Raw genomic sequence first — 57,671 nt, 5'->3', positions numbered from 1 at the left:
ATCGTCGACAAGGCCGCCGGGGTGTTTCCCGGCTCTCGCGCCAAGGGCCTGCAACCGCGCACCCTCGAGGTCTTCGACGACCTCGGCGTGATCGAGGCCGTGCTGGTCGGCGGCGAGCCGTTCCCGAAATTCCGCCTCTACCAGGGCAGCGAGGTGGTATGGGAGCGCGGCGTCGCCGAAATGCTGGGCATCCCAGCACTTTCGGCATCCGCGGCGGTGCCGTATCCGGACACGTGGCTGATTCCGCAATGGCGGACCGAGGAGATCCTGCACGACCGGCTGCTCGAACTCGGCGGGCGGGTCGAATGGAATACCGAGATCCTCGGTGTCACACAGGATTCCACCGGTGTCACCGCACAGACCGCGCACGGCGATCTGACCGCCGACTATCTGGTCGCCGCGGACGGTGGGCACAGCACCGTCCGCAAAGCGCTCGATATCGGATTCGAGGGTGACGCGTTCGAAACCGAACGCACCCTTATCGGCGATGTCCGCGCCGACGGCCTGGACGGCCGGTTCTGCCACATCCTCACCGGCAATGGCGATGTGGGCCAGCGTTTCTCACTCTGGAATCTGCCGGACAGCGACTACTACCAGTTCGTCGCGTCCATGCCCGCCGACGAGGTGCCCGAACTCACCCTTGACGCGGTGCGGCAGCTGTGCCTGGATCGGTCCGGCCGCACCGACATTCACCTGCACGACCTGCGCTGGATCTCGCTGTACCGAGTGAACGTGCGCATGGTCGACAACTATCGGGTGGGCCGCGTACTGCTGGCCGGCGATGCCGCCCACGTGCATTCGTCGGCGGGCGGACAGGGCTTGAACACCGGCGTGCAGGACGCCTACAACCTGGGCTGGAAGCTGGCCGCCGTGTACGCCGGGGCCGACCCGGACCTGCTGGACACCTATGCGGCCGAACGGATGCCGGTCGCCGCGAACGTACTCGGACTCAGTACCGCGCTGCACCGCCAGGACTTCCGCGGCGGCACGGGCTCGGCCATTCACCAGCTCGACATCAGCTACCGCCACGGTCCGCTCGCGGTCGACGACCGCACCGAGCCGAACACATTGCGTGCCGGTGACCGAGCGCCTGACGGTGTATCACTCTCGGGTGCAAGGCTTTTCGACGCCTTCCGCGGACCGCACTCCACGATGCTGGCCTTCGGCGCACCGGCGCTGGATCTCGGCGTTCCGGTGCTGCCGATGGCGGCCTGCGACGGCTACGACGTGGCGGACGGCACCTACGTACTCGTCCGGCCCGATGGGCACATCGGCGCGATCAGCGAATCCGGCGAGGTCATCGCGAAATACCTCGCCCGCTGAACCCGAATCGGCGGCCAGTGTTCATCGAGGTTCGATCGAAAGCCTGTGGCGGAATAGGTTTTTGGGGTCCCACTCGGCTTTGACGCGCTGGAGCCGCGCGTAGTTGTCTCCGTAGTAGAGGGCGTGCCAGGGTGCGGTCGACGTATTCCATACGGGGTCCGCGAGGTCAGGATCCGGGTAGTTGATGTAGCTGCCGCCGTTTCGGTCGTCGGGGACCGGGGCTGCGCCGGTGTCGGCGTAGATATTTCCGTAGGTGGTTCGTGCCCAGGAGATGAACCGGTCGTCGTCGCTGGGATCTCGCCAGGTGGCATGGATGAGCATCTTCATGAATGAATCTCGGGCGGGCATGGCGGTGGCGCCGGGTGCGGTGGCGTTGATCGCACCGCCGAATGGTGCGAACTCCACGAAGGATTCACCGTTCACGGTCAGGCCGACGAGCGCGCGGTAGAGGATTCGTAGCTGCTCGGGTGAATACGGTTGGCGCAGCATGGCGGCCTTGATCTTCACCCGAGCCGGGTTTGTCGGCGGCGCGTAATACTGCTCGATGCTGTCGGCATAGCTGAGCCGGGTGGGTGGCAGCAATACGGGTGCGGACCTGACCCCGTCGGTGACCGTGGCGAGGAATTCGTCGAGTTGGGAATCGGCGTCGCGCGCCTCTCCGTAGGAGAAGATCAGCAGGTCGGCGAAGCCTTCGATGAGTGGCCGAAAGATGAGCCGCGCGTACAACCCGGCGAATCGGTTCGCGGGTTCGCGATATCGGGCGTGGAAGTCGAGGTAGTTGCCGAGAAACCGCACGAAGGATTCCTCGGTGACCATCGGCATTGGCAGCAACAGCCGCCCGACGAGCACACTGTCGGGCCGGCGTGGGAGCGCAAGCGTCGGATCGGTCCCGTCGGAATCCGGTGAGCGCAACAGAAATCGGGACACCACGCCGAAATTGCCGCCTCCGCCACCGGTGTTAGCCCACCACAGATCCCGATGCGGGCCATCTTTCGTCGCGACTACCAGCGAGGACTCTCCCCGCGCGTCGACTGTGACGATCTCCACCCCGTACAAGTGGTCGGCGACCAGCCCGTACTGCCTCGACAGAGGTCCGTAGCCCCCGCCACTGATATGGCCGCCCACACCGACGGCTCGGCATATGCCGCCGGGAATTGTCACACCCCACCGGGACAGCCCCCGGTAGACGGAGTCCAGATCCGCGCCCGCACCGATCGAGAACGCGTTGTGCTGCTCGTCCCAACCGACAGTGTTCAGCCGCTGTAGATCGATCAGACTTCGTGTGTCGGCACCGTCGACGAAATCGTCGAAGCAGTGCCCACCCGAGCGGATCGCGATCCGCAGATCATCCCGCACCGACCGCGCCACCGCCTCCTGCAACTCGCCAGTGTCCGAAGGGATGTGAATCCGCTTCGGCTGCGCCACGAAGCGCCGGTTATATCCCCGTAGGGTCAGCCGCTGATAGTCCAGCTCACCGGGCGCCACCGCATGCGGTTCGGCGTGCGCCGCGAACCCACCGGTCGCACTCGCGGCAGCGCCCAACGTGGCCGCTGCCATAAACCCTCGACGTGACAACGACATCCGATATTCTCCAAGGAACCTTGTTCAATGTGAAAACCCCGGCGGGATCCGCACGTGCAGCCACTGCCGCACGACCCGGATCCGCACCGGTGTCGCGACCAGAGCATTCGCGTGGCACTACAGGTAATCGAAAGTGCGCAGCCGCAAGGACCCTCGGATACGGCCCGCCAGCACTCCGGTGTGCAGCATCCACAGTCCGGATGGCACCCATCTGCGCATGAATACGAAAGCTGGGTTACAGAACAGCACGACCGCGACAGTTACCAATGTCGCGCGCAATGGATATGGCGGGCAGCCGTTCGGTCGATGTTTCGCGTATACGTCGACTTGAGTGCGGCCATAGCCGACGGACTGATGCCATGTCTCCCGCAGTGTCGGCCGCAGCCGATAAGCCACCATGGCGCCCGGTGCGTGCCCGAGCGTCATGCCGGCTTCCTGAATCGTCCACGATATGTCGAGGTCGTCACCGCAGAGCATGGCCTCGTCGAATCCACCAACCTTCTCGAAGGTGGTCCGCCACATGCTTATGTTGTTGCCGTGGGCCCAGTACAAATAATGTGAGGGGAAGCGTCCCTCCGGTGGCGGCGATGGTCGCCATTTGGCCACCTTCGGGCTGTTCAAGGAGACGACCTCGATCGGACCGCCGACCGCGTCGTAGTTCGCGGCAGCCTCGACCAGTGCGCTCAGCCATCCCGGATGGACCCGATCGTCCTGATCGGTGAAAGCCAGGAAATCGCCATCTGCGGCTGCGGCACCGACATTGCGGGCGTGCGGCGCACCAGCGCCATCGGAACTGTCGACACGGCGCAAACGCAGCCGCTCGGCCAGCGGGTGTCCCTCGAGATGCTCAGGCAAACCATCGGTGGAGCCGTTGTCGCTGAGGATCACCTCGAATGGCTCCGAATAGTCCTGCGCGGCAAGACCTTCCAGTTGTTCGTCGAGCAACGGGAGAGCATTGAACACAGGAATGATCACCGAAACCAGCCCGGGCTTCCTCACCGGCACGAGTTCGGACTCCGACACTCGATCCCTCCTGATCTTGATCAAGGGCCGGTCAAACGCTGTCGAGTCAGCCGCCTCGAAAATTACCACCTCCCCATCGCTGAGAAGATCAACGCGGGATGCGGTATGCGGCGGGATGACCGGTTCATCGCCGGAAGGCAGCCGGTCGACCACGCGCTGATGCGCCGCTTCACCACCCTCGGGTGTTACCGGCGCAACCAACGCGGCACGGCGGGCGCACGTCCGAGTAGATGCGCGCCCGCCGCGGTCCGATCTACGAGCTCGGCGCCGCTGGTTGCCACGTCGAGCCGATCGCCGCGATGGTCAGGGCTGCCATCCATGCCATGGCGTCGGCGGGATGAGAGCATTCGGTCGGCGTCGGCGCCTATGGAACATCAGACGGCCTGCCGCAGACCCACCATGGGGAAGTCGACCGGGACTGCGAGGGCGACGTTGATGTAATTGGTGAACAGGTTCAGCGCGACCTGCCCGATGACCTCGACGATGTGCTCATTGCTCCAGCCCCGGTCCCGCAGAGCCTGCACGTCCTCTGCCGTGACCTGGCCGCGCTCTTCCACCAGCTTCAGCGCGAAGCCCAGGATTGCCGCTGTCCGAGGGTCATCGGACTGGCCCGTCTGCGCGGCTTCCAACGCCGCACGGCTCACCCCGGCCTTGCGTCCGAGAGCGGTATGCGCGGCCAGACAGTACTCGCAGGAGTTTCGGTTGGCGACGGCCACGGCGATCTGCTCGCTGAGCGCCGGCCCGAGGGAACCGCCGCCGAAAGCACCGAACGAAGCCCAAGCCTCGCCCGCGCACTCGTCGCCATCCACGAGTCGCCTGGGCGGCCCTGGACGCTCGCCACGATGGCGCGCGAAGCGCGCATGTCCCGCAGTTCCTTCGCCGCCCGGTTCAAGGAGATGGTGGGGCAGCCCCCCGCCGAGTACCTGACCGGGTGGCGGATCACGGTCGCCCAGGACCGGCTTCGCGCCGGCGCCTCAGTTGCCCGCACGGCCGCGGAACTCGGGTACGCCACCCCTCCGGCGTTCTCGCGGGCGTTCACGCAAAGAGTGGGATGCTCACCACGCGCATGGTTGGCGACTGCCCGCTGAGTCAGCCGCAGGCATGAACCCTGCCCCTCGGCACCGCATATCTCATTGCCGTGCCAACCTGACCAGCGGCTCGGGCATCGACAGATCTTCCATGCCGCACACGGAGTGGAGCAGCGTATTTCATGGTTGGAAGATGCGAAGCCGGTCCGACGACGGGCGTCGCGAGGTCGGTTCCCGGCCCGTGTTTGGCGAGTTCCGGCGGTGCACTCTATGATCGACGCGATGATGATTCCTTGTGATCGCAGATTGGGGGTCCCGTTCGTCAAAGGTGAGTGCTGATGCTCACTGCGAAGACGAATGCGGATGATTCCCGCCCTTCCTTCTGGCCGCGCGTGCGTGAATTTGCCGTGCCGCCCTCCATGATCGAGACCGCTACCGCTCGGCGTCGCGCCGGGGATTGGGCCGGGGCCTGTGCGGCCGCCGGTTTCGATGTCGATATCGATTTACGTTCTATGGCAAGGGCTTACGGCCGCGAGTTGGCGGCCGAGATCCGGTCCGATCTCCGGCATTTGGCCCCGGATCTGCTGCGCTGGCACCTGCCGAGGGTCGCTCCGGATGGTCTGCTCCGGCCGGGATTGACCATCACGCTCGCTCGTTACCCTTGTGGCAGAGCCGGTTTCGTGCATCTGGTGGTCCGTACCGCGCCGGCTTGGGCGGATGCCGGGCAGCGGGTCGGCCTCGCGCTGTGGGATGGGCCCGGCACCGCAACCGGCTTGCATCCGCATCCCCGGCCGGACCGGCGTTTCCGGATGGACCTGCACCGTCACCTCTGGGATGCGCGCAGGGCCGATGAGCTGAGGGTACGGTCTGGAGCCGAACCGGGCGCCGACCGCGCGGCGCTGGACCCGGCTCTGCTCGAAATGGTGCCGCCCGATCGCGGCTACGCCGTTGATCGCTGGGGCGCCGAGGCGCGAATCCTGCTCGATTCCGAAGGGCGGCAGGAGAATACGTTCCTGGTGCGGTTAGGTGCCCGGCAACGGGTGATTGCCGAACTGGGGCCTGCTGGCTTGCGGATCGCGGCGGCATATCCGGCCGGAGCTGTCTCCGCGCTTCCGGTGCTGCCCGACGCCGCGATCTGGCGACCACCCGACCTGGAACTGCTTCGCACCGGCGTGATCTCGCTCGATCGACTGCATCCGCTGGTCGCCGCGGCGCTGGTGCCGGATTATTCGCCGAGCGAATCCGTCTGGGGGCTAATCCCAGCGGAGCGAACACACCTGGTCGAATGCGGCGGGGAGCAACATCGAATCGGCTTGGTCGACGGTGCGCTGTCCGCGCTGGACCACGACCCGGGCGAGATCCGGCGCGAGGAAATCCTGGCCGCCTTGACCGGCACCCCGCTGCCCTGTCTGCAGGCCATCGATCAGGCACATCGTCAACCGGACTGCCTCACCGGCGTTCGCGAACGTCTCGCACATGGCGATGTCGCCGGCGCAATCTGCGTCGTCGAAGGCCTGCTCGGACCGGAAGCGATCCTGCGCGAGGGCACTCTCCGGGACGAACTGACAGCCACCGCGCAACAGCGAATCACCTACGGGCTCTATCGATCCGGCCTGTCCGAATCGCAACTCGCCCCCAGCTACCCCGGCGCTCGTCGTCCCCGAGATCGCCGGGCGCACCCGCGCAACGCGACGAGCTACTAACCCTGCCAGAGCAGTGCGCTCCGGCGCGAGGCGACTGCTTCCGATCTTGCGACTACTGCGCACAGCCGCGCGGCACGACCGCCTAACAGTCCGCGACTACTTCGCACCGTAATCCTCCTACAACACAAGGTGATTCATATGTCTGCTTCTTTCACGGCCTCCGCTACTCACACCTCTGCGAATCACGCTTCCCAGCTCGATATCGCCGCTGATCTGCTGACACTGCTCGGCGAGGCCACCACCGAACCGCGCCCCAACACCCAACTGGAGGCCCTCACTCTGGCGGTGGCCGCTGACCTGCCGGTGCTGCTGTGGGGTGAGCCGGGAATCGGTAAGACCGCGGCCCTGACCCAGCTCGCCGAAAACTTGGATCTTCCGCTGACCACGGTGATCGCGAGCGTGCATGAGCCGTCGGACTTTTCGGGTCTGCCGATCATCGGCGACGACCCGTCGGAGCACGGTGTTCCGATGGCGCCACCGGACTGGGCGGTGCGATTGGTCCGGGCGGGCCGGGGGCTGCTGTTCCTCGACGAGCTGTCCACCGCGCCGCCCGCCGTGCAGGCTGCCCTGCTGCGGCTCGTGCTGGAGCGGCGGATCGGCGCACTGAAGCTGCCGCCCGGCGTCCGGATCGTGGCGGCAGCAAATCCGCGCTCGTCGGCGGCCGATGGCTGGGAGCTGAGCCCGCCGCTGGCTAATCGGTTCGTGCACCTGCAATGGGTGCACGATCACGATGTGGTCGTGCGGGGTCTCGGCGGCACCTGGCCGCGCGCGACACTGCCGCAGCTCGACCCGGAAAAGCTCACGGAGGCAGTGGCATTCGCGCGTCGCGCGGTGTGCGTGCTGCTCGCGGCGCGCCCGAAGCTCGTGCATCAGATGCCGAGCAGTGAAGCGCGCCGGGGTGGCGCCTGGGCTTCGCCGCGCAGTTGGGAGATGACGCTGCGGCTGATCGCATTCGCCACCGCCGCGGGGTCTTCCAGGGATGTGCTGTCGCTGTTGGTCCGGGGCGCGGTCGGGGATGGCCCGGGTTTCGAGCTGCTGACCAGCCTGGACCGGATGGACCTCCCGGACCCCGAGACGCTGCTGGCCGATCCGGCGGGCGCGGAGCTGCCCGAGCGCGGGGATCTGCGCCAAGCCGCGCTCGACGGTGTGGTCGCGGCGGTGCGTAAGCGCCCGGAGCGATCCCGCTGGGATGCGGCGTGGGTGCTGCTGGTCAGGGCGATCGAAACCGGCGCGCCGGATCTGGTGGTCGTCCCCGCGACCACGCTCGCCGCACTGCGCCAGGGCAATTGGGAGGTGCCGACATCGATCGAGAAGCTGGCGGGCGTGGTATCGGTATCGCAGCGCGCGGACCGCGCCGCCGAACTCGTGCGGGCGGGCCGATGACGACGCCGGCCGCGGTTCAGAAACTGGATCTGGAAAAGCTCTTCGCCGCCCGGCTGTACGCCGTCCGAGTCCGGCCTTACCTGGCAACCGCCCTTTTCGCTCTGCACATGGTCGAATCGCGGCGCGTCCCGACCATGGGTGTGGACCGGTACTGGCGCTGTTACGTTTCGCCCGCGTTCGTGGACAGCATGCCCGTCGAGGAATTGGCCGGGGTCTTGGTGCACGAGGTCTCGCACCTGCTGCGCGACCATCATGGCCGCAGTGAGCGCTTCGCCCGCGAGCACGAGCTGAGCGGCCCTGGGGAACGGCTGCGCATGAATATCGCCGCAGATTTCGAGATCAACGACGACATCTTCGGCGACGGACTCCTCCGCCCGGAGGGCGCGATCCTGCCCGCTGACATCGACTTGCCCGCAGGCAAACTCATGGAGGAGTACCTCCGGGAGTTCCGATTCGGAACCTACACGCCGGGCATGGCGTGGCTCGATTGCGGCAGCGGCGCCGACGGCCTGGAACGCGAATGGGAGCTGGGGCCGCTCGGCGCGGACGGCCTCAGCGAACAGGAACGCGACGGCGTGCGCTTCCGGGTGGCGCAGGGCATCATCGGCCGCCCGGGCAACGTGCCCGAAGGATGGCGGCGCTGGGCGCAGGAAGCATTCCATCCACCGCAGCCGTGGCGCGACCTGCTCGGCGCGGCAATACGCTCGGCCGTCTCCGCGCCCGGGGTCGGCGAGGACTACACCTATGGCCGGCCCGCGCGACGCTCGGCCGGTGTGCCCGGTGTCATCCTGCCGAGCTTGCAGCGCACGCCACCTCGTGTCAGCGTGATCATCGATACCTCCGGTTCGGTCAGCGACGCCGAACTCGGCAGCGCCCTACTCGAAGTGACCGCCATCTGCCGCGCGGCGGGCGGCCGCCGCGACATGGTCACCGTGGTGTCCTGCGATGCGGCCGCCCGGATCGCGCACCCGCTGTGCGCGGCCGAGGGCATACCGCTGGTGGGCGGTGGTGGAACCGACCTACGCACAGGCTTCGCCAAAGCCCTTCGCGCCCAACCCCGCCCGGACGTCGTCGTGGTCCTCACCGACGGTCAGACGCCCTGGCCCGAGACCAAGCCGTCCTGCCGCACAGTCGTGGGCCTGTTCCGCCGAGCCCCTTCGTGGAGCGAACGCGATCCCGATTACGTTCCGGACAGACCACCGGACTGGGCGCGAGTCGTCGAAATCGGCTAGCTCACCGCGCGAAGCGGAGGTTCGGCTGCAGAGACCCCGAAACTCCCGGCGCATCGCTCGAGGGACATCGCGCGGCGTGTCGGGATGGTGCACATCGCACTGTCGGTCTTCTTCTCGCCACGGAATTGCGATTTCACATCGAGTCCTGCAACGGTCAGGCTGTCCTGGGGGATCCCGCACCCCACCGGAGGCCTTCGTAGTCGTGGGCGTGCTGGTGCTACTGGTCAACGAGGGCTCGGTAAGCATCGTTGTCGGCAGTGCCGACGGAGCTTGTTGGGCAACAGCTTTCGCGATCGCTTCGGTACCGGTGCGCAAATCCGCTCGCAGGTCCAGCGAGTCGATGACGGGGAATGTCTCGGGGACTCCCGACCAGTCCTTGCCCCATGTCGCGACAGTCACGATCAGATTGTTGATGCTGAATAGCACGCTGACCCGCGGCGGATCACCCTTCTCCGCACAGGTCAGATCCTGACTGGTGTCCGTGACTCGACGATTGGCGTCCTGCGATTCGGCAGCGGAATCGTAGGCCTCGCCCGCGAACGCCTTGATACCGCCGCCACGACTTCCGGAACGCCCGCTAGGAATTTGATCTACGGCGAGGGACAATATTGCAGGATGAGTGTTCCAGGGTGATCTGTCTTCGACAAATCACTACGCCCACTGAATGAGGGGCGAAACTGACGACATGCACCGAGACGGCGAGCGCCCGAAAGGGCTTTGTGTTTCCGCGCTGGCGGCGGTAGCGAACCCGTCGTACTCGCGAATCGACACGTGGAATCTGCTCGACGACGCGTGCCGTCAGCTCGCCGATGTCAACCGTGCCGGGCTGGACACCACTCACGTAGCCGCCCGCGTGCGGCGCCTCCTCGATCGTCTCGGCGCCTACGAGCGGTACTGGCTGTACCCGGGCGCGGCGAGACTGGCAGCGTTTCGCGGATTTCTCGCCGATCTCGCAACGGTGCGGCTCACTGAGGAGGTGTCGCTGGCCGTGCGCCTGCTCTCCGAGTACGGCGACCGCACAGCTGTGTTCGACACATCCGCGCCGATGGCCGATCAGGAACTCGTGGCGCGGGCCAAACAGCAGCAGTTCTTCACCGTCCTGCTCGGCGACGATTCCCCGCCCGAAGCTCCCGAGAGCCTGGCGGAGAGCCTGCGGGCGCTTCGCGACCCGTCCGACGATGTGCGGTTCGAGCTGCTCGTCGTGTCGAGCATCGAGGACGCCATCACCGCTGTCGCGTTGAACGGCGAGATCCAGGCCGCGATCATCCGGCATGACCTGCCGCTTCGCTCGAGCGACCGGGTGCCGCTGATGACCACGTTGCTCGGCGCCAACGATGACGTGGTCGTGACCGACCGAACCCAGAACTGGGTTGAATGTGGCGGGTGGATCAGGGAGCTGCGGCCCCATATCGACCTGTATCTGCTCACCGACGAGTCGATCGCCGCGGAGACCGAAGAAGAGCCGGACGTCTACGACCGCACGTTCTATCGGCTCAACGATGTCACCGACCTGTACAGCACGGTGCTCGCCGGCTTCCGGAGCCGGTTCGCCACACCGTTTTTCGATGCCCTGCGTGCCTATGCGGCCGCACCGGTCGGCCAATTCCACGCCCTTCCCGTCGCGCGTGGCGCCAGCATCTTCAACTCCAAGTCGCTGCAGGATATGGGCGAATTCTATGGCCGCAATATCTTCATGGCCGAGACGTCGTCCACCTCCGGCGGGCTGGATTCACTGCTGGACCCGCACGGCACGATCAGGGTGGCGATGGACAAAGCCGCGAAGACATGGTGTGCCGATCAGACGTACTTCGTCACCAACGGAACATCCACCGCGAACAAGATCGTTGTGCAGGCCCTGACCCGGCCGGGCGACATCGTTCTGATCGACCGCAACTGCCATAAGTCGCACCACTACGGCCTGGTGCTCGCCGGGGCGTACCCGAGGTACCTGGACGCCTACCCGCTCGAGCCGTTCGCGATCTACGGAGCCGTGTCCCTGCACACCATCAAGAAGGCGCTGCTGGACCTCGAGGCGGCCGGACAACTGGACCGAGTGCGCATGCTGCTGCTCACCAACTGCACTTTCGACGGCATCGTCTACAACCCCCGGCGCGTGATGGAAGAGGTTCTGGCGATCAAGCCGGACATCTGCTTCCTGTGGGACGAGGCGTGGTACGCGTTCGCGACCGCGGTGCCGTGGGCTCGGCAGCGGACCGCGATGGTAGCGGCCGAGCAACTCGAATCGACACTGTCCTCGCCCGGATACGCCGAGGAGTACCGCACATGGCGTGCATCGATGCAGGGAGTCGACCGCGCCGAGTGGAGCAACCACCGGCTGCTTCCCGACCCCGAGCGGGCTCGGGTGCGCGTGTATGCGACGCATTCGACCCACAAGTCGCTGTCAGCGCTTCGGCAGGCGTCGATGATTCATATCCACGACCAGGATTTCAAAGCTCTCGTCCGAGAGGCGTTCGGTGAGGCGTTTTTGACCCACACCTCGACGTCGCCGAACCAGCAACTCCTGGCGTCGTTGGACTTGGCGCGTCGGCAGGTCGACATCGAGGGCTTCCAACTGGTCCGCAACGTCTACGACATGGCACTGGTATTCCGTCACCGCGTCCGCAAGGACCGACTGATCGGCAAGTGGTTCCGCATCCTCGACGAGGCCGACCTGGTGCTAGACGAGTTCCGGGCCTCTGCAGTCAGCTCGTACCGGCAGGTCAGGCAGGGTGGTTTGGCAGAGTGGAACGAGGCGTGGCGCTCCGATCAGTTCGTGCTCGACCCGACTCGGGTCACCCTGTTCATCGGCAAGACCGGCATGAACGGGTTCGAGTTCCGGGAGAAGGTCCTGATGGACCGGTTCGGTATCCAGATCAACAAGACCTCGATCAACAGCGTGCTGTTGATCTTCACGATCGGCGTCACCTGGTCGAGCGTGCACTACCTGCTCGACGTGCTGCGTCGGGTGGCCACCGACTTCGAGCGCAGCCAGAGCGCGGCAGGTAAGGCCGATCACGCCCTGCAACAGCGCCGGATCGACGAGATCACCAAGTATCTGCCGGCGCTGCCCGACTTCAGCGAGTTCGACAGCGTGTTCCGTCCCGACGGCGCCAGCTCGTTCGGCGACATGCGATCGGCCTTCTATGCCGGGTATGAGGAGTCCGACCGCGAACACGTCCTGCTCGGCGACGCCGGGCGACGGCTCGCCAAGGGGAAGACCCTGGTGTCCACCACCTTCGTCGTTCCATACCCGCCCGGCTTCCCGGTGCTGGTCCCGGGGCAGGTGGTCTCGACGGAGATCCTGTATTTCCTGGCCGAACTCGACGTCAAGGAAATTCACGGATACAACCCCGACCTCGGGTTGTCGGTCTTCACCGAGGACGCGCTCGCGCGGCTGGCCGCGGCTCGACACGCGAGTGCCGCGGCGGTCGACGGTGCGCCGCAGGCAGCTCCGGCACGAGCAAGCCACAGTCGGGTAGGGATCTCGTGATTGCGCCGACTCTCGTGTGGCTTTCCGATGGTCCGGGCACGTCATACGACCAGTTCAGGCGGATCGGCGTGCGGTGACCAAGAGGTACTCCCACTCCATCCGCCCGTTGCCCAGATCGTGTCGGGAAGCGAGATCCGCGAGTTCCCGGTCCAACCGCGCGATCCGGTCGGGTTCCGCGGCAATGGCCTTGTACACGGCGACCGTCGGCCCGTAGTGGGCCTTGAAGAAGTCGCGGAACTCGGCGCCGTCGGCGAAACGATCGATGACCGCGTTTTCGCGTCGCAGCTCCAGGTCGGCAACGCGATCGCCCAAGAGCGACCGGACATGTGCCTCGTCACCCCACATCGGGGGCGGCATCGCACCGGGCGGGGGCGGCGGAGCGAACGGTTTCATCGTGGCGAACATCTGCCCGATGAATCCGGTGGGGGTCCAGTTGATCAGCCCGATCGTGCCGCCCGGCTTGGTGACCCGCACCAGTTCGTCCGCGGCCGCCCGGTGGAACGGCGCGAACATGATGCCTACGCACGAGATCACGGCGTCGAACTCGGCATCGGCGTAGGGCAATGCCTCGGCGTCGGCTTGCTGCCACTGCAGGTCGACGCCCCGGGCGGCGGCGAGACGCCGGCCCGCGTCGAACAGCTCCGGCGTAAGGTCGCTCGCAATGACGTCCGCGCCGGTCTCCGCGGCCGGGATCGCTGCATTCCCGGATCCGGCCGCAATGTCCAGCACGCGCTGACCCGGGCCGATATGGCAGGCCTCGACGAGACGCCGGCCCAGGCCGGGGATGACTTCGGTGGCGACTACCGGGTAGTCGCCCAGTGCCCACATCGCACGATGCCGCGCCTTGAGATCAGCGGGGCCGGATTCGGTCATCTTGTGCTCCCTCTGTAATCGGGCCGGCGGACGCTGCCGAACCTATCGATGATGGTCCTGGCATGGCCGAATGCGCGGCAGCCACACTGGATGACGGCGAGGAGGTGTCGGTGCGCACTCTGCCACCGCACCGGCCGTAGCTGGTGGATCTGCGACGAAAGGCCGAGACTGGTTACTGCCTGCCCGCGCCATTACGGCACGCGACCACACGGGTCGCGCCCACCTCGGAACTGCCAGATCGGGCGAAGTGCGTGGGTCTCCGCCTATCGACATGAAGGAGGCTGGAAATGGATCGCTCAGACATGGACCCGACCTTCTACCGGAGCGCGGCGGCCGCGGCGGCCGCGCCACCGGAGCGGCTCGCGTACGTTGTTGCGTTCGACCGCGCGGCACAGAAGCCAGATGCGCTGTCAGTAATCGATGTGGATCCGGGTTCGGAGACCTACGGCCGGGTGGTGGGCTGGACCGAGGTACCCCATCTGGGCAACGAGCTGCACCATTTCGGCTGGAACGCCTGCAGCAGCGCACTGAAGCATGAGGGCCACCACATTGAGGGGCTGGCTCGGCGGTACCTGATCGTGCCGGGTCTGCGCTCGTCGCGCCTGTACGTGTTCGACACCCAGCCCGACCCACGCCAGCCCACCCTGTCCAAGATCGTGGACAGCTCCGAGCTCGCGGCCAAGGCCGGCTACTCCCGTCCGCACACGTTGCACTGCGGGCCGGACGGTGTGTTCATGACCTGCCTCGGCGCGGCAGACGGATCGGACGGGCCGGGCGGGATCGCGCTGCTCGATCACGGCACGTTCGATGTGCTGCGGCAATGGGAGACCGACCGTGGGCCGCAGTACTTCGCGTACGACGCCTGGTGGCATCTCAACCAGAACACGCTGATCAGCAGCGAGTGGGGCACCCCGTCCATGATCGAGGACGGGCTGAAGCCGGAGCTGTTGCTGGCCAACAAGTACGGCCACGCGATCCACTTCTGGGACCTCACCGCCGGTAGGCACCAGCAGCGGATCGATCTCGGCGAGCAGTACCAGATGCCACTCGAGCTGCGCCCTTCGCACGATCCGGACGCCACCTGGGGGTTCGTCGGCGTGGTGATCTCGACCGAGGATTTGTCGGCCTCCGTGTGGCGTTGGCACCGCGATGGGGGAGTGTGGGCGGTCGACAAGGTGATCACCATCCCGGCCGAGCCGGCTGATCCCGACCTGCTGCCGCCGGCGCTGAAACCGTTCGGCGCGGTGCCGCCGCTGGTCAGCGACATCGACCTGTCGGTCGACGACGCATACCTGTACGTCTCGTGCTGGGGTACCGGGGAGCTGAAGCAGTTCGACGTGCGCGATCCGGCCAACCCGAAACAGACCGGTTCGGTCCGCCTAGGCGGGATCGTGGGCCGCACCGCCCACCCGGCCGCGCCGAAACAGCCGCTTGCCGGCGGCCCCCAGATGGTCGAGATCAGCCGTAACGGGCGGCGGGTCTTCGTCACCAACTCGCTCTATGGCGCGTGGGACGACCAGTTCTACCCGGACGGGGTTGGCGCCTGGATGGCCGTGATGCACACCGATCCCGACGGCGGAATGACCATCGACGAGTCGTTCTTCCCGCACGACGGGGACTTTCGAGGTCTGCGGGTGCACCAGGTGCGCCTCGAAGGCGGCGACGCCTCCTCCGACTCCTATTGTTACCGGTAGTCGGCCGAAGCTGCGCAAATGCGCTGTCGGGTTCCTTCGAATTCAACTGTCGGAGAGAAGATCGCGGCACTCATCGCCGATTCGGTAGGTCGCCAGCACAGAGACGGCAATGAGTACACCCGGCGCCAAGGCTTGGCCCGGTGCGCTCAGAATGTGCTGATAGGCGTTGTTCAAGTCGCCACCCCAACTCGGCGCGGGAGGCTGGATGCCCAAGCCGATGAAGGACAGTGCGGCCTCGACGATGAAGGCCAATCCGGCGAAGACCGCAGCCTGGATGATCACCGGACCGATCGCGTGCGGGAGGACATGCCGGATCAGGATTACGTGCGCAGGGCAGCCGGACATCCGTGCGCTGAGCACGTACTCGCGACGCCGTACCTCGGCCACGCCGCCTGCGGTCAGACGCGCGATCACCGGTGCGAACACCACACCCACTGAACACATCGCCGTCACGAGGTCGGGGCCGAGAACACCGGTGATGGCAATCGCCAGCACCAGCGCAGGAAAGGCAAGAAGAGCGTCGGCCGTTCGCATCAGTACCGTCCGCAACCAGCTCGGCCCGTAGCCCGCGCCGAGCCCCCAAGGCAGGCCGAGTGCCGAACCGACACCGACCGCGATCAGAACGCCCGCGAACGACGACCTGCCGCCCCAGATCAGTCTGCTCAGCACATCCCGGCCAAAACTATCGGTTCCGAGCAGGTGAACGGTGCTGGGGCCGGCGAATCGGCTGGTCAGGTCTTGATCGGTCGGACTGTACGGTGCGACCACCGGTGCCAGGATCGATATCAGGACCAGCCCACCGAGGATGCCGATACAGACCCACAGCCCGACGCGTGACCAACGGCCACGCCGATCGATCGATCGAGTTTCATCGAGCAGCGTCAGCGCGGTCATCAGCGGGCCTCCGCTCGCAACCGCGGCGTCAGTACGCCGTTCAGCACATCCACGAACAGATTCAGCCCCAGAACGATTGCGACATAGATCAATACGATGCCCTGCAGCATTGGGTAGTCGCGGGTCTGGATAGCCGTGATCAGGGCGCCGCTCATACCGGGCAGCACGAAAATCTGCTCCAGCACTACCGTCGCGCCCAGGATGCCGATGGCGAGCAATCCGTAGACGGTCAGCAGGGTCGACAGCACATTGCGGAACGCGTAGCGCCACACCACGGTCCGCTCGCGTAGTCCCATCGCCCGAGCAGTCCGCACGTATTCACTCGACAGCGCATCGATCATCGCGGCCCGGACTTGCCGTACCACAACAGCGGCCGCACCTGCCGCAAGTGCCGTCGCGGGCAGCACCAGGTGCTGCAGATTCCCGATCGGGTCCTGTCCGAACGGTATGTACCCAAGGGCTGGAAACATCTGCAAACCGACCGCGAACACATCGATCAGCACGATCGCGAGAAAGAAATCCGGCACCGCGAGCCCTATTCCGGAGAGCGCGCGGACCACGCCATCGGCTCGGTGACCGGACCGGTACGCGGTCCAGACCCCCACGGGCACCGCAACCGCGGCCGACATCACCAATGCCAGTCCGACCAGCTCCGCGCTGACCGGAAGCCGGTGCAGCACCTGGTCGGCTACCGGCGCACCGTTGACCAGCGACGTACCCAGATCTCCGCGGACCACTCCGCTGAGCCAGTGCCAATACTGCTCGTAGAGTGGCTTGTCCAGACCGAGCCGCCGGTTGATGACGGCCGGGTCCACATCGGTGCTACTCACCCCGATCAGGGCCTCCGCGGGCCCACCGGGGACCAGGTGAATCAGCAGCAGAGTCAGCACCGTTGTCAGGAAGGCGGTGGGGAACATCTGCCCGAGCCTCCTGAGCACCAGTCTCACGAGGTCGCTGTCCGTCATTCGCCTCATGACACGGCCAGATGTGCCAGTTCAGGCGAACCGTTGAGCGCGGGGACGACGCCATGGACTCGCTTGGTGTAGGCGCTCACGGCCGGCGCGTGGAAGATCGGAATGAACTCGGCTCGCTGGATCAGGATCTGGTTGATCTGCTTGACGACCGCCAGTTGCTCGGCCTCGGTGTAGGTGTCGTTCAGCTGCGCGATCAACTTGGTGATCTCGGGGTTCGGCTCCGCATTCTGCCGGTAGTACGACGTCGATCCGAGCAATGAGCTGTAGTTCAGCGGCGCCGACCACTGCGACGGCCATCCGACGCTGAATACCTCGGCGCCGTTGTGCGCGACGAACTGCGATATGGCCTGGGCACCAGGGACATTGGTGAAATTCACCTCGATTCCGACCTTCTTCCACTGCTCGGCGACCAGCACCGCGACGGTGGAGAAGGGCGGCGCGGCAACGGATATACCGCGGATCGTCACACCGTTGGGAAACCCGGCTTCGGCGAGCAATTGCCGGGCCTTGTCCGGGTTGTAAGGCCAGGCGTTGTCCGCCGCGTCGTCGTGAAATGCAGCGCCCGGCGGATACAGCGACCATGCAGGCATTCCGGTGTCGCTGTCGAGCACAGTCTTGGCAATGGCCTTACGATCCAGAGCATATTCCATCGCCAACCGTAGTTTTGGATTGTTCACGGGGTTGTTCTTGGTGTTGATCATGACCGCGGTAAAGCCGAGCTGCGGAGTACGTTCCACCGTGATGTCGGGGAGACGTTCGAGTCCCGCAGTCGCGGATTCACTTACCCCGTAAGCAAAGTCGGCGGCGCCGGATGAGAGCGCGTTCGTCATCGCCGTGTCGCTGGTGATGATCTTTATATTGATACCCGCGGCTATGGGGCCGGATCCGCTGACCGGCCGGTAACCGGCGAACCGGGTAAAGGAGTACTCGCTGTTGGGCACCGCGCGAGCGAATTGATACGGCCCGGCGCCGATCGGATGGTTCGCGAAGTCGTTTCCGTACTGACGCAATGCGGCCGGCGAGGCCACGAAGCCCAAGCGGCTGCTCAGATAGCCCGGCATCCCGGACGTCGGGCTGCTGAGTTTGATGGACAGGGTGTCGGGAGCCTCGACATCGATGCTCTTGATGGAGGGAACCGATACGAGCCCGGTGGCGAGACAATGCTCCATACTCGCCTTGACGGCCTCCGCGTCGACGGGAGAACCGTCGTGAAAGGTCGAGCCCGAGCGGAGTTGCACAGTAAAGGTCAGTTTGTCCGCACCGACGAAATCCCACGAGGATGCCAGGCCCGGCTGAGGTTTGAGAGTCTTCGGATCGATATCGATTAGTGGGGCATAGAGCAGTTTGAGATAGGTCAGGTCATAGCCGGAGTTTCCGGCACACGGATCTAACGAGCTAGGTGTTTGCGGAGTGGCGACAGTAACCGCCGCATTGGGGTCTGCGGGCGCGGGCGACGAGCCACCGCCACACGCGCTCAGTACGAGTGCGGTGGTGGCCGCGAACGCGCCGGCGGTCAATTTTCGGATCATGCGGGTTCTACTTCCTTATCGGTGTCACAACGAGCCGGCCTGCCACGCATCGATGGCTCGGTCCCGGAAGTGGCATGCAGTCGAGTGGTCATCGCCCGCATCGCTCATCAAAACGGGCGCGACTGCCGCGCAGTGCTCGGATGCCAACGGGCATCGAGTACGAAATCGACAGCCGGACGGCGGTTTTCCGCGCTCGGAAATCTCGCCCTGAAGGAGAACCCGGCGTCGGTCACGACGTACGAGCGTCAATCGGGGTACGGCTGCGAGCAACGCCTGCGTATAGGGATGCGCGGGAGACTCCAGAATCGCTGCAGTGGAACCGATCTCCACCAGTTGCCCCATGTACATGACGCCGACCCGATCCGCGATCTTGGCTACCGAACTCAGGTCGTGGGAGATGAACAGGTAGGTCAATCGATGCTCGTCACGCAATTCGGCGAGAAGCCGGAGAACATCGGATTGCAGCGACATATCCAAGGACGCGACAGGTTCGTCGCACAGAATCAGGTCCGCGCGGGATGCGATGGCGCGGGCTATGGTGACGCGTTGCCGCTGTCCTCCAGAGAGCTGAGCCGGTCTTCGATCCGCGAGATCGTCGCCGAGCCCGACACGCCGTAGCAGCTCGACGGCCGCAGGTCGCAGTGATCGCGGAATACGCAGCCGCTCGGGCGCCATGACTTCGGCGACGCACTGCCAGACCGGGATACGGGTATTGAGGGCAGAACGCGGATCTTGAAAGATCACGTGCGACGATCCGCCGGCGCGCCGACCCACCGATGAATCACGGTGAATCGTTCCGGCAGTAGGTTTTACGAGCCCGGCGAGTGCATGAGCCAACGACGACTTCCCGGACCCGGACTCTCCGATTATGGCGAGCGTCTCGCCTTTGTCGAGAGAGAAGCTGACATCGTCGACGGCAAGCAGCCGATCGGCACCGCGGCGGTACGCCACAACCAAGTTGCGGACTTCGAGGAGACTCTCGACCATCAAGCCACCAACCCATCGAGATCCAGTTCGGAACCGCGCAGACAGCGCGTCGCTGATCGGCCGGAGAAGACCAGCTCGGGGTGTGTTGTGCGACAGCGATCGACCGCGTAGGCGCAGCGCGGTTGATAGGCGCATCCCTCGCGGTTGGGAGCCAGCTCGCGTGCGGGCGCGGACTTGTCGATCCGCATTTCCAATGCGGTTGCCTGCAAGAGGTTCTGCGAGTACGGGTGAGTCGGGCTGTGCAGCAGGTCGTCTCGCGATGCGACGTTGACCACTTCGCCCGCGTACATGGTGATGACGCGGTCGCACAGGTCGGCGACCACACCGAGGTCGTGGCTGATGAGCAGGATCGACAGTCCGTCTTCATCGGCGAGCATTCGAAGCAGTTCGATGATCTGCGCCTGAATGGTGACATCGAGGGCCGTGGTCGGTTCATCCGCGATCAGCAGCCTCGGCCCACACGCCAGCGCCATGGCGATCATGACCCTTTGGCACATGCCACCGGACAGCTCGTGCGGGAAGGCATGGAGCAACCGATCGGGACCGGGTAGGCCGACTCTGCCGAGCAGCTCGACCGCCCGGGCCGAAGCCTGACGCGAGGTGATCCGCTGATGCGCCCGAAGCACGTGGGAGATCTGCCGACCGATGGTCAGTACGGGATTCAGCGAGGACCTGGGTTCTTGAAAGATCATGCTGAGATCACGACCCCGCACAGCCCGCAGCCGGTCCGGAGATGCCCGCAGAAGGTCGTCGCCATCGAAGACGATGCGTCCCGCGACCTCGGCTCCTGGCGGGTAGAGGCCGAGGATACCCAGGCCGGTGAGGGTCTTTCCGCTTCCGCTCTCGCCGACCAGGCCGACGACCTCGCCAGCGTCGAGTTCGAAACCGACCTCGCGAAGAAGCTGTCCCGCGACCGGAAGCCTGAGCGACAGATCTTCCACAGTCAGAAGTGGGGCCATGCGGGTTCCCTCAATCATGATGTCCTGGTTCGGATTCGAGCTCCGACCATGTTGTGCGGACAATTCGCCATTCGCCGTGCGACTTGAAACTGAACTCAACATCAAGTTGTGATCTACGTCAAGTACTGATCCGGAATCGACGCCACTCCGGTCCTCCTACGCTGATGGAACGCCAGGCAGCCGAAAAGATATGGGAGGAACACCCGCCCGGAGCCCGCAGATCCCGGCAATGCCGGCCCCAACGACCTGGCCCGGTCGGGCCGAACGTGGTATCGCCGGCGTATCGGTATCAGGCGGTGTGCGAGGTGCTGGGTGGCTCCCCGATCGGGGAGGTCGCCGCTCGGTACGGCACCTCACGACCGTCGGTGGACACTGGCGCAAGCGGTTCGAACGCAACACCGTTTGTGGGGCGGTGATCAATCCAGCGCGCACCGCGAGCGCACGCACATGTGGCCGGGCTCGAGCTGGTCACGGAACAGCATCTCGCGCAACATCTCTCGCACCAGCACTGGTGGAGAAGGTGTTCCGGCCTACTGTTCGCGCGGTCAGTGCACCTATGTATATCGGGTACGGGATGTGGAGGTCGACTAGTCGTGGCGGCCGACTGCCAGGCCGACGCTGGACCTCGTCGACTGATCTGTTGTCGCCGGAATCGACCGCCACGTCCTGCGCCGTTGGAACGCTTTTCGCGCTGTATCGGATCGAAGCTCACGTGCCACCGAGTGCGGAGCCCCGGGCATCAGTTCATGCGGAGGTGGGGGCGAACTCGGCGGTGACGCGGTCCACGAGTTTCTTGGCTTCGGGGCTGTTGTGGTCGGTGGGCAGCTCCACGGGCTGTCCGTTGATCGGGACGGTTACCGGCCGACGGTTCGCTAGTACCTTCCTGGCACCGTCGCCGAGCGGTCCACCGGCCGAGGCCAGGATGCGGCCCATCACGGTGTCGGCGCCGACCGGCGGGAGGGCTACGACGCCCTGCGGCCACTGCACGCCTTTGATTTCGAAGAACTGATGGTAGCCGCCCAGGTGCTGGTACCCGACCTGTTGCCAGTACAAATCGTCTGGCTTTGAGCCTTGCGTTTGATTTATCGCTTGGTTGAACGTGCCCTGGAACACGCCGCCGGTGGGGTCGAAGTGTGCATAGTGGCCCGACACGGATGCCAGCACCTCGAGCATGACGAACATAAACTTCATACCATCGGGAGCAGGCTGGTTGTTCGTGGAGTAGAGAGCCGCGGCGGAGTCGATGTCGGGCGGGTTCCACATGCGCGGGACGATGTCGAGGTCGTTGGCGTAGCGCTGCACCCGTTGCAGGCGATCGGTGGTGTAGTCGACGAATTCCTGATTGCAGAAACTCGGTCCGGCGGTCGAGAGCACGCTGATCTTGGCTTTCTGGAAAAAGTCCCATACCAACTGGGTGTCGCGCAGGAACAGGGCAAGCGTGGGTGACAGGGCACCGCCGAGGCTGTGGCCGGTGACGGTCAGGTCGATAGCCTTGTCGCCGAGCTTGCTCAGGAACTCGGGCAAGGTGTGACCGGCACCGGGACGGTCGCCGGAGGGTTTAATATCTTTGAGGATGTTCACCCCGATGGCCGTGCCGATCGTGTGGCGGGCGGACTCGTTCAAGAACCACGGTATCTGGCTAATGAAGGCGTCCTCGACGAGCCAGTCGAACAGTGCGTTGGTGCTGCCGGCCACGGCGATCACGTACCGGGAGGTATCGTCTTTGCTTCGAACCATGTACAGGGCGTTGACCGCGTACAAGTCGGTGTCGAACAGCGCGACCCCCGGACCCCAGACGATCTCCCACCCCCCGATGACCTCCTGGTTGGTGTCGAGATACTGCTGGATCTTCTGATAGAGCGTGCCCTCCAGGTCGCCGTCTTCTTTGCTGATGCTGTTGACCAGATTCGCGTACTCGCACAGCTGGTATGTGATCTTGTCTTGCAGAGTCGGCTCGCTGATCGTCGTGGATCGTGCAGTCATGTTCCGCTCCTTGCCGTATGAGTTTCATCCGAAACAGAGGAAACAGAGAGGAGAAAGCGGTGACGCGAATTCACACGCCGCGTCCGTATCGGGGACAGATCATCCCGGACCGGTAGCTGTGTATAGGAGTCTAGACGATCCGCCACACATGCGGGTGAATCAGCTGCCCGTCCGGGACCTGACCTGAATCCGAAGCCCGGTCACCGGCTAGAACAGTTCAGATCTGGATGAATACAGCTAATTCTGTATCATCTATGTGTGGGAACTTCGCTGCACACCGATGCGCTGGCCCGGTTCGGTCACGCGCTGTCCGACCCCACGCGCACGCGCATTCTGTTGAGCCTGCGTACGGCTTCCGCCTACCCGTCAGACCTGGCCGAGCAGATCGGGGTGTCGCGGCAAATCCTGTCCAATCACCTTGCCTGCCTTCGGGGTTGCGGGCTCGTCGTCGCCGTTCCCGAGGGCAGGCGCAGCCGCTACGAACTGGCCGATACGCGCATCGCGCGGGCGCTCGAGGATCTGCTGGGTCTGGTGCTGGCGGTCGACCCGGCCTGCTGCCCGGATGCCGACTCCGAAGGGTGCTGCTGATGTCGCAGCCGCTGGGTATGCCGTCGTTGCCGACTGCTGCACCGCCGATACCGTCACCCGACCGAAAGGCCGTGCTGGCAAGCCGGATTCGCTGGTTCGTCACCGCGACCATCTCGTACAACGTGCTCGAGGCGATCATCGCGCTATCCGAAGGAGCGCGTGTCTCCTCGACCGCGCTGATCGGATTCGGCCTGGACTCGGTGATCGAGGTGTCCTCTGCGGCGGCGGTCGCTTGGCAGTTCTCCGGTCGCGATCCCGAAGCGCGGGAGAAGATCACACTACGGGTCATAGCCGTCTCCTTCTTCGCCCTCGCCGCCTATGTCATCGTTGACTCGATCCGCTCCTTGCTGGGTGCGGGCGAGGCCGAGCATTCCCCGATCGGCATCGCTTTGGCCGCAGCCAGCCTGGTGATCATGCCGGTACTGTCGTGGGCACAACGCCGCGCCGGCCGCGAGCTCGGATCCGCATCGGCGGTCGCCGATTCCAAGCAGACGCTGCTGTGCACCTACCTGTCAGCGGTGCTGCTGGTCGGCCTGCTGCTCAACAGCCTGTTCGGCTGGTCGTGGGCCGACCCGATCGCGGCACTGGCGATCGCCGCCATCGCGGTCGAGGAGGGTGTCAACGCCTGGCATGGCGAAACCTGCTGCCCCGCACCGTCTGTCATGGCTCGCGGCGAGGTGGGCGAAGGACACGACTGCGAGTGCCGCGACTGAGCTGAGTTCAGCCGTTCAGCTCGTCGAGCAGGGCGCGGACGTGACGCTCGATCTGATCGAAGAATGGGGCGCTGGAGGTCGTGGCTCGGAACGTGTTGGAACCTGGAGGTTCTGGCTGATGTAGGCGGCGTCCGCGCCGACGCCTCGTAGGGAGTTCGATGATGGTGTTCGTTGCCATTCCAGGCCGACGTATCCCAAGCCGGGGTGGGTGGTGGATATTCCTTTGCGGTGCCGTGGTGTTCCGGTGTCTGTGAGTGCGCCGATTGCGTTCAGGTATCGCAGGTTCGGGGTGTAGCCGGTGGCGAGGATGATTGTGTCGACCTGGGTGCGGGTGTTGTCGGGCCAGATGGCGTTGTCTTGCTCGAGGGTCGTGAACATTGTTCTGGCATAAGGTCTTTTGTTCTTGATCGCGGTGCGGTAGCGGCCGTCGTCGAGGACGGGCTGTGTCGGGGGTGTGCGCAGCAGGTGACCGATGGGGAGGGTGTCGAATCCGGTGATGGTGAACCAGAAGTGCACGTCGCGGCCGAGTGGGCGTTGTGGGAGGAACTTCACCGGCCCTCGGCTGGCCAGTGTCACGGTGGCGTGGTCGGCGAGTTCGGCGGCGATCTGTACGGCGGAGTTTCCGGCGCCGACCACGATGACGTGCTGGCCAGCGAAATCGGCGGGTGCGCGGTAGCTGCTGGCGTGGATGATTCGCCCGTTGAAGCGGTCTTGCCCGAGCAAGGGCGGGATGCGGGGTGCGCCGAAGGTTCCGGTGGCGGCGACCAGGCGTGGCGCGGTGAAGTTTTCGCCGGTGCTGGTGTGCACTGTGAATCGGTCGGCGATGTAGTCGACGGTGTCGACGTGTTGGCCGGTGTGGATGTCGGCGTCGAGGGTTTGGGCGTAGGTGCGTAGGTAGTCGATGACTTCGTCTCGGTGGGGGTAGCGGTCTGCTGCGCCGGGGAACGAAAGTCCAGGTAGGGAACTGTATTTGGCGGGTGAGAAGAGCGTGAGGCTGTCGTAGTAGTGCGGCCAGGAGCCGACGGGTTCGGCGCTGGCCTCCAGCAGTGCCACGGTGTGGCCTGCGCGGCGTAGGTGGTGTGCGGCGGCGAGTCCGGATTGGCCACCGCCGACGACAATGGCGTCGTATTCGCTTGTCACAGAAGATCCTTCGCGTCGATCCGCGGCGGGGTGGGCACGCCTGCGGCCGTGCCGGTGAGTACGGAGAACACGGCGATTCCGGCGAGGACGAGGTAGGCGTGGGCGTAGCTGCCGGTCCAGGACGACAGGGCGGTGCCCGCCCACGGGGCCAGTGCCATCACGATCACCACAGGAGCCGAGAGCAGGCCGTTGAGCCGCCCGTAGTGGGTTGCGCCCCATCGGTCGGTGATCGCGGTGGCCTGGATCAGGGTGAAGACGCCGCGCATCAAGCCCGCACCGATGGCGACGATGATCAGCACGGCCACACCGGTTACCAGACCGAGCAGTGCCGTGGCCGCCGCTGTCGCGGCGAGGATCGCGAGCGTGCGTGTGAGTACGGTGCTGCGCGCGGCGAGGGGCAGGTAGGCGATGCGTCCCAGCACTTGTCCGGCTCCGCCGAGTCCGAGCGCCAAGGCCGCCAGGGTTGGTGAGAATCCGCGTTCCTGAAGCAGCGGAACGAGATTGAATACCGCCGCGGCGGTGGTGAACGCCGCCAGGCACAGGGTGATCACGAGCATGCCGAAGGCGCGGCTACGAGCGACCGCCGTGTGGTCGGCGAACGCGTCGTGGGTCGGTGCCGGTGGGTGCGGCCAAGGGCCGCGCAAACCGAACCAGTGGGCCGGGACGGTCACGACCGCCAGCACGGCCGCGAGTACCAGATACGTTGTGCGCCAATCATTATTGGCGTCGAGGGCGGCGGTCAGCGGGGCGAACACGGTACTGGCGAGTCCGGCGGCGAGGGTGAGGATCATCAACGCTTTGAGACGTTGATCGCCCCACCAGCGAGTCAGCGCGGCGAATGCGGGCGGGTAGAGCACCGCACCCATCGCGATGCCCGCCAACGTCCAGCCGAGGAAGAACACGCCCAGGTTCGGCGCGGTGGCCACCACGGTCATGGCACCGACGGCCAGCAGCGATCCCAGTGTCATCACGGTGCGCGGCCCGATCCGGTCGAGGGTGCGGCCGACCGGAATACCGACCAGGGCGGCGGCCAGCTGCCCGAGGGAGAAGGCGGCGGTGATCGTCGACAGCGACCAGCCGGTGTCGCGGGTGATGGAGACCGCGAGCACGGGGAAAGCGTAGAAGAGGATGCCCCAGCTGGTGATCTCGGTCAGGCACAGCACCACCAGCACCCGGCGCAGACCGGCCTGGGTGAGCGATCCGGTCCGCGTCGTGGTCTCGATGTCGATCATGAGGCGTTCAGTCATCGCCGCCCACCGATCCGAGTGCGATCAGTTGCCGCGCCGGGAACCCGCAGCAGTCTCCATCGGCGCTGACGTCGGTGGTGTCGGGATCGTCGAAAACCCCCGCGCCGCCGCATACCCCGGTTTCGGGCAGTGTCAGCTCCACGCGTGCCGCCGATTCGTGGTCACCGGCCAGTTCGGCGGCGATACTGCGGACCTGCTCGTACCCGGTCAGGGCCAAGAACGTCGGCGCGCGCCCGTAGCTCTTCATTCCCGCCAGGTAGAACCCCGGCTCGGGATGGGCCAGTTCTTTCACGCCGTGCGGGTACACGGTGCCGCACGAGTGCACGTTCGGGTCGATCAGCGGGGCCAGCTCGACGGGGGCTTGCAATACCGGATCCAGGCCCAGCCGGATTTCCGACAGCCACGACAGCTGCGGCCGGAACCCGGTCAAGGCCACCACTTGGTCCACATCCTCGATGCGTGCGCCCGCCTCCGAGATCAGTGCGACGCGTCCGTCGCCGCCGGATTCGATTGCGGTGGTGCGGAATCCGGTCACCACCTCCAGCAGTCCCTGCTCGAGCGCCTTCTTGGCGCGCAGGCCCAGCGCTCCGCGGGCGGGCAGCTGGTCGGCCGCTCCGCCGCCGAACGTATTGCCGACCTCACCGCGCCGCAGGACCCACGTGATGCGGGAGCCGGGTGCCTGTTCGGCCAAGCCCGCGAGCGCCACGAGCGCGGTCAGCGCCGAATGCCCACTGCCCGCGATCACGGTGTGCGCACCGGCGTAGCGGGCGCGCACCACCTCGTCGTCGAGGTCGGGTACCCGGCGGGAAATCGCCTGTGCGGCAGCGGCTTCACCGAGGGCGGGCAGACCGTCCCCGCCCAGCGGATTCGGGGCGCCCCAAGTGCCGGAGGCGTCGATGACCGCCCGCGCGAGCACGCGTTCTTCGCGTCCGTCGGCGTGACGGACGCGCACGGTGAACGGTTCACCCTCACGCCCGGCATCGACCACGCGATCACGACCACGCCGGGTGATCCCGGTGACCTCGACTCCGAGGCGCACGATGTCGTCTCCGAGGGCTTTCGCCAACGGCACCAGGTAGTCCCCGGCCCAGTCCCGCCCCGTCGGGTAGGAATCTTCGAGCGGTGCGGTCCACCCCGTGGTGTCGAGCAGTCGACGCGCCGCCGGTGCGATCAGCTCACCCCAGCGGGAGAACAACCGCACGTGATTCCACTCGCCGACGGCCGCCCCGGCAGTCTGTCCGCGTTCGAACACCACAGGCGTCGAGCCACGCTCACGCAATTCCGCCGCAGCGGCCAGGCCGATCGGACCGGCACCCACCACGACCACAGGCAACTCGTTCATCGGAGATCCTTTCATCGACGAGTATCGATTTATTGAAGGGAACTGTATCGACGATCATCGATGAATGCAACCATCGATGGATATCGATATAGTGGATGCATGACGTTGCTGGATATGCCGGTCGTCCGTAGCGAGCACCGCGCGGACGCGCTTCCGATCGCCGACGCGACGACGTATGCGGGCTGGTTCGCCTGCCTTGCCGACCCGACCCGGGTACGGCTGCTGCATCATGTCGCCACCCGTCCCGCGGGCATTACCGTGGGCGAGATCGCCGAGGCTCTCGGCGTCGGGCAACCGACGGTCTCCCATCACGTGCGCAAGCTCGCCGATGTCGGATTCGTGAAGGTCCACAAGAACGGCACCAGCACCGTCGTCGCTGTCGACCCGGCCTGCTGCGCCGGTCTGCCACACGTCGCCGACGCCGTCATGGGCGTGCTTCCGCCGCAACCGTGCTGCCCCGCCGACATCCCCGCCGACGTGGCTGTGCGCGCCATGACCGACACGGATTGGCCCGCGGTGCTGCGCATCTACGGTGAGGGCATCGCCACCCGCAACGCGACCTTCGAAACCGAGACCCCCGCCCGCGACGACCTGGACGCGAAGTGGCTGGCCCAGCACCGGTGGGTCGCCGAAATCGACCGCCAGCTCGTCGGCTGGGCCGCCGCCACACCGGTCTCGGCTCGCGAGTGCTACAGCGGTGTCGTGGAAACCTCCGTCTACGTCGCCGAGGACATGCGCGGTCGCGGTGTCGGTAAGGCACTGCTGGGCATCCAGGTCATCGCCGCCGATCAGGCGGGACTATGGACCTTGCAGACCTCGGTCTTCCCGGAGAACCGGGCCAGCATCGCGCTGCATCATTCGGCCGGATTCCGCACCGTCGGGGTTCGCGAGCGCATCGCACAGCTCGACGGCGTCTGGCGCGACACAGTCTTGCTCGAACGCCGCTCCGGCGGGTGTGCCTGAACCACTCAGCTCACCGACGACACGCATTCACCAGACGTTCGTTTGCTCACGGGTTCGACACCCATCAATATCGATGCGTGTCTAAATCAGAGTTACCGTTGACGGATGTGACCGAGCGCGAATGCGGGACCGCCCCGCTGGTCGGTCAGCCGTTGACGGAACCGCAGGCCGTACAGCTGGCCGCGACATTCAAGGCGTTGTCCGATCCGGTGCGGCTGCGGCTGCTCAGCACGATCGCCAGCCGTGCCGGGCAAGAAGCCTGCGTCTGTGATGTCTCCGAAGGCGTCGACGTCTCCCAGCCCACCATCTCCCATCACCTGAAGGTGCTGCGCGAGGCCGGACTGCTGACCAGCGAACGACGGGGCTCCTGGGTGTACTACCGGCTCGAGCCATCCGCACTCGCGCCACTGGCCCAGCTGCTGGAATACGCCACTGTCGAGGCGATCCGATGAGCGACCTGTCCCGCCGCCTGCTGGCCGAATTCGTCGGCACCGCCGCCCTGGTCGCGGTGGTCATCGGCTCCGGCATCGCCGCCCAACAACTCTCGCCCGACAATGTCGGGTTGCAACTGCTGGAGAACTCCACCGCGACCGTGTTCGGCCTCGGCGTACTCATCCTGGTGTTCGGCCCGATCTCCGGCGCCCACTTCAATCCCGTGGTTTCCGCGGCCGACTGGCTGGCCGCACGCCGACGCGGCACCGGGCTGCCCCTGCCCGAGGTCGGTGCCTACACCGTGGCCCAAATCGCCGGCGGCATCGCCGGTGCGGTGCTGGCCAATCTCATGTTCGACCTGTCCGCCCTCCAGATCTCGACCCATCACCGGATCACCAGCGGCCATCTGCTCGGCGAGGTCGTCGCCACGGCGGGCTTGACCGCGGTGATCTTCGCTCTGGCCCGCAGCGGCCGCGCCCCCCTGTCAGCCGCAGCGGTCGCCGCCTACATCGGCACGGCCTACTGGTTCACCAGCTCGACCTCCTTCGCCAATCCCGCCGTCACCATCGGCCGCATCTTCTCCGACACCTTCGCCGGGATCGCACCGACATCCGCACCCGCGTTCATCGCCGCCCAAATCCTCGGCGCGCCCCTCGGACTCACCCTGATCGGCCTGCTCTACCCCGATACCGCCGACACCGCGGACGCCGCCGACAACTTCGTCGTCCCCACCCCGACTCCGAACACCAACCCCTCACCGACTCCGGCAGCTCACAATGACTAGCCGACCCCGACGGCCAAACCCTCGAGACCCGTGCGTGGGATCCGCGGCCAGATCGAAACCCGTGTCCGCCCCCTCCCTCGACCTCCCCACCAACTGAAAGACCCATCCCACCAATGGATTCCAAGCCCAGCGTCCTGTTCGTCTGCGTCCACAACGCCGGGCGTTCCCAAATGGCCCAAGGGTTCCTGACCCACCTCGCCGGAGATGACATCGAGGTCCGCTCCGCCGGGTCCGCCCCTGGCGACTCGCTCAACCCCGCCGCCGTCGAAGCCATGCGCGAGGTCGGTATCGACATCACCGCTCAGAAGCCGAAGATCCTCACCCCGGACGCGGTCGAATCCTCCACCGTCGTCATCACCATGGGGTGCGGCGACGCCTGCCCCTACTTCCCGGGAGTCGACTACCGAGACTGGAAACTCGACGACCCCGCAGGACAAGGCATCGACGTCGTCCGCCCGATCCGCAACGAAATCCGCTCCCACGTCGAACAACTCATCAAGGAACTACTGTCCACCACATAGCCAGCGAACATCCGTTCACGCCGGGTTCGTGCGGCGATGGCCGCCCAAGCCCGAAAACACCGCCCTGCGTGATCAAGCCGATTCGGGTTCAGGTGGCGGTTGGGCTGGTGGAGTTCAAGCGGTACCGGCCGCGACATCGCTCCTGAACTCGGATATCGGCACGGGTCAGGCCGCGGTGATCTCGATGCCGATGGTGTCGCTTCGGCCGCGCCGCAACCAGCTGCTGAGGGCGGCGATCCAGCCTTGAATGCCGTAGCGTCGCCTGATCAGACGGCGTGCCTTGTCGCTGCCGGCATTGTCGAGCACGACGGCCGTGCCCGTTACGATCTCGCCGTGCGCTTTACCTCGGAGGCTGCACGGTTGCAGGGTGACGGCCGGGTTGCGGCGGATGCGTTTGACCTTCCAGGAGTTGGCATCGGCCGCGACGTAGAGCTTGCCGCTGTCGAGCGCGGCCCACACAGGGCTCGCTACCGGTGACCCGTCCTTCTTGAAACTCGTCAACAGTACGTAGCGCGCAGTGCCCACTGGGCCGAAGGGATTGTCCACGGCGGCCTCCTATCCGGTCAGCGGGTTTTCGTCGGCGATGCGCGTCGCGAAGCTGATCGCATCCTGGCTGGGTGGCGCGCCGAAAAGGCGGCGGTATTCTCGGCTGAACTGGGACGGGCTGTCGTATCCGACGAGGTATCCGATATTGGCGACGTCTTTGGGGTTTGCCGCGAGTAAAAGCCGGGCCTCGTTGAGTCTGATCTGTTTCTGGTACTGGATGGGCGTCGTGCGGGTTACGGCCTGGAAATTCCGATGGAAGGCGGAGGCGCTCATACCGGTGAGCCGGGCCAGGTACTGCACCTGGAACGGCTCTCGATAGTTTTCCCGGATCCATTGCACCGCTTTGGCGATCGGCGAGAGTCTGGGGTCGGTGAGACCGATCTGGCGGACGATCGCGCCGTGCTCGCCGGTGAGCAAGCGCCACAGAATCTCCCGCTTGATCAGCGGTGCGAGCACGTCCCGATCACGCGGCTGGTCGAGTAGGCGAACCAGTCGCACGGCGGCGTCGAGCAGTTCCTTCGACGCGCCGCCGAAGCCGACAGCTGGTGACGCGATGGCGTCGCCCACGAAAGTGCCAGAACCTGCCTGTAAGAGCAGCTCCGCGACCTGCGAGGGCTGGAGCAACAGACACAGACCCAACACCGGTCGTTCCGGGGTGGCTTCGAGAAAACGACATTTGAGCGGTACGGCGGTGGAGGCCACCAGGTACTGCCCGGCACGGTAGTCGTATACCTGCTCGCCGTACGCCAGACGTTTCGCGCCCTGGGCGATCAGCGTCATGCGCGTGCCGACCATGGACGGCGGTGCGGGCAGGTCCGATTCCTCCCGGCCGACGAGCAGGTCCTGGATGGCCGTCGCCCCGTCGTCTCGAGCATGGCGGGCCAGGAGCATGCAGAGCTCGTCGAGCAGCATGAGCCGCGGTTCAGTGCCCCTGGATGAGCCCATCCAGCAATCCTTTCACTTCACAAATCACCACTCATCATGCTGGGTTCGGCACTTCGATCTGAACAATTCCGCTCATGGCGGAGTCAGTCGGTCGTGTTCAGATCTGCTCGGTGGGACGTACGAGCAGTTCACCGACGGCCACATGTCGTGGGCGGGTGACGATGTAGCCGACGGTATCGGCGATGTCCTGGCTCTGGAGCCGGTCGATGCCGCCGAAGGCGGCGGCGAGCTGCTGTTGAATGGCGGGATCGTTGTGGTCGCGCAGTTCGGTGTCGACACTGCCGGGCTCGACCACGGACACGCGGACGTGCTGGTGTGCCAGTTCCTGGCGCAGCGCCTCGCTGAACGCGCCGACCCCGAACTTGGTGGCGCAGTACACCGCCGACATGGCGAACGCGCGGCGACCGGCGAGCGAGCCGATGTTGATGATGTCGGCGACCCGACGCGGTTCCTGAGCAGCGGCCTCGACCAAGTGCGGAACTGCGGCGTGGGTGCAATACATCAGGCCCATGAGATTGATGTCGACCATGCGCCGCCAGTCCGCCAGATCCGCGCCCGGGGCGGGTCCGAGCAGCATGAGGCCAGCGTTGTTGACCAGGATGTCCAAGCGGCCCAGGCCGGCGACTGTCTTGTCGACCGCCTCCGCGGCGGCGGTCGGATCGGTGACGTCCGCGGGCACCACCAGTGCACGGCCACCCGCGCCGGTGATTTCCGTGGCGAGATCGGCCAGCCGGTCCTCGCGCCGACCGACCACGGCCACGGCCGCACCGTGGCGGGCAAGCTCCAGCGCGGTCGCACGGCCGATACCGCTCGAAGCTCCGGTGACCAGCGCGACGGTTCGGTCCAGACGAGGGGTCATGGTTCACGGCCTTTCGATAAAACGTGCACGTTTGCTGAGCGCCCTACACACCTCCCCGGAACAGCGGAAACAGGCCATCGCCGCAGCGGACATCCAGCGGCCTGCAGGAATTGCGCGATGTCTTCATCCGAGCTGGCCGACGGAGCTGGGACAGCTGGTCGGACGTCCGGTGCCGGACTCGCGGCGGCGCCATTGCCGTCCGCGACGATCACGGCCCCTGTTCCGGGCGTGGTGGACGGGACGATTGATTCAACCACCCTGACCTGCGGAAACGATAGAACGATGCTCGCACACGCTTGCACGATCCTCGCATGGAACTCGGGCAGGGTGACGAGCAGCGAAGGATTCCTCGGACTCTCGGAATGTACGGTTCCAGACGTAATTGTCATGGGCCGAGGAACAATCGTTCATACGGCAGGCATGGCAGCAGTAGACGTTCCTCGATGGTGTCGCGGATCAATTCGATTGTGAACCAACGCTTTCGGCTCCAATCATCGATCACATTGCGAGCCGCCACCGCGGCGCGTAGGCCGTCCACGTCGGGTCGGGCGCCGGTGCGCAGGGGTCACAGGAGGGCGGCGACCTTCTTCGCCGTCTCCTTGGCCGATCCGGGGTTCTGACCGGTCACGAGGTTGCCGTCGACCACGGCGTAGGAGAAGTACGGCAGCTTGCCTTTCTCATAGCGTGCGCCTCGCTTTTTCATCTCGTCCTCGGCGTTGTAGGGCACGAGCTTGTCGACGCGGATGAGCACTTCCTCCTGCCAGGCAAACCCGGTGACCCTGCGACCGGCAACAAGGTAGGAACCGTCGGAGAGCCTGGTGTTGAGCAGGCCGCAGTAGCCGTGGCAGACCGAAGAGACGATGCCGCCGCGTTCGTAGATCTCCCGAGTGATGCGCTGCAGGCCTTCGCTGTCAGGGAAGTCGTACATCACCGCATGCCCGCCGGTGAAATAGATGGCGTCATAGTCGGCCGAGTCGATCTGGTCGGGGCTGGCGGTGGTCTCCAGCAGCGCCATCCGTGCCGGATCCGCACGCCAGGCTTTCGCGGTCTTGTCATAATTCGGGAACTTCAGCGACCGAGGTTCCAGGGGAGAGGGGCCACCCGCCGGGCTGACGATGGTCTGCTCGAATCCATGCTCTTCGAAGACCTCCCAGGCGTGGGCGAGCTCGGACAACCACAAACCGGTCGGGTGGGACGGGTCGTCGTAGTGGCCGACGTTGGTGACGACGTTCAAGATGCGTTTGGTCATGCGTGGTCATCCTCCTGAATGTTTACATTGCGTACATCGACGAGGCTAAGACGGCATGTAAGCACTGTCAACACCTGCGTCGGTGTGAGTGGGCGCACCCTGCGGCGGTGGCGGCCTACTGTGCGCGTGCGGAAAGAATTGCGGCGAACGCGGCGCGCACGCGATCGGCCACCTCGCGGCTCGACTCCGCCGGGAGCTTGCCGTCCAGGTGTAGGTATGCCATGCCATGGGCCAGCGCCCACCATGCCGAGGCCAGCGCCTGGGCGTCGGCGTCCGGGAAGACCTGTGTCATCGCGAGTTGCACGAGATCGTGGATTTCCTCTGACGCCTGGACCCGCTCCTCGTTGCCTTCGTCGCAGGCATTGCCGAACATCAGACGAAACAACGCCGGTCGGCGCAGGGCGAACTCGACATAGGCGACCGCCAGCTCGCCGAGGCCCGCCGCGGACGCCGGGAGCTCGCGTCCGTCGCTCAGGTCCGCCTTCAGATCACGTAAGCCCTGCACGGCCAGCGCGGACTCCAGAGCGTCGCGGTCGGCGAAGTGTCGATAGGGCGCGGTCGGCGAGACGCCCGCCTCGCGAGCGATGGCACGCAGCGAGAACGGTTCGCCGACTTCGAGCATGCGCATCGCCGCCGTCAGCAGCGACGCCTTGAGGTTGCCGTGATGGTAGCCACTCTTCTTCGCCGAAGTTGACATCGCTTACATTCCCCTTCTACTCTCATGTTAGCAATGTAAACTTACCGCATTCAGGAGCGGCGATGCCATCAACAGCCCCCACCCCTGCCAGGTTCGGCGGTGCGGAGCGGACTTCACCGGTCTTCGCGCCGTTCACCCTCCCGAACGGCTCCGTGGTCCCGAACCGGCTGGCCAAGGCCGCCATGGAGGAGAACATGGCCGCATCCGGTCAACTCCCCGACGAGTCCCTGTTCCGGCTCTATCGGCGCTGGAGTCGAGGCGGGGTCGGGCTGATCATCACCGGCAACGTCATGGTCCACGCCGAGGCGCTCACCGGGCCGGGTGGCGTCGTCCTGGACGCGGAATCGCCGCTGGAGCCGTTCCGTCGGTGGGCCGTCGCCGCGAAGAGCGGCGGCGCGCGGGTGTGGATGCAGATCAACCATCCGGGCCGGCAGGTGCGCGCGGACATGCCCGGCGTCGCCTGGGCGCCATCGGCGATCCGTGTCGATGTCGGCAAGAACAGCAAGCGCTTCGCCGACCCGGTCGAGATGACCCCGCAGCAGATCGAGGAGACCGTGGCGCGCTTCGCCGAGACGGCTCGTCGGGCCGAGGCGGCCGGGTTCGACGGTGTGGAGATCCACGCCGCCCACGGCTATCTGCTGTCGCAGTTCCTCTCGCCACTGGCCAACCGGCGCGCCGATCAGTGGGGCGGCAGCCTGGAGAACCGGGCCCGGCTGCTGCTCGATATCGTGCGTGCGGTGCGGGCCGCGGTCGCTCCCACCTTCGCCGTCGCGGTCAAGCTCAACTCCGCCGACTTCCAGCGCGGCGGCTTCGATGCCGACGATGCCGCGAACGTGATCGCGATGCTGGCTCCGCTCGGCGTCGACGTAGTCGAGCTCTCCGGGGGCAGCTACGAGGCGCCTGCCATGACCGGCCAAGCCAGTGACCAGCGGACCCGAGCCCGCGAGGCCTACTTCCTCTCCCTCGCCGAAGAGCTCGCGGCAACCAGCCCGCTGCCGCTGATGCTGACCGGAGGTGTCCTCCGGCGACCGGTGGCCGAGGAGGTCCTGGCCGGCGGCATCGATCTTGTCGGCATGGGCAGCGCGCTGGCCGTCGACCCCGACCTGCCGAACAGGTGGCGCCAGGACGCTGACGCCAAGGTTGAGCTCACACCCGTGAAGATGAAGGACAAGGCTGTCGCGTCCGCCGCGAGCATGGCCCGCGTGCGGCAACAGCTTCGCCGCCTCGGCGCCGGACGGCGCGCGCGTCCTGGGATCAACCCCAAGGTCGCTCTACTCCGAGAGACCGTGCTCCAGCGTCGCGCCCTGCGCCGATACCGCACCTGGCTGAACATCGGTGCCGCGTGAACCATCTCGGTGCCCTCTACCAGAGGCCCTGCTCCATGGAGTCGCGGCCCCATATCTCATCGACCCGGACAACGCTCACCTGACGTGAGCCGATGGGCTGCGCTGAATCACCGATGTCGGTCGGTAGCTGGTGGACCACCACTGCCCAGCTACCCCGCTACTCGCTCCCGGGTCAGGTCCAGGCGGGTGACCATGTCGAGCCGGGTGTTTCGGGCCGCCGCGGGCACGCGGACCAGCATCACCGTTGTGGTTGCTGGTCTCCGATGTGCGGGTCAGGTCTCGGTGGAGGGGTTGGCCGGTTGTCCGGTGAGCAGTCGTTTGAGGACCTTGCCGGTTTCGCCGCGGGGGAGCGTGTCGAGGAAGGTGACGTCGCGGGGGACGCTGAAGCGGCTGAGGCGGTTGCGGATGTAGGTGCGGATCATGTCGGGGTCCAGGCCGGTGCCTTCGCGTTTGACGATGAATGCGGCCAGCCGCTGGCCGAATTCGCGGTCGGGTACGCCGACGACGGCTGCCTCAGTGATCTGCGGTATGTGCGCGAGTGCCTCCTCGACCGGGCGCGGGAAGACGTTCTCGCCGCCGGAGATGATCATTTCGTCGTCGCGTCCGACGATGAACAGGCGGCCGGTGGCGTCGAGGTAGCCCAGATCGCCGGTATCGAGCAGGCCGTCGGCCTCGTCGGGTGGAGCGGAGTTGACGTACCCGTCGAAGAGCATGTGGTTGCCGACGTAGATGCGGCCGGTCGCGCCGATCGGCAGCGGCTGCCGATCCGGGCCCATGACGGCGATCTTCGTGCCCAGCGGCGGCCGCCCGGCCGTGGTGGGGGAGATACGCAGATCCTCGGGGGTGGCGATGGTGGCCCAGGAGACCTCGGTGGATCCGTAGATGTTGTAGAGGATGTCGCCGAAGGTGTCCATGAAGCGCAGCACGGTCGCCGCGGCCAGGGGAGCACCGCAGCTGGCGACGACGCGCAGGCTGGAGGTGTTGTAGCGGGCTCGCACGGCGACGGGCAGGTCGAGTATGCGTTGCACCATTGTCGGCACGAGAATCACTGTGGTGACCCGGTTTTCGGTGATCAGCCGCAGACACTCCTCGGCATCGAAACGCTCGGCCAGCACCACGGTGTCGCGTAGTGCGGTGCTCAGTTGCAGCGCAGCCAGGCCCCAGGTGTGGAACAACGGGGCCGGAATCAGCATGGTTTCCTGCATCCGTAAGGGAATTCGGGACAGCAGCGCGGCCACCGTCGCGAATCCTTTCGGGTGCGGACGGCGGGCGCCCTTGGGGGTCCCGCTGGTGCCCGAGGTGAGCACGATCAGCCGACCCGGCCGCGCCGGTCTGCGAAAACCCTTGCTTTCCAGCAGGATCAGACCCTCGATGCTGCTTCGTTCGGATTCCGGTGCGGCGGTGTCGGTGAGATAGCGGTGAATTTCGCTGTGCAGGTACCGGACCAGGTGGTCGAGTTCGCGGTCGACGAACAGGGTGGTCAGCCGGTGCCGCTGCACGGTGTCTTCGAGCTGGCGCGCGGATAGTCCGGCGTTCAGCAGTACCACGTCGACTCCCAGTTTGCCTGCGGCGACCATTGTTTCGACCATGCCCGAGTGATTGTGTGCGAGCAGGCCGACCGCGTCGCCGGCGGTGAGCCCGAGCGTGGCCATACCGTCGGCGAGGGCCTGCGAGCGTTCGTGGATCTCGGCAAAGCTGCGGCGGCCCCGATCGTCGATCACCGCGATGCGGTCGGGCGAGTGGGCGGCCGCTGCGGCGTAACCACCGGCCAGGCTGAACCCCCAGGCGGCAAGGCGGCCAAGCTGTTTGACGCCGACATCGGGGCGGTAGGTGCGTCCCACACCCGTCGATACGATCTGGCGGGCCACCGCGGCGCGATGTCGCAGCGCAGCATCTTCCCCGTTGACGACCACCGAGGTCGGCACGCCCTGCATCAGTTCGGCAAGCCGACGCAACCCGGCCTCGGTCCATGCGATGATCTCCGCATTCGCCAGTCCGGCGACCACGGGATGCGCTCGGGCGGGCGCGAAATAGGTGATGGTGACGCGGGTGTGGTCGTCGCTGTCGCGCAGCCGCACCGCGGCGAAACTTCCGATCGCCGCACACTGCAGCACGAAACTGTCCAAGTTCCGGCGCACCTCGAGCGTCACCGTCAGCGTGCGGATCCCGGTAACGGGTGTGCCGATGCGGAACTGCCAGCGTGGCTGACCATCGATCGTTTCGACCGGCTCGCAGGCACCGATACCCGGAAAGAGTCGTGAGTAGGTTGCCGAATCAGTGAGCAGATTCCAGACGGTGCGACGGGCGACCGGCAACAACGTGGCCGCTTCTATGACATCACTAGCCAACTTCGTGCATTTCTCGTAAACCGGGGTCGCTCGAGACCCGCGAGCCGGTGGAACTATCTATATGCATCTATATGCGAGGCGTCGGCGGACCGGTGCCGACGATCACCGGAGTTGGGCCTGCGCGGTGGCGTATCCGAATAGTTTGTGCGCACCCCAGCCCGCGCCGACAACAAGGGTCTCGGGACCGAAACTGCAGCGGTCCGTGGTCGGCTGCGGGTCTTCAACAGCGGCGAACATCGGCGATCTTCTCCTTCGGCGTCTGGGGTCGTGAAATGTCAGAAGATCAAACCGGACAGGAGATGATCGACACAATTTTCAGACATTACCGAACATCAGCGGGAATGGCGCTTGATCTGCGCACTGTTGTGATTTCTAACGGCCCTGTCCCGGGGAAAGCTGTGACGGGTTGGAAACCAGCTTCTACTGCCCGGGTAGATGTCGGGGCCGAAGGATACAACCGGCGTGGTACCGGATGTCATGTTTGCGTGTTCTAACCGATGCCCGCGCCTCACATGATCGGTGATACGCGCGCAATCAGTTATCAGCATGGGGTCGGCATTGACAACAGTCGAAAACGACCTGGAACAAAGTCGACAGCTTGGAAGCAAACACATGGAGGATGCGCGACTAACCGAAGCCGACGGACCTGCCGGCGACGACCTACGCCGATCGGGCGTCCCGAAAAGTAGTGTGATGCAGCGGGTGCCCGAAAGCCTTGCAGATTGCTACGTGTGCGTCGAGGCGCGCGATGTGATCAGGCGCCGCTATAGGAATTCCGGGCTGGATTGCATATCTCAGCGGCCGGTTGCGAAGCGGCAAGAACGGCATCAGCGGAATCGAGATCGCTGCGGCCTGACCGCTGGCTCGATGCGCGACGGGATGGAGCGCGTGTTGTCGTTCGACACGCCAGTGCGCTCGAGCGGTCGATGTTCAGGCGGCGACCGGGTGGGGTGGTCGTTGCGCGGGGATAGGTGTTCGGGAAAGCGGACGGCCGAAAAGAACTCGCAGGACGGTGGTGGCCATGAAAAGGTAGCCGCGCCCGGCGCTGCGGGATGCCGCGATGGACCAGACCGTGCGGGTTTCAGAGGGCGGGACGGGTCGTGCGGCGAGACGGTCGGCGAGCCAGTCGAGGCTGAGCGGGGTGGCCAGGGCGAGCAGCGTGAAGTGTTCGCTGAGGCGGTCACGCAGGTAGGTGACGTGCGTGCCGCCGCGGCGGTAGCGGTCGACTTGACCGTCGACGCCTTCGGCGTGAATGACCTGGTCGTGGACGGGCTGGACGACCAACAGCGGACAGGTCGGGATGGAGCCGCCGAGGCGGAGATCGTCCAACATCAACTGCAGTTCGGGTTCGGTGAGGATATCGGCGAGCGGTCGGTCGAGGTAGCGGTCGACGTCGTGGTTGGCCAGGCGCACCAGAGTGAGCAGCGGCGGCAGGCGTTCGGCCGCGGTCAGCAGCGGGTAGCCGGCGGGAGTGAGGTGGGTTTCGATCAGGCGGTCCAGCGCCGGGTAGACGTGGCGCATCGCCGCGATGACCATGGCCGGGAACCCGGCGAACAGGCCGCCGTTGAGGCGGACAAACACCTGTCCCGGGTCGCCGACGGGCGCACCGAGAACGGCACCGACGATGTCGAGCTCCGGGGCGTAGGTCGGGGCTGTTTCCACCAACCAGGAGCTTGCCATGCCGCCGCCGGAATATCCCCAGACGGCAACAGGACTGTCGGCGTGCAGTCCTAGGGGGTGGAAGCGCAGCGCCGCGCGAATGCCGTCGAGACAGCGATAGCCGGGTTCGCGTGGGGCGCCGAAGTTTCCTTGCGGCCCTTCGTGATCGGCAATCGTGACCGCCCAGCCGCAGCGTAGCGCCGGGGCGATCATCAGCAGCCATTCGATCTGGGTGATGGACCCGAGAGCGCGGGCGCCGCAGCGTAACGCATACGACGGTGCGCAGCGTTCGGTGACCGCATCGACGGCAGATTGAAAGGCCAGCAGCGGACGTTGGACATCCGGGTCCGCGTCGGTGGGCAGCAGTACCGTGGTGACCGAGGCCTCCGGCCGGCCGTGCAGGTCGTTGCTCCGGTACAGCAGCTGCCATGCCGAAACCTGCTGTGGTACAACACCGAACAGGGCAATGTCGACCGGCCGGTGGCGCACAATGGTGCCGGGTGCGATGCCGGCGAGATCGGCCGGTGGGTGCAAGAACGGGTCCTGCGAAGACAACAGCGGTATCGGTCGACTCGATCCGGTTCGGCGGGCACGGCGATGCAGCCATTCGATTCGCCGGACGACGGCCTGTCGGAGAACGGAGGTTTTCGTTCTGGTCACGGTCACAGCGAGCCTCCCGGGTTTTCCTCGGAAATGGTTGCACGGCCGGATTTCTCGCGAGCTCTCCCAGAAATAGCTCCACCGGCTTCTAGACCCTACGAGTCCGCCGAGCGGCCAGTAAAGATCGACTGTCGTGTACTGTGCTGTGTCATAAGGCTTTTGATGTCGCGACGATGATTCGTCATTGCGAACCTGGGCGGCAGATGCCACCCGGTCGCCTTCCCGAGATCGGCCTCCTCAGGCAGCAGCTCGTACTCATTTTTTCGTGAGTGCACCCAGATGATGACGCACGCGAGCATGATCTCCAGCGCGCCGAAGAACAGGAATTCGGTCGGCCGGCTGGGCGGGCGTTCAGGGCGATGGAGAGCAGCCGCCGGAGGGTCGCCGAGGCATACCGGGACGGCAAGGATGCTGAATTCAATCGGGTGATATCGGGGTCGTTTACCCGGTCTCAGCCAAGGCAGCGAAAATCAAGTCACTGACAGCCCTTGATGGACACCGGGTTCTGGCCCGTTATCGGGCGGCCGTCACGCACGGCGTGCGGCGTCATCGGGATAGTGGAGCGCACATAGTTGGCTCCCTTCGCGCGCAGTTCGTCCTCCCGGAGGAACGCCACCCTGCTCTTCACGCCTCGGAACACTAGGCCCGTTTCGAGGTCCACGCCGTTGTGGACCGTCATCGGCGTCGTTGCCGGACGGCGGGATGTCGAGCATCCACACCTGAAACGGGCAGTCGGGAAGGACTGGATCGGCGTGCAGTTCTGGTCGGTCTGTCGCGGGCGCGGTCTATAGGAGACCGCAAGGGCAGCGCCGAGTTCCAATCGACATGATCAGTGCACTGAGGCCGAATACAGCGACGAGGCTGCAAGTGCTAGTTAGTCGTGCCAGGCGAACGAGTCAGAGCCGTGGTTTTTCCCTGCGTCGCGTTGAACCACATGGTGGTGGTCGTTGATTGACAGCCCGATGCGCACGCGGCAGTGGGAGCGGTGTTTCAAGGTCACGTCCATCGCCATTGTCGACACCGTGGTTGCGGCGGAATGAGTTTGGTCCAGAAGTCGTGGCGTACTGCGTCCCACAACTTATTCATTTCCGGAAGGAGTTCTCGCGCTTGTGCGAGATCCGGAAAGTCCTCGGGGCCGAAGGATACGATCGGCATGGCGCCGGATGCCTCGTGGACCGCGACGATGGAGATCAGGTGGTCCTGAAACAGCCGCCACGTCGCGCGTAATCCTTCGAATTCGGTTCGTCGCATATCATCCATGTTTTGTTTCCAACTCGTCGACTTTGTTCCAGAGCGTTTTCGGCCGCCGTCAATGTCAACCTCCTGCTGATTCTGATTTTACGAATAATATCGGTCGGGTCGGGTCCGGACATGGATGAGAAACGCAAATGGGAACGGCGGACGCTGATCGGCTGGAGTAATTCCGCACGCACTCGACCGCACCCTGCTCACTTGCGGTAAGTGTGGGCAACCATTGCCGAACGCAGGTGCCACAGCCCGCTCGCGTGGGTGGGATCGAAGCCTGTGAGCTGGCCGATCCGCTTGAGCCGGTAGTCCACGGTGTTGGTGTGTACGTGCAGTACTCGCGCAGTGCGCTGGCGGTTCAGGTTGTGGGCGATATGGACCTGCAGGGTCTCCAGCAGTTCTGGATACTCGTCCAATGGATCGAGCAGCGACCCGAGATGTTCGCGGGCGGGGCCGGGGCGGGTGAGCTGGTATTCCAGAGCCAGGTCGTCGAAGTGATACAGGCCCGGCACCGACCCCAGCCGGGTGACCATGTCGAGCAGTTCGTGGGCTTGATCCGCGGCGGCGGGCACGGTATCGGTAGCGGCGGTGACCATGGTGGCGGTGATGTGCACGCGGGCCGCCCGCGACAGATGCCCGATCAGTTCCTTCAGGCTGTCCTTGGTGATGTGATCGGCGGGGATGAGTAAGGTGCCGCCGTCGATCGACAGCAGCGACAGCACGGTGTCGTCGCAGCGGGTGGCCAGTTCCGCCTGCACGCGCCGGAGTTTGCGGCGGGCAACGACTTTCGCGTCCAACATCGGGTTGGCCTCGTCCGGGTGCGGCGGAATGGCCAGGGCTATTACGCGATAGCGGTCGGAGATGTCGATGCCACACTCGCGGGCCATGGTTGAGGTGGGGTGCCCCCCGAGCAGCGCCGAGGTGAGCGTGTGCACCGCGGTGTGGTGCTCCGACACCACCGCGCGCAGTTCGCGCACATAGGCCATCGAGACCGCCGTTGTCATGGTGTCGAGCATTTCGACGACGAGTTTGGCGCCGTCGAGGATGCTTTGGTAGTCGGCGATGCGGAGGGTCAGCATCGGCTCGGTGTCATCTGAACCGGAGGCACGCTGCTCGGCCAAGGCGGGGGACACCACCAGGTCGAAGCCGATCTTGAAGCCCTCGTGGATAGCGTGGTGAATGGTCCCAATGGGCACGCCTTCGCGAGCCCATTGGGCCGCAGCGTCCTCGAGCTGCCCGGTCTTCTCCGGAATGTTGCTGCCGTCCAGCATGCTGACCGCCAGCTCCAAGCACACGCGGGTGATGACGGTGATGTCGCCGTGGATCGCGTCACCAGGCAAGGTGCCACAGGGGGCGACAGTTTCGACGAAATGCCCGACCATCTGCCGCGACAAGGCCCGCACGTCTTTCAACGGCAATGACATGGGCCGGCCGGACACAGTGAGTCCTTGCCGGCGGGCGAAGGTGACAGACATAGTCGAACTTCCTTCCATCCCCGTTAACTGCACTATTGCACCAGCGTAACCAGAACAAGATTCGAGATAACGGGTTTACTCCGAGTAACGTGATATCTCGGCAAGAGCGGTCAACAAGCGATAGTGATAGTTCACAATGGCGGTCGGATAAGCCGCGACTGATGTGCCGAGTTGCCGGAGAGCAGCGAGCCGAACACGACCGGGGGAGTCACCGAAACGAGCGCAACCGGCGAGATCGACGGCGTGGATCCACACCTCTCGCGTACGCACCCACGGCGGGTATGGCCGGACGACGGCAGCTGAATCGTGCGCCGTCTGGTCTGTGTGCTCTGGCCCGCATCGGCGGTTGTCGCGGTCATGGTCGGATTGTGGATCGGGGATGCCACGGCACCGTGGCGAGCACGTGGGCGAGCCGCTGCCAACCGACCCGATCCCACGCCCGCCGGCCCCACGCCGCACTCGCCGTTGGCCGAGTGCGGATGCCGACACCGAGGTCTTGCCGCGATTACATGACCTGCGACCCTCTCCCGGCCGACACCGATCCGCAAGCCGCCATGGGTCGACCACCGCAGACCTCCACGTCGCTGACCGATGTGCAGACAAACCCACACGAGGAGGCCTGAGCCTTTGGGTGTGCGCAGGCGGATCGGGGCCGGGTAGCCGCGTCCGTAGGCGACCCGCAGGGTGGTGGATTCCCAGAGATGGGTGAATTCCGGGTCGGCCCGCAGTGTGTGGAACAGGTGTCGTGCCCGGGGAGGTCGCGGCATCGTCCGAGTGCTCCGCGCAGGATGGTCACGGCGAGGCGGGCTTCGTCGCCCCAGTTGTCGATGATGCGGCGGGGGTGAACATCCACAGGGCGAGGTGATTGCCGACTTCGGCGGGGCCGGGCACCGTGCGATGGAATGTCTGGTTACCGGCCAGCGCGGTTGCGAGGGGATCGATGTTGACAGCGAGGACCTCTCGGGTATCGAGTTGGTCGAGGTGGGCTCGCAAATATCCAGGTCGGACGTGCCGCTGAGCCAGGGCGCGGTGAGCGCTGCGGGTAGAGACGGCAGTGATGCCGTTGGCGGATCGAGTAGTGGCCAGATCGGATTGGCTGGCGAGCGGGCTGTTGAGGCGGTGTGTTCTGGGTTGACAGTGTCTTTCGAGGTTCAGTATGTCGGTGGTGTGGAAGGCGAACGCGTTACCGCTGCCCAGGCGAAGGCGCTTGCTGCACTGCTGAAGTGGCAAGCGGATCATTGCGACGTCGACCGGTGCTGAATCTCCGGCGCTGCCGACTCGGTTCCGGGTCTCGTAGTGCGATTCGCCGGTCACCATCTCGCGTTCTGATTGCCTTGCCGCGGAACGCAGTTGGGCACGTTGCCGTTTCCGGGTGCTGATCCTCATCGGGATAACGCTGTCACGCGACGGCGACAGACTCGATCAATCGGGGCTGATCGGCAGACCGGGACAAAGCTCGATGTAGGGCTGGTTCGGTATACGTATCCATTCAGCCCAGTCCCGATGGCTCATATTGGATGTGAGTTTGGCGCACAGCTTCTTCGGGTCGGCCTCGAAGACAGGCCACACTCGCACGGTGGTATCCCAGCTTGCGGAGGCGGCCAGCATTCCGTCCGGGCTGAACGCCACGCTGTCTACGATGTTGGTGTGGCCGGTCATCGGCTCGCCGAGCTGCTGTCCGGACTCGACGTCCCACAACCGCACGGTCTTGTCGTGGCTACCGGACACGATCCGCTTCCCGTCCGGGCTGAAGGCAACACTTCTCACTATGTCGCTGTGGCCGACCATGGGCTTGCCGAGCTGCTGTCCGGACTCGACATCCCACGCTCGCAGCGTGTTGTCACCCCTGCCGATGACGAATCGTTTCCCGTCGGGACTGAATGCCATGCTGTGCACAAACTGACTGTCGTTATCCAGCAGTACAACCTTTTGCCCGGATTCGACATCGCCCAACCGCACCGTTTCGTCAAGGCCGACGGTCGCGACCCACTTCCCGTCCGAACTGAAGACCGTACGGTCCGCATCGCCCCTACCTCCGGTCGCCAGTTCCCCGACTCTTCGGCCGGACTCGGCATCCCAGAACAGCAACTTCGTGTCGGAACTGGCGACGATACGCTTGCCGTCCGAAGTGAACACCGCGTTCGGCGCCCCGTTATCCAGGCCGGTAAGCGGTGCCCCGATCGGCCGCCCAGTGTCGATATCCCACAATCGCATCGTCCCGTCGTAGGAGACAGAGACGGCTTTCCTGCCGTCGGGGCTGAAGGTCACATGCTTCACACCTTTGGTGTGCCCGACCAGCGGATCTCCTATCGGTTGCCCTGACCCGACATCCCACAACCGCACGGTCTTGTCCTCACCGCCGGAGGCGATACGCTTGCCATCCGGACTGAACGCCACACTCGCAACGATTCCGTCGTGGCCGGTCAGCGACTGCCCGACTAGATACCCCGGCCCGGTATTCCATAACCGCACGGTCCCGTCGAGGCTGCCGGAGATCAACCGCCTGCCGTCCGGACTGAAGGCCACCTTCAGCACACCGGCTGTGTGGCCGATCAGCGGCTCTCCGATCAATCGCCCTGACTCGGTATCCCACAACCGCAGGATCCCGCCCCAGTCGCCGGTGACGACCGACCGCCCATCGGGACTGAACGCCACCCTCGACACATAGTCGGTGTGACCCGTCAACGGCTGCCCGATGGGCCGACCGGTTTCGGCGTCCCACACCCGGGCCGTCCCGTCGGAACTGCCCGAGACGACACGCCGACCATCCGGACTGAACGCCACACACTGGACGATGGAGGTGTGGCCGATCAGCGGCTGGCCGATCGGCTGCCCGGTTTCGGCATCCCACAACCGCACCGTCGCGTCGAAACTACCGGAGACGACACGCCGACCGTCCGGACTGAACGCCACACTGTCCACGGCGTTGGAGTGGCCGATCAGCGGCTGCCCGATGGGCCGACCGGTTTCGGCATCCCACAACCGCACTGTCTTGTCCGAACCGCCGGTGACGATCCGCCGACCGTCCGGGCTGATGGCCACAGCGCCCTGAAGGCCGATATCGACGTTCAGCGGCTGGCCGATCGGTTGTCCGGATGCTACATCCCACACCCGCAGCGGCCCGCCCAGCCCATCGACCGTGACGGCTCGATGCCCATCCGGGCTCAACTGCTTGAACTGGCGCCCGAGCAGGGATCCGTCGGTGCCGGTGATCCGCGGCTGCTCGACTAGTTTGCCGGACTCGACATCCCAGATCCCCAACTTCACACCCAGGTCGCTGGTCACGACCCGACGCCCATCCGGACTGAACGTCACATCCCAGACCTCCGAACCGGTGTTTACGATCTTGGCTGTCTGTCGCCGCCCATACAAGGCTCCGACGAGCGCGCTCGCTGTCTCGGGGCGCGGTGCCAGAGTTCGTGCTGCGAGAATCTCTTGTAGTGCTCGAATGTCCCCACCGGATCGGCGCTGGTCCAGCATGGCCTGGGCTTCGGCGACCAATTGCCGCCCGACCGCCTCACGGGTGCGGGCCTCGGCCTGAACACTCGCGGCCTTCGCTTGATTGCTCGCGGTGCCGGCCCGCCAGAACCCCACTCCGGCCAGCCCTGCCACCACGACGGCGACGACCAGCAATGCCGTCAGCGCCTGAGCTCGGCGACGCAATGCCGTGAGGCGGTCCTGTTGGCGATGACGGGACGCGTACAGGAATTCCCGGACGGGCTGGAGGCGTCGCCGATATTCCGTTTTCGCCGCGACGGTTTCGGCTTCGGCCAGTCGAGATCCTTCCAACAGCCAGGACTCGTCGCGGCCGTTGCGCTCCCAGCTGTCGGCGGCACGCTCGACCCGGTCGGCTGCCTTGAGGTCGTCCGATTGCTCGCGCAGCCATGCGGCTAGCGAGTCCCACTGCCGCAGCAGACTTTCCAATGCCACCTCGACGACCACCTCGCCGTCGCGGCGGTCCTTGACCAACAGTCGCTTGTCCACGAGCCCGTCGATCAGCTGATAGGCCTCATCGGGGAGTTCGTCCCAGCGGGCGATGCGGCGCATCGGCTGGTCGGTGTCGGGATCGACGGTCGCCAACGCCGGGATGAACGCCGAACGCAGCACCTTCAACTGACGCAGCCGGATATGCGGATCGGTGGCCAGCAGTGATTCGATCTCGGTGTGAACCACCCGGTCGATACCGCCCATCGCGCTGTAGTTCTCGACGGTGAGTACTCCGCTCGTGGCGTAGTCGTCGTAGAGTCGCGATAGCGTCAATGCCAGCAGTGGCAGGGAGTCGGCGCCGTGATCGCCGTCGGTCAGGAGTCGATCCACCAGTTCCGGTTCGATGCGCAGCTGCGCACTGTCGTCGGCACGGGCCGCGGGGGCAGTGATGACCTCCTTGAACTGGGTCCGCGGCAACGGCTCGAGCGCATCGAAAACGAAGCGCGGCACAGCCTTCAGCTGCTCGGCATTCTGAAGTTGCTCGTAGCAATCGGTGCGGATGGTGACCGCAACTTTGATCGACACGTGCTGGGTGCCTGTGTCTTCTGGCTCGGCGACCAACAAGCCGAGCAGCGTCAAGAATTGCTCGCCCTGCGCCCCGGCGTCGGCGACGAACAGCTCTTCGGCTTGATCGATGGGGAGCAACAATGTCGGCGCGGGTGTGTCGGAATCGTCGGACGGCCACCTCTCTCGCGCGGCGTGCTGGATCTGGACGAGCAATTCACGTACGCGATCGACATCGGGCAGCGCGGATTTGATCGCCCCGAGTGTCGGGGTTGTCAGTCCGAGACGAGTGCGAGTGGAGTGCATGACCGCGGCCAGGCCGTGCGCACCGGTGAGCGCACGACGTTCGGGGCGCATGATGTCCAGCATGAGGAAGTGTCGATCCTCCCGAGCCAGCCGTGGTAACAATCCCGCCCGCAGGAACGACGATTTCCCCGTCCCGGACGCGCCCAGCACCACGAACATCGCCTCGCCGCCGATCGACCGCATCCGCCGGACAGCTTCCAGACCCGCCTTGATCTGAACATCGCGCCCGAAATACACGGCGGCGTCCACGGCGTCGAAAGGACGCCAACCCCGGTACGGAGAGCGATCCGGATCCTTCGCGGGCGGCCACGGAAAGTTCTCGGCGCCAATCCCTGCATCGCCCAAGCCATCCAACAACCTGTACAAACCCTCGGTCTGCCATCGCATCGGCTCGCCGGCGCCACCGACCGGAACCTCGGTGACCGGACCTTCGCCGAACAGGTCGCACCGTTGCCATTCACGAGTCGGATCCGGATCGGTAATCTTTTCCAGCCGGGCAACAAAGATTCGCTTGCCCAAATTCACCGCCGTCAGGTATTCGGCAACGCACTCGGTTGAGGTGTGCCAATCCCGTGACGTCAGGCAGATCACCGCGTCGCAGCGCGCCAAGGCTCGACGCACGGCATCCCGCCACCGCACGCCCTGGCCGATCCCGGAATTCCTGTCCAGGTCCAGGAAGATGTTGTCCGCCAATGCGGGGCGCTGGTCGACCAGCCATCGAATGAGTGCCACGGCCTGCACACTGTTCCGACTCGAATGACTCAAGAACAGTCGCATCGTCGTACACCCCTTGTTGGAGAGATCATCTCGCGCTGCCAACGCTACCTGTCAGCGGACGGCGGATGATGGCTTCTGTCGCGAAGTTGTTGGCGCCCTGAGGATTGGGAGTTTCCCAGGTAGTCGTGGGCGGCCATCATCAGGAAGATCATGTGATTGACCACGTCGTCGTCGCTGAACTTGGCCCCGGTCTCGTCCTGGGCCTGGCACAGGACGCTGAAGATCTCGTTGCCGGAATATCGGCGCGCACCATCGCGAGTCCGCCTTCGACGGTCGCGGTGAACGCGCGGTGCAGGGTGGCCGCCTCCGGCCCGAGTTCGGCACCGATGAACATCGAGGTCGCGATTTCGAGGGCGAGCTGTTTTCCGCTGCGGTACATGGGAAAACCGGCACCGGGCCGCCAACTGTCGAGTGCCCGTTCGATGGCCGGATTCATCTGCTCGAGATAGCCGATCAGGCGGGGCCGGGTGAATGCCTGTTGCATGATGCGGCGGTGGTACATGTGCTCGTCGGAATCCATCAGGATGATCCCGCGATGGAAGAACGGGCCGAGGAAGCGACTCCAACCCGCATTCGCGAATGCCTTGTCCCGGTTGGCCAGACCTCACCGACTGCCTCCTGTCCGACGGCAAGCACCAACCGCGTACCGAAGGCGCTGGTCCAGTGCACCGGCCCGTAGCGGCGGTAGAGCAGCCGATGCAATCCGAGCAGGTCATCGAAGACGTTGAGCGAATAACCGACGGCGGCAACCCGCGACTTCTCACCGATCCGAAACAGGTTGCGCAGCATTCCAGTTGGGGTCGGGGAACGGATTCGCGACCGAGGGAATATCGTCCGGGTAGACCGATTTTGTGAGCGCGTTGTAAAGCCAGTGGAGGGCGGTGCCAACCGTGATGGTGCCGGTGACTTCACTGGTCAGGCTCCAGTACCGGTGGATGCGGTGATCGGAATCGGTTGCGCCGGTGAGGAGTTGCCGACGGAACCGCGGTGTGTCGCGTTCGCCGCGCGCGCTGGCGTGGGCGTCGACGAACTGGTCGAGTTCGGGGCCTGGCCGCGGCTGCTGGTTCGTGCGGAGCAGGTGACCGGCGGACTCGCAGGCCTGGGCGACTCCGGTGAGCAGTGCCTGCTTGTGGTGGATCCGAGTGCGGTCCGATCGCCAGAGCTGGCGTGACATGACGACGCGCAGCGCGGGATCGGCGATCAGCGTGGCGAGTTCGGCATAGGCCACGATGTGCTGCGGGTCCGGGGCGGGCACGTTCATTTCGATGAATCCATCGAACATGTCCGATGGTAAGGGAGTGAGCATGCGCCGCCAGAACGTCACGACGGAGTTGTGCGTGCTGTGTCGGTCCTGCACCGTGGCGAGCAATGTCAGGTGGGTCGCCCGTTCGGCGGGTGGTGCGTGTTCGATTGCGAGCAGCGCGGCCCGGCGCCACGTCAATGCCGCCAGTTCGGTGTCGAGGGTGCTTCGTTCGGCGGCGACTGCCTGTGCGAGCGGCACGGTACCGGCGAGGACGTCCACGATCGGACGGAGGCCGAGACCGAGTGCGCGGAGTCGGCGCACCTGCAGGAGCTGATCGACGGCGGTGATCGGGTCGAACATCCGGTGCCCGCCCGACGTACGTCGAGACGCGAGAATCGTTTCGTCGCAATAGAAGCGGATGGTGCGGACCGGAACGCCGGTCCGTCGCGACAGTTCCCCGATGCTGATCAAGCTGCCGTTGTGTGTGTTGTCCGTCACGATCGCTGGAACCTCCACCCCGGTGGAGTTCCTACGGTACTGGAACACCCACGGAAGACGGAGCGAGCGCATGGCCGATACCGAAACAATGACGACCGAACAGCTTTGGCGGGCAGTCGCCGCCGAGCGGATGAGCCTGGTCGAACTGCTGGAGACATTGTCCGAAGACGAATGGGATCATGGCTCGCTCTGTGCAGGCTGGCGAGTCCGTGACGTGGTCGCACATATTGTGTTGTCCACGAACGCCAGCATCGGCTGGATTCTGGTCAACCTGATTCGTGCCCGCGGCAACCTGCACCGAGCGATCCGCGATACCGCAATCCGGCACGCCGACAATATGACTGCGGCGCAGTTGCGCACCGAGCTGCGCGACGGCATCGGACTGCGCGTGACTCCGGTGGGCACCACCGCTGCCGACCGGCTGATGGACCTGCTCGTGCACGGCCAGGACATTGCGGTGCCACTCGGCATCACCCGCGAAATGCCTGTCGATGCAGCACGATCGGCTCTCGAACGAGTCTGGACAACCAATATGTCCGGATGTCGTAAGCAGCTGGCCGGGTATCGCCTCGTGGCGATCGACGCGGAATGGACCGTGGGCGACGGGCTCGCCATAGAAGGGCCGGTCGCCGCGCTGTTACTACTGGTCACCGGTCGCCGCGTTGGGCGAGATCTCCTCACCGGCGACGGTGCCGCACAACTGATCGCCGATGAAGGTTCTCGATAATCCGCATCGCAGCGTTAGCGCTGCAACGCACCCACCGAGGCTGCGCCAGGTCCGGTGATCCGTCCAAGACCGATGATTTTTCTCTCCCTTTTGGCCGCCACCGGAAGTGCCGCCGCCGCATGGGCCACCGGAAGTGCTGCGATGGCCTTGGGGAATAGAAATCGGGCGGGACGATATCGTCCCGCCCGATTTATCTGTTCCTACTGGGCGGTGGAGCGGAAGGCCCGCTCATCCGGTCCACCGCGGTGCGGGTCGCATCGCGGTGGGCGGGGTTGGCGGCGAGCAGCGAGTTGCCGGGCGGCGGGTGTGCAGGTCGAACTGGAACGGGCAGCGGGCGGAGTCGGTTGGTCGTCCTCGCGGGTGCTGAAGGCTAACCGGGCGTGGATGTGGGGCTGTCGGCGTCCGGCCTCGGCTTCAATTTACGTCGGGCCGCCCAGTATTCGGCCCACGCCCATGCCGCCGGAAGTGTCAGCGCGCTCTGCGGTCTGCCCGCAGGGTGTTGTGTGGTGTCGGTAGCGCACCCGACCGGTGCTTCGGGCGGCTTCTTGTTGAGCAGGACCTGGAGATTGAATTCGGCCGACGTATGACCGCGGGCGGCTGCGCGGCGGTACCAGATCTCCGCCTCCGCCAGTTCGTCCCGCTTACCCAGCAGGACACCGAGATTGAACATGGCGGACAGGTCACCAGCCGCGGCGGCGTGACGGTACCAAGTCTCGGCTTCCTCCGCTTCTCCGCGTTTTCGAAGCAGGACACCGAGATTGGACATTGCGTTGAGATCTCCGGCTTCGGCGCACCGGCGCCACCAGGTCTCGGCGCCGTGCGTGTCGCCGCGCTCGTGCAACAGAACGCCGAGGTTGAACATGGCGGACAGATCGCCGGCGTCGGCGGCGCGTCGACACCATGCTTCGGCCTCGTGCGTGTCGCCGCGCTCGTACAGCAGGACTCCGAGGTTGAACATCGCGTTCAGATCACCGGCCTCGGCGGCGCGGCGGCAAAGTTTCTCCACGACCGATGCCCGGCCCCGGAAGAACGCAGTCAAGCCTGCGGAAACCAGCACATCGACGTCGGCGTCCTCGGTGGCCAAGTGCCAGAAATCGGTAGGGATAGGGCGTGGGGAGCGGTGCTGACCGTCGTCTGCCGCGACGAGGTAATCGAACGGCCGGTATGCGCGGGAGCGGTCGGGGAGGCGATCGGTGAGCAGGAGCGCGACGTGCCCGACACTCGGGGAGGGAGTGCGGGCGGCCACGATCGCGTCCTGCACCTGATCGGTACCGACCTCGAGCTCGGGGTACTGCTCTTCGGCGATCGCCATGGCGAGTTCGGTCAGGACGGGTTCGGGGATCGGGTCCGTGCGCCCGACGCGGACCCAGTCCACGGCGACTTGGATCACGGTGTGCAGCACGGGATTCCGGTAGCGGGAATCGTCGTAGTGCTTCAGCAGTTCGGGTGCGCCGGCGAGGACTTCGGCGAGTCCGTACCGGTCCAGGTTCAGCGACGGGTAGGCGGCCGCGGCATCGGTGTGCTCGATGAGACTGTTGCTGGTCGAGGACAGATCGATCTGGATGGCCTGTTGCAGCACCACCCGCGTGTCGTGTGCGAGATCCTCACTGCCATAGTGCAATCGGTCGCGAGCTTCGCACCGCAGCGTAGCGACCACGACGGTCGGTGCCGCGCGCGCGGTGAGGCGGCTGAGTGTCAACGGCGTCAGCGGCCGACTGGTCGTGACGAACCTGTCCAGGTTGTCCAGCCAGACCACGATCTGCTCCGGGCAGTCGACGAACTCCGCGCAGGCCGGGATCTGAGCGAGCGACTCGGGGGTGGGCACCAGGACCCTGGCCGTGGGCAGCGCCTTGCTGACGGCTTCGAACAAGCTGCGTGTCTTGCCTGCCTTCGAAGGGCCGACCACCACCGTGAGGCGGTCACCGGACAACGCCGCGGCCAAGCGGATATCGACCGCGTTGTGGGTGCGCGGCACATACGGGTCGGCACCACCGAACCGGCCGGGTTCGCCGAAGCGCGACGGTGTGGCCCCCAGCACGTAGGGATCCAGCTCGGTGATCAGCGGGAGTCCGCCCCCCGCTCCCCGCCGTTCCACCAGCTCGACGAGGGGTGCCTCAGTGACCACCGGCGAGGCGCCCGCGAACCGATAGGTGGTGATGAAGTCCCCGCCGACCGTCACCCCAGTTGCGGAAACAGGTGCCATGAATGTGGGCGCAGCGGGATGCCCGGTTACCGCCGCGCCTGCGAAGGGTGTGGCGGCTCCTGCACACCGGCCCGGAGCCCTTCGATCTTCAGTGTTCCGGACACTGTTGTGTCCGTGACGATCACACCGCTTCCGCTACTCTCGATGTCGGTGATCTTCAGCTCGCCGGCTCGGACCCGGGTCAACGTCGCCCCCACGGCTTGGGCGGCCTGTGGCGAGTGCTCCTCGATCAGCTGTAGGAGATGATGCGCCGCGGCCAGCAACTCCTGATCGTCCGCGGCGCCTGCCCGCGCCAATTCCTCGGCGAGCACCACTCGCCGCGAACCGGCTTCCGGCCGTGCCTCCACCACACCCACGTCCACCGAGCGATACCGGCGGGTGATCAATCCGCGCAGCGATTGATAGGAGTCGAGCACTCCCTGTTTCGCGGTATCGGTCAAGCCCGCGGTGGCACCCGCCGCTACCGCGGCCGCCACCAATGCCACCGGATCCACCCCGCCGAACCTCCCGCACTCGGACCTAGCCATCGCCGCCTCCCGCAGCGGCCACGAACAACCTAGCTACAAACAAAGCACGACGGAAGCCGTTCCGCGGCAAAAGAAGTGAGACACGGTCGAACAAAAGGTGACCCGAGCGTCCAGTTGGGTGAGCGAGCTGGTCTGCATACGGCGGAACGAGCCCGCGACATCAGGTGATCCCCGTGCCGCGTACTTCACCGAGTGGGGGCCGCCCCGATCCGGCTGGCGATTTACGCGCCGGTCCGGCGAGTGGAGGCCAGGACGGTCAGGACGCCGTAGACGCCGCCGGCTACGAGGCTGCCCGACAACCAGGAGAAGTCGGTATCGCCCAAGGCTTTCGCCATCGGCCCCTGCATGGCGGGGACCACGCCGTACTGCCAGGACCAGCTGGCGACCAGTCCGGCGGCGAGGCTCACCAGGCCGCACGCATTGAACTTCCCGTAGATCGATGTCGCGCCGTCGCGGTAGAGGTCCGGGATCGAGAGGGTACGGCGGCGCACCAGGAAGTAGTCGACGAGCAGGATGGACATCCACGGGCTGATCCACATCAGGATCGACACCATCCAGTTGTCGAAGGTGTGCGCGAAGCTCGACGAGTCGATGAACACCGCCAGCACCACGGAGGCCACCACACCGGCGAACAGAGTGACCTTCCATCGCGCGATGCGGATGCCGATGGTCAGCGCGGCCAGCGAGCACGAGTACAGATTGAGGATGTTGGTGGCGATCGGGCCGTGCATGATCAGCAGCAGTACCGGGACGGCGAGCGCGCCGAAGGTGCTGACCACGAGAGTGGACGGGTCGGCGCTACCGCCGGCGCTCGCCAGGCAGGCACCGAGAGCGGCGAGCCAGACGGTGGGCAGATACATACCTGCCGACGATGCGAAGAACACGGTCCTGGCGCGCAGCTTCGGCCGAGCGAATCGGCTGTAGTCCGCCGCGTAAGGAATCCAGGTGAGGCCCCAGCCGACACCGATGGCTGTGACGAGTTGCGTTATCGCGGTGAGCTTCCCGCCGGGCGCCGCGGCCGGGGCGGCGGTCCAGTCCAGGTGCGTGCGGGCGAGCGCCACCACGGTCATCGCCACCATCACCGCGATGGTGAGGGGGACCGTGTACTTCTCGAACGTGCGGATCGCGTAGAACCCGTACAGCGCGAGCGCGAGCTGAACCACCATGATGACCGCCGCGACGACAACCTTCAGCTCCATGCCGCCCCGGATGCCGATCTGCTCGAGCACGGCGAGCACGAGATCGAGCACGACCCAGGTGTTCACCCCCACCCACGCCATGGTCAGCAGGCCTTGGACGAGGGCGGGCAGCACGGCTCCAGTGATGCCGAATGCCGAACGTCCGAGCACCATCTGATTGACGGCAGTGCGGTGGCCGATGACATTGAACAGTCCGAATACCGCACAGCCGAACAGATTTCCGACCGCGACGACGATCAGCGTTTCGATCAGGCTCAGCCCGAGGGCGATTCCGAGTGCGCCGAGCACCCAGTTGATGGGCGCGATATTCGCGCCACACCAGATCCAGAACAGCTCCCAGGAAGAGCAGTCCCGCTCCCGGTCGGGAATGGGTAGTACACCGTGAGCGTCGAATCGGACGCCGGTGTCGCCGATAGCCGGCTCGTTGGTCGCCATGCTTGTGGTGCTGGGCGGTTGCGGGGATGACATGACTTCCCTCTTTCGGTAGTGATTCATCTCATAACAGCACCGCTCGGCGCGAGAGAGGGATGTGTATTCATCTACCGATAGTCATTTGCTGTGTACATTTCTATAGATGTTGACCATTTCGCGACTGGTCGCTGATCCAGCGCTGGGATTGCGGGTGATGACGCCGCAACTCACTGAACGACTGGCAGCGGAAATTCGCTGGCTGCACACCACGGAACTGCCCGACCCGTCGCGATACGTCCGGCCCGGCGAGCTGGTGCTGACCAACGGCCTGTGGTTGCCGCACGTTTCGTCGGAGCGGTTCGTCGACGCTGTCGCGCGGGCGGGCGCCATCGGATTGGTGTTCGGGCTGACGGCCCAGACCCCGGCACTTCCCGAAGAGCTTGCCGCGCTGTGCGTTTCGCGTGGACTGCCACTGGTCGAACTGTGCATCGGGGTGCCTTTCGCGGCACTGACGCGGGCCGCGGCCCGGATCCAGAACGAGGTGCTGCAGGCGGAACTGACCGCGACCGTGCACCGCGGGGACGCGCTGGCCACCGCGCTGTCGCGCGGCAGCGGCGCGGCGGGTGTGCTCGAAATCCTGCGTGGCGAAACGGAACTGCCGCTGCTGGTCGTTGATCGCAAGGGGCGCTGCCTGGCCAGTATCGGCTGCGAACCGACCGGGGAGCAGATCCGCCTCGCCGCTGCGGCTCTCAACCGCACGCCACCGCCGATAGAGGTCGATCTGCTGGGGCCAGGACCGTCCGCGCTCTACCTAGTCGAGGGCGTGATGGGGGAGATCGACGCCGGGCTGTACTGTCTGGAACCGGCCACCAAACTGGCCGCGACCGACCGGGAGGCTCTCGCCCAGGCGGCTCGATTCCTGAGCCTGGAGGTCACAAAACAGCAGGCAGTGCATGCCATCGAGGCGCGTTTCGCGGCCGAGCTGCTCGAGATGATCCTATCCGGGCCGCGGCGCAGCGGTGAGGTGAGTCAGCGGCTGCGCGCGTACGGGGTGCCATCGGACCGGCCGCTGGGCGTGTTCGCGCTGGCACCGGTATCCCCGCCCGGCAGCCCCGACCTGCCGCCCGACGACATCGCCGACGCCGTCGGCGCGTTCTTCGCCACGCACGGCATACCGGTGTTCACCGCGGCGGGAAGCCGAGACGTGGTGGCCGTCTGTCCGTGGGAGCACACGTCGGAGGAGCTGATGCGTTTCGCCCGCGAGCTCTCGGCGGAGGTCGGTAGGCGAGTGCCTGCCGCACGGATCGTCATCGGGCTCGGCGAGATCGCTACCGCCGCAGGCGCATTGCGGGAGCCGCTGGTGCGTGCCAGAGAAGTCTGCCAAGTGCTGCGCGGGCAGGACGGCCGGGACACCGCATCCTTCGCCGATATCGCTACTTTCCGAATGCTGCTCGGCCTGCTCGACGAACAAGTGCTGCACCGGTTCAGCGATCAGGTGCTCGGCATCATCCGCGAGCACGACACCCGCGCACACACTGAACTCGAACACACCCTGCGAACCTTCCTCCGCCATGACGGCCAATGGGGTGTGACGGCCGCAGCACTGCATGTGCACGTCAACACCCTGCGTAACCGCATGGCTCGGATCACCGAGTTGACCGGCCGCAACGTCAATCGGCTCGAAGACACCGTCGACCTATTCCTGGCATTGGCGGCCGAGACCGTCGGACCGGGCACCGCATCGCACACGGCTCCGCGGTGACCGGCAGACGCGAAATCAGTTCGGATACACAGCCGGATCCACGTGGTAGCTCGGCAGCGGGCGATGCGGAGTACGCACATCCTCGCGCGCCCATGCCGCCACGTCGCGACAG

The 57,671-nt window shown here is 65.5% G+C and carries 48 protein-coding genes (1 of these 48 running past the window's edge); 17 read left to right on the top strand and 31 right to left on the bottom strand.

The genetic code is table 11. The annotated features are described in order from the left end of the window. A protein-coding gene (locus ACHQ4I_RS08300) for an FAD-dependent monooxygenase (RefSeq protein WP_420771103.1) crosses the window boundary here: on the top strand, window positions 1-1,323 show its 3' portion. Its footprint begins 81 nt before the window's first position; 1,323 of the gene's 1,404 nt are visible here — the last part of the coding sequence; its start codon lies off the left edge, out of view; the stop codon is at window positions 1,321-1,323. Between the two features lie 21 nt (window positions 1,324-1,344). Here the strand turns inward: ACHQ4I_RS08300 and ACHQ4I_RS08295 are convergent, their stop codons facing one another. The 3 genes from ACHQ4I_RS08295 to ACHQ4I_RS08285 all read right to left on the bottom strand — a co-directional run bounded on the left by ACHQ4I_RS08295 (window position 1,345) and on the right by ACHQ4I_RS08285 (window position 4,736). Beyond that, a complete protein-coding gene (locus ACHQ4I_RS08295) occupies window positions 1,345-2,880 on the bottom strand; it encodes an FAD-binding oxidoreductase (RefSeq protein WP_420771102.1) in 1,536 nt (511 codons plus the stop codon). A 141-nt stretch (window positions 2,881-3,021) separates the two neighbouring features. Then, window positions 3,022-3,927, bottom strand: a complete 906-nt coding sequence (locus ACHQ4I_RS08290; RefSeq protein WP_420771101.1) for a glycosyltransferase family 2 protein — start codon at window positions 3,925-3,927, stop codon at window positions 3,022-3,024. A gap of 374 nt (window positions 3,928-4,301) precedes the next feature. Further along, window positions 4,302-4,736: a carboxymuconolactone decarboxylase family protein gene (locus ACHQ4I_RS08285; protein WP_420771100.1), complete on the bottom strand. Its 435-nt coding sequence runs from the start codon at window positions 4,734-4,736 to the stop codon at window positions 4,302-4,304. Window positions 4,737-4,769: 33 nt separating this feature from the next. On the opposite strand from ACHQ4I_RS08285, the gene ACHQ4I_RS08280 reads away from it, so the two are divergent. The 5 genes from ACHQ4I_RS08280 (at window position 4,770) to ACHQ4I_RS08260 (ending at window position 12,763) form a co-directional block, all read left to right on the top strand. Continuing rightward, on the top strand, window positions 4,770-5,015 hold the full coding sequence (locus tag ACHQ4I_RS08280; protein ID WP_420771099.1) for a helix-turn-helix domain-containing protein: 246 nt from the start codon (window positions 4,770-4,772) through the stop codon (window positions 5,013-5,015). A gap of 278 nt (window positions 5,016-5,293) precedes the next feature. Next, a complete protein-coding gene (locus ACHQ4I_RS08275) occupies window positions 5,294-6,658 on the top strand; it encodes a hypothetical protein (protein ID WP_476445386.1) in 1,365 nt (454 codons plus the stop codon). Window positions 6,659-6,796: 138 nt separating this feature from the next. Beyond that, a complete protein-coding gene (locus tag ACHQ4I_RS08270) occupies window positions 6,797-8,041 on the top strand; it encodes an AAA family ATPase (RefSeq protein ID WP_420771097.1) in 1,245 nt (414 codons plus the stop codon). After that, complete coding sequence (locus tag ACHQ4I_RS08265; RefSeq protein WP_420771096.1) at window positions 8,038-9,273, top strand: vWA domain-containing protein; 1,236 nt, start codon at window positions 8,038-8,040, stop codon at window positions 9,271-9,273. The genes ACHQ4I_RS08270 and ACHQ4I_RS08265 overlap by 4 nt, the downstream gene beginning before the upstream one ends. 685 nt (window positions 9,274-9,958) lie before the next feature. Further along, window positions 9,959-12,763 (top strand): aminotransferase class I/II-fold pyridoxal phosphate-dependent enzyme, encoded by a 2,805-nt coding sequence (locus tag ACHQ4I_RS08260; RefSeq protein WP_420771124.1) that lies wholly within the window; start codon window positions 9,959-9,961, stop codon window positions 12,761-12,763. Between the two features lie 54 nt (window positions 12,764-12,817). Here the strand turns inward: ACHQ4I_RS08260 and ACHQ4I_RS08255 are convergent, their stop codons facing one another. Continuing rightward, on the bottom strand, window positions 12,818-13,636 hold the full coding sequence (locus tag ACHQ4I_RS08255) for a class I SAM-dependent methyltransferase (protein ID WP_420771095.1): 819 nt from the start codon (window positions 13,634-13,636) through the stop codon (window positions 12,818-12,820). 287 nt (window positions 13,637-13,923) lie between these two features. Between ACHQ4I_RS08255 and ACHQ4I_RS08250 the strand changes: the two genes are divergently transcribed. Beyond that, the gene (locus tag ACHQ4I_RS08250) at window positions 13,924-15,330 is read left to right on the top strand and encodes a selenium-binding protein SBP56-related protein (RefSeq protein ID WP_420771094.1); all 1,407 of its coding nucleotides are present in this window, start codon (window positions 13,924-13,926) and stop codon (window positions 15,328-15,330) included. Window positions 15,331-15,372: 42 nt separating this feature from the next. Here the strand turns inward: ACHQ4I_RS08250 and ACHQ4I_RS08245 are convergent, their stop codons facing one another. From ACHQ4I_RS08245 to ACHQ4I_RS08220, 6 genes are all read right to left on the bottom strand, one after another. Further along, on the bottom strand, window positions 15,373-16,224 hold the full coding sequence (locus tag ACHQ4I_RS08245) for an ABC transporter permease (protein WP_420771093.1): 852 nt from the start codon (window positions 16,222-16,224) through the stop codon (window positions 15,373-15,375). Then, window positions 16,224-17,189: an ABC transporter permease gene (locus ACHQ4I_RS08240; RefSeq protein ID WP_420771092.1), complete on the bottom strand. Its 966-nt coding sequence runs from the start codon at window positions 17,187-17,189 to the stop codon at window positions 16,224-16,226. The genes ACHQ4I_RS08245 and ACHQ4I_RS08240 overlap by 1 nt, the downstream gene beginning before the upstream one ends. A 5-nt stretch (window positions 17,190-17,194) precedes the next feature. Continuing rightward, window positions 17,195-18,715, bottom strand: a complete 1,521-nt coding sequence (locus ACHQ4I_RS08235) for an ABC transporter substrate-binding protein (RefSeq protein WP_420771091.1) — start codon at window positions 18,713-18,715, stop codon at window positions 17,195-17,197. Window positions 18,716-18,751: 36 nt separating this feature from the next. Further along, window positions 18,752-19,714, bottom strand: a complete 963-nt coding sequence (locus ACHQ4I_RS08230) for an oligopeptide/dipeptide ABC transporter ATP-binding protein (RefSeq protein ID WP_420771090.1) — start codon at window positions 19,712-19,714, stop codon at window positions 18,752-18,754. Next, window positions 19,714-20,673, bottom strand: coding sequence for an ABC transporter ATP-binding protein (locus tag ACHQ4I_RS08225; protein ID WP_420771089.1), 960 nt, complete (start codon window positions 20,671-20,673; stop codon window positions 19,714-19,716). Before ACHQ4I_RS08225 ends, ACHQ4I_RS08230 begins: the two co-directional genes overlap by 1 nt. Before the next feature lie 744 nt (window positions 20,674-21,417). Continuing rightward, window positions 21,418-22,656 carry a lipase family protein gene (locus ACHQ4I_RS08220; protein WP_420771088.1) on the bottom strand — a complete coding sequence of 413 codons (1,239 nt, stop codon included), beginning with the start codon at window positions 22,654-22,656 and terminating at the stop codon, window positions 21,418-21,420. Window positions 22,657-22,914: 258 nt separating this feature from the next. Here ACHQ4I_RS08220 and ACHQ4I_RS08215 point away from each other — a divergent pair, with 258 nt between their 5' ends. Together ACHQ4I_RS08215 and ACHQ4I_RS08210 are read left to right on the top strand one after the other, a co-directional pair. Further along, window positions 22,915-23,244: an ArsR/SmtB family transcription factor gene (locus tag ACHQ4I_RS08215; RefSeq protein ID WP_420771087.1), complete on the top strand. Its 330-nt coding sequence runs from the start codon at window positions 22,915-22,917 to the stop codon at window positions 23,242-23,244. Continuing rightward, complete coding sequence (locus ACHQ4I_RS08210) at window positions 23,244-23,957, top strand: cation efflux transmembrane domain-containing protein (protein WP_420771086.1); 714 nt, start codon at window positions 23,244-23,246, stop codon at window positions 23,955-23,957. Before ACHQ4I_RS08215 ends, ACHQ4I_RS08210 begins: the two co-directional genes overlap by 1 nt. Before the next feature lie 15 nt (window positions 23,958-23,972). Here ACHQ4I_RS08210 and ACHQ4I_RS08205 read toward each other — a convergent pair whose 3' ends face one another. The 3 genes from ACHQ4I_RS08205 to ACHQ4I_RS08195 are packed head-to-tail and all read right to left on the bottom strand — an operon-like array spanning window position 23,973 to window position 27,686. Then, complete coding sequence (locus ACHQ4I_RS08205) at window positions 23,973-25,097, bottom strand: flavin-containing monooxygenase (RefSeq protein ID WP_420771085.1); 1,125 nt, start codon at window positions 25,095-25,097, stop codon at window positions 23,973-23,975. Beyond that, the gene (locus ACHQ4I_RS08200) at window positions 25,094-26,329 is read right to left on the bottom strand and encodes an MFS transporter (protein ID WP_420771123.1); all 1,236 of its coding nucleotides are present in this window, start codon (window positions 26,327-26,329) and stop codon (window positions 25,094-25,096) included. The genes ACHQ4I_RS08205 and ACHQ4I_RS08200 overlap by 4 nt, the downstream gene beginning before the upstream one ends. 7 nt (window positions 26,330-26,336) lie before the next feature. Further along, the gene (locus ACHQ4I_RS08195) at window positions 26,337-27,686 is read right to left on the bottom strand and encodes an NAD(P)-binding domain-containing protein (protein ID WP_420771084.1); all 1,350 of its coding nucleotides are present in this window, start codon (window positions 27,684-27,686) and stop codon (window positions 26,337-26,339) included. A gap of 99 nt (window positions 27,687-27,785) precedes the next feature. On the opposite strand from ACHQ4I_RS08195, the gene ACHQ4I_RS08190 reads away from it, so the two are divergent. The 4 genes from ACHQ4I_RS08190 (at window position 27,786) to ACHQ4I_RS08175 (ending at window position 30,386) form a co-directional block, all read left to right on the top strand. Next, window positions 27,786-28,649: a helix-turn-helix domain-containing GNAT family N-acetyltransferase gene (locus tag ACHQ4I_RS08190; protein WP_420771083.1), complete on the top strand. Its 864-nt coding sequence runs from the start codon at window positions 27,786-27,788 to the stop codon at window positions 28,647-28,649. 77 nt (window positions 28,650-28,726) lie between these two features. After that, the gene (locus ACHQ4I_RS08185) at window positions 28,727-29,101 is read left to right on the top strand and encodes an ArsR/SmtB family transcription factor (RefSeq protein ID WP_420771082.1); all 375 of its coding nucleotides are present in this window, start codon (window positions 28,727-28,729) and stop codon (window positions 29,099-29,101) included. After that, on the top strand, window positions 29,098-29,865 hold the full coding sequence (locus ACHQ4I_RS08180; protein WP_420771081.1) for an aquaporin: 768 nt from the start codon (window positions 29,098-29,100) through the stop codon (window positions 29,863-29,865). The genes ACHQ4I_RS08185 and ACHQ4I_RS08180 overlap by 4 nt, the downstream gene beginning before the upstream one ends. A 113-nt stretch (window positions 29,866-29,978) precedes the next feature. Further along, entirely contained in the window at window positions 29,979-30,386 is a 408-nt protein-coding gene (locus tag ACHQ4I_RS08175; protein ID WP_420771080.1) for an arsenate reductase ArsC, read from the top strand. 165 nt (window positions 30,387-30,551) lie between these two features. On the opposite strand, the gene ACHQ4I_RS08170 is transcribed toward ACHQ4I_RS08175, so the two are convergent. The 5 genes from ACHQ4I_RS08170 to ACHQ4I_RS08150 all read right to left on the bottom strand — a co-directional run bounded on the left by ACHQ4I_RS08170 (window position 30,552) and on the right by ACHQ4I_RS08150 (window position 34,682). Beyond that, window positions 30,552-30,932, bottom strand: a complete 381-nt coding sequence (locus ACHQ4I_RS08170) for a PPOX class F420-dependent oxidoreductase (RefSeq protein ID WP_420771079.1) — start codon at window positions 30,930-30,932, stop codon at window positions 30,552-30,554. Between the two features lie 9 nt (window positions 30,933-30,941). After that, entirely contained in the window at window positions 30,942-31,877 is a 936-nt protein-coding gene (locus ACHQ4I_RS08165; protein WP_420771078.1) for an AraC family transcriptional regulator, read from the bottom strand. Between the two features lie 97 nt (window positions 31,878-31,974). Beyond that, window positions 31,975-32,736: an SDR family NAD(P)-dependent oxidoreductase gene (locus ACHQ4I_RS08160; protein ID WP_420771077.1), complete on the bottom strand. Its 762-nt coding sequence runs from the start codon at window positions 32,734-32,736 to the stop codon at window positions 31,975-31,977. A gap of 565 nt (window positions 32,737-33,301) precedes the next feature. Continuing rightward, entirely contained in the window at window positions 33,302-33,985 is a 684-nt protein-coding gene (locus tag ACHQ4I_RS08155) for a type 1 glutamine amidotransferase domain-containing protein (protein ID WP_420771076.1), read from the bottom strand. A gap of 115 nt (window positions 33,986-34,100) precedes the next feature. Next, window positions 34,101-34,682, bottom strand: coding sequence for a TetR/AcrR family transcriptional regulator (locus tag ACHQ4I_RS08150; protein WP_420771075.1), 582 nt, complete (start codon window positions 34,680-34,682; stop codon window positions 34,101-34,103). Between the two features lie 62 nt (window positions 34,683-34,744). On the opposite strand from ACHQ4I_RS08150, the gene ACHQ4I_RS08145 reads away from it, so the two are divergent. Beyond that, on the top strand, window positions 34,745-36,028 hold the full coding sequence (locus ACHQ4I_RS08145; RefSeq protein ID WP_420771074.1) for an NADH:flavin oxidoreductase/NADH oxidase family protein: 1,284 nt from the start codon (window positions 34,745-34,747) through the stop codon (window positions 36,026-36,028). 272 nt (window positions 36,029-36,300) lie between these two features. Here the strand turns inward: ACHQ4I_RS08145 and ACHQ4I_RS08140 are convergent, their stop codons facing one another. The 6 genes from ACHQ4I_RS08140 to ACHQ4I_RS08115 form a co-directional block, all read right to left on the bottom strand. Continuing rightward, complete coding sequence (locus ACHQ4I_RS08140; protein WP_420771073.1) at window positions 36,301-38,376, bottom strand: AMP-binding protein; 2,076 nt, start codon at window positions 38,374-38,376, stop codon at window positions 36,301-36,303. 102 nt (window positions 38,377-38,478) lie between these two features. Further along, complete coding sequence (locus ACHQ4I_RS08135) at window positions 38,479-38,613, bottom strand: hypothetical protein (protein WP_420771072.1); 135 nt, start codon at window positions 38,611-38,613, stop codon at window positions 38,479-38,481. A gap of 693 nt (window positions 38,614-39,306) precedes the next feature. Then, window positions 39,307-40,701, bottom strand: a complete 1,395-nt coding sequence (locus ACHQ4I_RS08130; RefSeq protein ID WP_420771071.1) for a lipase family protein — start codon at window positions 40,699-40,701, stop codon at window positions 39,307-39,309. Between the two features lie 469 nt (window positions 40,702-41,170). Then, window positions 41,171-41,323, bottom strand: a complete 153-nt coding sequence (locus tag ACHQ4I_RS08125; RefSeq protein ID WP_420771070.1) for a hypothetical protein — start codon at window positions 41,321-41,323, stop codon at window positions 41,171-41,173. A gap of 368 nt (window positions 41,324-41,691) precedes the next feature. After that, a complete protein-coding gene (locus ACHQ4I_RS08120; protein ID WP_420771069.1) occupies window positions 41,692-41,946 on the bottom strand; it encodes a hypothetical protein in 255 nt (84 codons plus the stop codon). A 197-nt stretch (window positions 41,947-42,143) separates the two neighbouring features. Beyond that, window positions 42,144-43,364 (bottom strand): PucR family transcriptional regulator, encoded by a 1,221-nt coding sequence (locus ACHQ4I_RS08115; protein ID WP_420771068.1) that lies wholly within the window; start codon window positions 43,362-43,364, stop codon window positions 42,144-42,146. A gap of 912 nt (window positions 43,365-44,276) precedes the next feature. Between ACHQ4I_RS08115 and ACHQ4I_RS08110 the strand changes: the two genes are divergently transcribed. Next, complete coding sequence (locus tag ACHQ4I_RS08110; protein WP_420771067.1) at window positions 44,277-44,675, top strand: hypothetical protein; 399 nt, start codon at window positions 44,277-44,279, stop codon at window positions 44,673-44,675. Window positions 44,676-44,837: 162 nt separating this feature from the next. Here ACHQ4I_RS08110 and ACHQ4I_RS08105 read toward each other — a convergent pair whose 3' ends face one another. The 4 genes from ACHQ4I_RS08105 to ACHQ4I_RS08090 all read right to left on the bottom strand — a co-directional run bounded on the left by ACHQ4I_RS08105 (window position 44,838) and on the right by ACHQ4I_RS08090 (window position 50,730). Further along, window positions 44,838-48,989 carry an nSTAND1 domain-containing NTPase gene (locus ACHQ4I_RS08105; protein ID WP_420771066.1) on the bottom strand — a complete coding sequence of 1,384 codons (4,152 nt, stop codon included), beginning with the start codon at window positions 48,987-48,989 and terminating at the stop codon, window positions 44,838-44,840. A 148-nt stretch (window positions 48,990-49,137) separates the two neighbouring features. Next, window positions 49,138-49,509 (bottom strand): cytochrome P450 family protein, encoded by a 372-nt coding sequence (locus ACHQ4I_RS08100; RefSeq protein ID WP_420771065.1) that lies wholly within the window; start codon window positions 49,507-49,509, stop codon window positions 49,138-49,140. Continuing rightward, entirely contained in the window at window positions 49,509-49,778 is a 270-nt protein-coding gene (locus ACHQ4I_RS08095; RefSeq protein ID WP_420771064.1) for a hypothetical protein, read from the bottom strand. The genes ACHQ4I_RS08100 and ACHQ4I_RS08095 overlap by 1 nt, the downstream gene beginning before the upstream one ends. Continuing rightward, entirely contained in the window at window positions 49,750-50,730 is a 981-nt protein-coding gene (locus tag ACHQ4I_RS08090) for a MerR family transcriptional regulator (protein ID WP_420771063.1), read from the bottom strand. The genes ACHQ4I_RS08095 and ACHQ4I_RS08090 overlap by 29 nt, the downstream gene beginning before the upstream one ends. A 70-nt stretch (window positions 50,731-50,800) precedes the next feature. On the opposite strand from ACHQ4I_RS08090, the gene ACHQ4I_RS08085 reads away from it, so the two are divergent. Beyond that, entirely contained in the window at window positions 50,801-51,457 is a 657-nt protein-coding gene (locus tag ACHQ4I_RS08085; RefSeq protein ID WP_420771062.1) for a maleylpyruvate isomerase family mycothiol-dependent enzyme, read from the top strand. A 370-nt stretch (window positions 51,458-51,827) separates the two neighbouring features. Here ACHQ4I_RS08085 and ACHQ4I_RS08080 read toward each other — a convergent pair whose 3' ends face one another. From ACHQ4I_RS08080 to ACHQ4I_RS08070, 3 genes are all read right to left on the bottom strand, one after another. After that, complete coding sequence (locus ACHQ4I_RS08080; protein ID WP_420771061.1) at window positions 51,828-53,660, bottom strand: tetratricopeptide repeat protein; 1,833 nt, start codon at window positions 53,658-53,660, stop codon at window positions 51,828-51,830. Between the two features lie 26 nt (window positions 53,661-53,686). Further along, window positions 53,687-54,187 (bottom strand): hypothetical protein, encoded by a 501-nt coding sequence (locus tag ACHQ4I_RS08075; protein WP_420771060.1) that lies wholly within the window; start codon window positions 54,185-54,187, stop codon window positions 53,687-53,689. A gap of 221 nt (window positions 54,188-54,408) precedes the next feature. Further along, entirely contained in the window at window positions 54,409-55,821 is a 1,413-nt protein-coding gene (locus tag ACHQ4I_RS08070; RefSeq protein ID WP_420771059.1) for a purine-cytosine permease family protein, read from the bottom strand. Window positions 55,822-55,960: 139 nt separating this feature from the next. On the opposite strand from ACHQ4I_RS08070, the gene ACHQ4I_RS08065 reads away from it, so the two are divergent. Then, window positions 55,961-57,559, top strand: a complete 1,599-nt coding sequence (locus ACHQ4I_RS08065; RefSeq protein ID WP_420771058.1) for a PucR family transcriptional regulator — start codon at window positions 55,961-55,963, stop codon at window positions 57,557-57,559. The last annotated feature ends 112 nt before the right edge of the window (window positions 57,560-57,671 follow it).

Origin of the sequence: Nocardia nepalensis (assembly GCF_048910785.1) — a bacterium.
Taxonomy (GTDB): Bacteria; Actinomycetota; Actinomycetes; order Mycobacteriales; family Mycobacteriaceae; genus Nocardia; species Nocardia nepalensis.
This window is presented reverse-complemented; position numbering and strand designations above follow the sequence as displayed.

Excerpts from the sequence above, each read along its gene's own strand:
- ACHQ4I_RS08295 (WP_420771102.1), bottom strand. The coding sequence starts at position 2,880 with ATGGCAGCGGCCACGTTGGGCGCTGCCGCGAGTGCGACCGGTGGGTTC.
- ACHQ4I_RS08280 (WP_420771099.1), top strand. The coding sequence starts at position 4,770 with ATGGCGCGCGAAGCGCGCATGTCCCGCAGTTCCTTCGCCGCCCGGTTC.
- ACHQ4I_RS08275 (WP_476445386.1), top strand. The coding sequence starts at position 5,294 with ATGCTCACTGCGAAGACGAATGCGGATGATTCCCGCCCTTCCTTCTGG.
- ACHQ4I_RS08270 (WP_420771097.1), top strand. The coding sequence starts at position 6,797 with ATGTCTGCTTCTTTCACGGCCTCCGCTACTCACACCTCTGCGAATCAC.
- ACHQ4I_RS08265 (WP_420771096.1), top strand. The coding sequence starts at position 8,038 with ATGACGACGCCGGCCGCGGTTCAGAAACTGGATCTGGAAAAGCTCTTC.
- ACHQ4I_RS08260 (WP_420771124.1), top strand. The coding sequence starts at position 9,959 with ATGCACCGAGACGGCGAGCGCCCGAAAGGGCTTTGTGTTTCCGCGCTG.
- ACHQ4I_RS08255 (WP_420771095.1), bottom strand. The coding sequence starts at position 13,636 with ATGACCGAATCCGGCCCCGCTGATCTCAAGGCGCGGCATCGTGCGATG.
- ACHQ4I_RS08250 (WP_420771094.1), top strand. The coding sequence starts at position 13,924 with ATGGATCGCTCAGACATGGACCCGACCTTCTACCGGAGCGCGGCGGCC.
- ACHQ4I_RS08245 (WP_420771093.1), bottom strand. The coding sequence starts at position 16,224 with ATGACCGCGCTGACGCTGCTCGATGAAACTCGATCGATCGATCGGCGT.
- ACHQ4I_RS08240 (WP_420771092.1), bottom strand. The coding sequence starts at position 17,189 with ATGACGGACAGCGACCTCGTGAGACTGGTGCTCAGGAGGCTCGGGCAG.
- ACHQ4I_RS08230 (WP_420771090.1), bottom strand. The coding sequence starts at position 19,714 with ATGGTCGAGAGTCTCCTCGAAGTCCGCAACTTGGTTGTGGCGTACCGC.
- ACHQ4I_RS08225 (WP_420771089.1), bottom strand. The coding sequence starts at position 20,673 with ATGGCCCCACTTCTGACTGTGGAAGATCTGTCGCTCAGGCTTCCGGTC.
- ACHQ4I_RS08220 (WP_420771088.1), bottom strand. The coding sequence starts at position 22,656 with ATGACTGCACGATCCACGACGATCAGCGAGCCGACTCTGCAAGACAAG.
- ACHQ4I_RS08210 (WP_420771086.1), top strand. The coding sequence starts at position 23,244 with ATGTCGCAGCCGCTGGGTATGCCGTCGTTGCCGACTGCTGCACCGCCG.
- ACHQ4I_RS08200 (WP_420771123.1), bottom strand. The coding sequence starts at position 26,329 with ATGATCGACATCGAGACCACGACGCGGACCGGATCGCTCACCCAGGCC.
- ACHQ4I_RS08195 (WP_420771084.1), bottom strand. The coding sequence starts at position 27,686 with ATGAACGAGTTGCCTGTGGTCGTGGTGGGTGCCGGTCCGATCGGCCTG.
- ACHQ4I_RS08190 (WP_420771083.1), top strand. The coding sequence starts at position 27,786 with ATGACGTTGCTGGATATGCCGGTCGTCCGTAGCGAGCACCGCGCGGAC.
- ACHQ4I_RS08180 (WP_420771081.1), top strand. The coding sequence starts at position 29,098 with ATGAGCGACCTGTCCCGCCGCCTGCTGGCCGAATTCGTCGGCACCGCC.
- ACHQ4I_RS08175 (WP_420771080.1), top strand. The coding sequence starts at position 29,979 with ATGGATTCCAAGCCCAGCGTCCTGTTCGTCTGCGTCCACAACGCCGGG.
- ACHQ4I_RS08165 (WP_420771078.1), bottom strand. The coding sequence starts at position 31,877 with ATGGGCTCATCCAGGGGCACTGAACCGCGGCTCATGCTGCTCGACGAG.
- ACHQ4I_RS08160 (WP_420771077.1), bottom strand. The coding sequence starts at position 32,736 with ATGACCCCTCGTCTGGACCGAACCGTCGCGCTGGTCACCGGAGCTTCG.
- ACHQ4I_RS08155 (WP_420771076.1), bottom strand. The coding sequence starts at position 33,985 with ATGACCAAACGCATCTTGAACGTCGTCACCAACGTCGGCCACTACGAC.
- ACHQ4I_RS08150 (WP_420771075.1), bottom strand. The coding sequence starts at position 34,682 with ATGTCAACTTCGGCGAAGAAGAGTGGCTACCATCACGGCAACCTCAAG.
- ACHQ4I_RS08145 (WP_420771074.1), top strand. The coding sequence starts at position 34,745 with ATGCCATCAACAGCCCCCACCCCTGCCAGGTTCGGCGGTGCGGAGCGG.
- ACHQ4I_RS08135 (WP_420771072.1), bottom strand. The coding sequence starts at position 38,613 with ATGTTCGCCGCTGTTGAAGACCCGCAGCCGACCACGGACCGCTGCAGT.
- ACHQ4I_RS08120 (WP_420771069.1), bottom strand. The coding sequence starts at position 41,946 with ATGCGACGAACCGAATTCGAAGGATTACGCGCGACGTGGCGGCTGTTT.
- ACHQ4I_RS08115 (WP_420771068.1), bottom strand. The coding sequence starts at position 43,364 with ATGTCATTGCCGTTGAAAGACGTGCGGGCCTTGTCGCGGCAGATGGTC.
- ACHQ4I_RS08105 (WP_420771066.1), bottom strand. The coding sequence starts at position 48,989 with ATGCGACTGTTCTTGAGTCATTCGAGTCGGAACAGTGTGCAGGCCGTG.
- ACHQ4I_RS08100 (WP_420771065.1), bottom strand. The coding sequence starts at position 49,509 with ATGGATTCCGACGAGCACATGTACCACCGCCGCATCATGCAACAGGCA.
- ACHQ4I_RS08095 (WP_420771064.1), bottom strand. The coding sequence starts at position 49,778 with ATGCTGCGCAACCTGTTTCGGATCGGTGAGAAGTCGCGGGTTGCCGCC.
- ACHQ4I_RS08085 (WP_420771062.1), top strand. The coding sequence starts at position 50,801 with ATGGCCGATACCGAAACAATGACGACCGAACAGCTTTGGCGGGCAGTC.
- ACHQ4I_RS08080 (WP_420771061.1), bottom strand. The coding sequence starts at position 53,660 with ATGGCACCTGTTTCCGCAACTGGGGTGACGGTCGGCGGGGACTTCATC.
- ACHQ4I_RS08075 (WP_420771060.1), bottom strand. The coding sequence starts at position 54,187 with ATGGCTAGGTCCGAGTGCGGGAGGTTCGGCGGGGTGGATCCGGTGGCA.
- ACHQ4I_RS08070 (WP_420771059.1), bottom strand. The coding sequence starts at position 55,821 with ATGGCGACCAACGAGCCGGCTATCGGCGACACCGGCGTCCGATTCGAC.
- ACHQ4I_RS08065 (WP_420771058.1), top strand. The coding sequence starts at position 55,961 with ATGTTGACCATTTCGCGACTGGTCGCTGATCCAGCGCTGGGATTGCGG.